Annotated in this window: 52 protein-coding genes (1 of these 52 only partly in view); 36 read left to right on the top strand and 16 right to left on the bottom strand. The window is 59.2% G+C overall.

The window, feature by feature from the left end:
* The 4 genes from ruvX to gshB form a co-directional block, all read right to left on the bottom strand.
* On the bottom strand, positions 1 to 344 hold the 5' portion of the coding sequence (gene ruvX / locus AAE514_RS06405; RefSeq protein ID WP_347330696.1) for a Holliday junction resolvase RuvX. The gene continues 64 nt to the left of window position 1, outside the view; 344 of the gene's 408 nt are visible here — the first part of the coding sequence; it begins with the start codon at positions 342 to 344; the stop codon falls past the left edge of the window.
* 14 nt (positions 345 to 358) lie between these two features.
* Positions 359 to 940, bottom strand: coding sequence for a YqgE/AlgH family protein (locus AAE514_RS06400; RefSeq protein WP_347330695.1), 582 nt, complete (start codon positions 938 to 940; stop codon positions 359 to 361).
* A 141-nt stretch (positions 941 to 1,081) separates the two neighbouring features.
* Entirely contained in the window at positions 1,082 to 2,017 is a 936-nt protein-coding gene (locus AAE514_RS06395; RefSeq protein ID WP_347330694.1) for an energy transducer TonB, read from the bottom strand.
* A 9-nt stretch (positions 2,018 to 2,026) separates the two neighbouring features.
* On the bottom strand, positions 2,027 to 2,974 hold the full coding sequence (gene gshB, locus AAE514_RS06390) for a glutathione synthase (protein ID WP_347330693.1): 948 nt from the start codon (positions 2,972 to 2,974) through the stop codon (positions 2,027 to 2,029).
* A gap of 404 nt (positions 2,975 to 3,378) precedes the next feature.
* On the opposite strand from gshB, the gene pilG reads away from it, so the two are divergent.
* The 10 genes from pilG to AAE514_RS06340 all read left to right on the top strand — a co-directional run bounded on the left by pilG (position 3,379) and on the right by AAE514_RS06340 (position 17,548).
* A complete protein-coding gene (gene pilG, locus AAE514_RS06385; protein WP_347330692.1) occupies positions 3,379 to 3,774 on the top strand; it encodes a twitching motility response regulator PilG in 396 nt (131 codons plus the stop codon).
* 92 nt (positions 3,775 to 3,866) lie between these two features.
* Positions 3,867 to 4,229, top strand: a complete 363-nt coding sequence (gene pilH, locus AAE514_RS06380) for a twitching motility response regulator PilH (RefSeq protein ID WP_347330691.1) — start codon at positions 3,867 to 3,869, stop codon at positions 4,227 to 4,229.
* Positions 4,230 to 4,268: 39 nt separating this feature from the next.
* Complete coding sequence (locus tag AAE514_RS06375) at positions 4,269 to 4,811, top strand: chemotaxis protein CheW (RefSeq protein ID WP_347330690.1); 543 nt, start codon at positions 4,269 to 4,271, stop codon at positions 4,809 to 4,811.
* Between the two features lie 98 nt (positions 4,812 to 4,909).
* Positions 4,910 to 7,165, top strand: a complete 2,256-nt coding sequence (locus AAE514_RS06370; protein ID WP_347330689.1) for a methyl-accepting chemotaxis protein — start codon at positions 4,910 to 4,912, stop codon at positions 7,163 to 7,165.
* A gap of 58 nt (positions 7,166 to 7,223) precedes the next feature.
* Positions 7,224 to 8,087 carry a CheR family methyltransferase gene (locus tag AAE514_RS06365; protein WP_347330688.1) on the top strand — a complete coding sequence of 288 codons (864 nt, stop codon included), beginning with the start codon at positions 7,224 to 7,226 and terminating at the stop codon, positions 8,085 to 8,087.
* Between the two features lie 3 nt (positions 8,088 to 8,090).
* Positions 8,091 to 14,699: an Hpt domain-containing protein gene (locus AAE514_RS06360; RefSeq protein WP_430623885.1), complete on the top strand. Its 6,609-nt coding sequence runs from the start codon at positions 8,091 to 8,093 to the stop codon at positions 14,697 to 14,699.
* Between the two features lie 2 nt (positions 14,700 to 14,701).
* Positions 14,702 to 15,667 (top strand): chemotaxis protein CheB, encoded by a 966-nt coding sequence (locus AAE514_RS06355; protein WP_347330686.1) that lies wholly within the window; start codon positions 14,702 to 14,704, stop codon positions 15,665 to 15,667.
* Positions 15,645 to 16,133, top strand: a complete 489-nt coding sequence (locus tag AAE514_RS06350; protein ID WP_347330685.1) for a chemotaxis protein CheW — start codon at positions 15,645 to 15,647, stop codon at positions 16,131 to 16,133. The genes AAE514_RS06355 and AAE514_RS06350 overlap by 23 nt, the downstream gene beginning before the upstream one ends.
* 37 nt (positions 16,134 to 16,170) lie before the next feature.
* Complete coding sequence (locus AAE514_RS06345) at positions 16,171 to 16,782, top strand: hypothetical protein (RefSeq protein ID WP_347330684.1); 612 nt, start codon at positions 16,171 to 16,173, stop codon at positions 16,780 to 16,782.
* A 73-nt stretch (positions 16,783 to 16,855) separates the two neighbouring features.
* On the top strand, positions 16,856 to 17,548 hold the full coding sequence (locus AAE514_RS06340) for a hypothetical protein (protein ID WP_347330683.1): 693 nt from the start codon (positions 16,856 to 16,858) through the stop codon (positions 17,546 to 17,548).
* Here AAE514_RS06340 and AAE514_RS06335 read toward each other — a convergent pair.
* Positions 17,511 to 18,239, bottom strand: coding sequence for a 16S rRNA (uracil(1498)-N(3))-methyltransferase (locus AAE514_RS06335; protein ID WP_347330682.1), 729 nt, complete (start codon positions 18,237 to 18,239; stop codon positions 17,511 to 17,513). The genes AAE514_RS06340 and AAE514_RS06335 overlap by 38 nt on opposite strands.
* A 125-nt stretch (positions 18,240 to 18,364) precedes the next feature.
* Between AAE514_RS06335 and hisB the strand changes: the two genes are divergently transcribed.
* From hisB to hisF, 4 genes are read left to right on the top strand one after another with little or no spacing between them, the layout of a single operon-like run.
* Entirely contained in the window at positions 18,365 to 18,958 is a 594-nt protein-coding gene (gene hisB / locus AAE514_RS06330) for an imidazoleglycerol-phosphate dehydratase HisB (RefSeq protein WP_347330681.1), read from the top strand.
* A 4-nt stretch (positions 18,959 to 18,962) separates the two neighbouring features.
* A complete protein-coding gene (gene hisH / locus AAE514_RS06325; RefSeq protein ID WP_347330680.1) occupies positions 18,963 to 19,613 on the top strand; it encodes an imidazole glycerol phosphate synthase subunit HisH in 651 nt (216 codons plus the stop codon).
* A gap of 33 nt (positions 19,614 to 19,646) precedes the next feature.
* Positions 19,647 to 20,381 carry a 1-(5-phosphoribosyl)-5-[(5-phosphoribosylamino)methylideneamino]imidazole-4-carboxamide isomerase gene (hisA, locus tag AAE514_RS06320; protein ID WP_347330679.1) on the top strand — a complete coding sequence of 245 codons (735 nt, stop codon included), beginning with the start codon at positions 19,647 to 19,649 and terminating at the stop codon, positions 20,379 to 20,381.
* Positions 20,382 to 20,401: 20 nt separating this feature from the next.
* Positions 20,402 to 21,172 (top strand): imidazole glycerol phosphate synthase subunit HisF, encoded by a 771-nt coding sequence (gene hisF / locus AAE514_RS06315; RefSeq protein ID WP_347330678.1) that lies wholly within the window; start codon positions 20,402 to 20,404, stop codon positions 21,170 to 21,172.
* A 3-nt stretch (positions 21,173 to 21,175) separates the two neighbouring features.
* Here hisF and AAE514_RS06310 read toward each other — a convergent pair whose 3' ends face one another.
* From AAE514_RS06310 to gpmI, 7 genes are all read right to left on the bottom strand, one after another.
* Positions 21,176 to 22,009, bottom strand: a complete 834-nt coding sequence (locus tag AAE514_RS06310; protein WP_347330677.1) for a hypothetical protein — start codon at positions 22,007 to 22,009, stop codon at positions 21,176 to 21,178.
* 44 nt (positions 22,010 to 22,053) lie between these two features.
* Positions 22,054 to 22,578: a hypothetical protein gene (locus AAE514_RS06305; protein ID WP_347330676.1), complete on the bottom strand. Its 525-nt coding sequence runs from the start codon at positions 22,576 to 22,578 to the stop codon at positions 22,054 to 22,056.
* Between the two features lie 264 nt (positions 22,579 to 22,842).
* On the bottom strand, positions 22,843 to 23,064 hold the full coding sequence (locus tag AAE514_RS06300) for a DUF6316 family protein (protein WP_347330675.1): 222 nt from the start codon (positions 23,062 to 23,064) through the stop codon (positions 22,843 to 22,845).
* Positions 23,065 to 23,226: 162 nt separating this feature from the next.
* On the bottom strand, positions 23,227 to 24,123 hold the full coding sequence (locus tag AAE514_RS06295) for a divergent polysaccharide deacetylase family protein (RefSeq protein ID WP_347330674.1): 897 nt from the start codon (positions 24,121 to 24,123) through the stop codon (positions 23,227 to 23,229).
* A 4-nt stretch (positions 24,124 to 24,127) separates the two neighbouring features.
* Positions 24,128 to 25,549 (bottom strand): S41 family peptidase, encoded by a 1,422-nt coding sequence (locus AAE514_RS06290; RefSeq protein WP_430623884.1) that lies wholly within the window; start codon positions 25,547 to 25,549, stop codon positions 24,128 to 24,130.
* Positions 25,550 to 25,653: 104 nt separating this feature from the next.
* A complete protein-coding gene (locus AAE514_RS06285; protein ID WP_347330673.1) occupies positions 25,654 to 26,814 on the bottom strand; it encodes a murein hydrolase activator EnvC family protein in 1,161 nt (386 codons plus the stop codon).
* Between the two features lie 63 nt (positions 26,815 to 26,877).
* Complete coding sequence (gene gpmI / locus AAE514_RS06280; RefSeq protein WP_347330672.1) at positions 26,878 to 28,428, bottom strand: 2,3-bisphosphoglycerate-independent phosphoglycerate mutase; 1,551 nt, start codon at positions 28,426 to 28,428, stop codon at positions 26,878 to 26,880.
* A 259-nt stretch (positions 28,429 to 28,687) separates the two neighbouring features.
* Between gpmI and AAE514_RS06275 the strand changes: the two genes are divergently transcribed.
* The 3 genes from AAE514_RS06275 to secB all read left to right on the top strand — a co-directional run bounded on the left by AAE514_RS06275 (position 28,688) and on the right by secB (position 29,945).
* Positions 28,688 to 29,101, top strand: coding sequence for a rhodanese-like domain-containing protein (locus AAE514_RS06275; RefSeq protein WP_347330671.1), 414 nt, complete (start codon positions 28,688 to 28,690; stop codon positions 29,099 to 29,101).
* Positions 29,102 to 29,109: 8 nt separating this feature from the next.
* Positions 29,110 to 29,361, top strand: a complete 252-nt coding sequence (grxC, locus tag AAE514_RS06270) for a glutaredoxin 3 (RefSeq protein ID WP_347330670.1) — start codon at positions 29,110 to 29,112, stop codon at positions 29,359 to 29,361.
* A 74-nt stretch (positions 29,362 to 29,435) separates the two neighbouring features.
* On the top strand, positions 29,436 to 29,945 hold the full coding sequence (secB, locus tag AAE514_RS06265) for a protein-export chaperone SecB (protein WP_347330669.1): 510 nt from the start codon (positions 29,436 to 29,438) through the stop codon (positions 29,943 to 29,945).
* On the opposite strand, the gene AAE514_RS06260 is transcribed toward secB, so the two are convergent.
* On the bottom strand, positions 29,942 to 31,084 hold the full coding sequence (locus tag AAE514_RS06260) for a flagella assembly protein FlgT middle domain-containing protein (RefSeq protein ID WP_347330668.1): 1,143 nt from the start codon (positions 31,082 to 31,084) through the stop codon (positions 29,942 to 29,944). The genes secB and AAE514_RS06260 overlap by 4 nt on opposite strands.
* Before the next feature lie 127 nt (positions 31,085 to 31,211).
* Between AAE514_RS06260 and AAE514_RS06255 the strand changes: the two genes are divergently transcribed.
* From AAE514_RS06255 to AAE514_RS06235, 5 genes are all read left to right on the top strand, one after another.
* Positions 31,212 to 31,679 carry a hypothetical protein gene (locus AAE514_RS06255; RefSeq protein ID WP_347330667.1) on the top strand — a complete coding sequence of 156 codons (468 nt, stop codon included), beginning with the start codon at positions 31,212 to 31,214 and terminating at the stop codon, positions 31,677 to 31,679.
* Positions 31,680 to 31,755: 76 nt separating this feature from the next.
* Positions 31,756 to 32,967, top strand: coding sequence for a class I SAM-dependent rRNA methyltransferase (locus tag AAE514_RS06250; RefSeq protein WP_430623883.1), 1,212 nt, complete (start codon positions 31,756 to 31,758; stop codon positions 32,965 to 32,967).
* A 314-nt stretch (positions 32,968 to 33,281) separates the two neighbouring features.
* Positions 33,282 to 33,605 (top strand): HvfA family oxazolone/thioamide-modified RiPP metallophore, encoded by a 324-nt coding sequence (locus AAE514_RS06245; RefSeq protein WP_347330666.1) that lies wholly within the window; start codon positions 33,282 to 33,284, stop codon positions 33,603 to 33,605.
* 96 nt (positions 33,606 to 33,701) lie between these two features.
* The gene (locus AAE514_RS06240) at positions 33,702 to 34,562 is read left to right on the top strand and encodes an HvfB family MNIO-type RiPP peptide maturase (RefSeq protein ID WP_347330665.1); all 861 of its coding nucleotides are present in this window, start codon (positions 33,702 to 33,704) and stop codon (positions 34,560 to 34,562) included.
* Positions 34,546 to 35,325 (top strand): HvfC family RiPP maturation protein, encoded by a 780-nt coding sequence (locus AAE514_RS06235; protein ID WP_347330664.1) that lies wholly within the window; start codon positions 34,546 to 34,548, stop codon positions 35,323 to 35,325. Before AAE514_RS06240 ends, AAE514_RS06235 begins: the two co-directional genes overlap by 17 nt.
* A 31-nt stretch (positions 35,326 to 35,356) precedes the next feature.
* On the opposite strand, the gene AAE514_RS06230 is transcribed toward AAE514_RS06235, so the two are convergent.
* The gene (locus AAE514_RS06230) at positions 35,357 to 37,375 is read right to left on the bottom strand and encodes an ExeM/NucH family extracellular endonuclease (protein ID WP_347330663.1); all 2,019 of its coding nucleotides are present in this window, start codon (positions 37,373 to 37,375) and stop codon (positions 35,357 to 35,359) included.
* Positions 37,376 to 37,896: 521 nt separating this feature from the next.
* On the opposite strand from AAE514_RS06230, the gene AAE514_RS06225 reads away from it, so the two are divergent.
* From AAE514_RS06225 to AAE514_RS06215, 3 genes are all read left to right on the top strand, one after another.
* A complete protein-coding gene (locus AAE514_RS06225) occupies positions 37,897 to 38,904 on the top strand; it encodes an isocitrate dehydrogenase (RefSeq protein WP_347330662.1) in 1,008 nt (335 codons plus the stop codon).
* Between the two features lie 143 nt (positions 38,905 to 39,047).
* The gene (locus AAE514_RS06220; RefSeq protein WP_430623882.1) at positions 39,048 to 40,541 is read left to right on the top strand and encodes a SulP family inorganic anion transporter; all 1,494 of its coding nucleotides are present in this window, start codon (positions 39,048 to 39,050) and stop codon (positions 40,539 to 40,541) included.
* Positions 40,541 to 41,401, top strand: coding sequence for a universal stress protein (locus AAE514_RS06215; RefSeq protein WP_347330661.1), 861 nt, complete (start codon positions 40,541 to 40,543; stop codon positions 41,399 to 41,401). The genes AAE514_RS06220 and AAE514_RS06215 overlap by 1 nt, the downstream gene beginning before the upstream one ends.
* Before the next feature lie 63 nt (positions 41,402 to 41,464).
* Here the strand turns inward: AAE514_RS06215 and AAE514_RS06210 are convergent, their stop codons facing one another.
* Complete coding sequence (locus AAE514_RS06210) at positions 41,465 to 42,013, bottom strand: carboxymuconolactone decarboxylase family protein (RefSeq protein ID WP_347330660.1); 549 nt, start codon at positions 42,011 to 42,013, stop codon at positions 41,465 to 41,467.
* A gap of 270 nt (positions 42,014 to 42,283) precedes the next feature.
* Here AAE514_RS06210 and AAE514_RS06205 point away from each other — a divergent pair, with 270 nt between their 5' ends.
* From AAE514_RS06205 to AAE514_RS06195, 4 genes are all read left to right on the top strand, one after another.
* A complete protein-coding gene (locus AAE514_RS06205; RefSeq protein ID WP_347330659.1) occupies positions 42,284 to 42,883 on the top strand; it encodes an RNA polymerase factor sigma-70 in 600 nt (199 codons plus the stop codon).
* A complete protein-coding gene (locus tag AAE514_RS18675) occupies positions 42,880 to 43,101 on the top strand; it encodes an anti-sigma factor family protein (protein ID WP_488212733.1) in 222 nt (73 codons plus the stop codon). Before AAE514_RS06205 ends, AAE514_RS18675 begins: the two co-directional genes overlap by 4 nt.
* A 116-nt stretch (positions 43,102 to 43,217) precedes the next feature.
* Complete coding sequence (locus tag AAE514_RS06200) at positions 43,218 to 43,823, top strand: HvfX family Cu-binding RiPP maturation protein (RefSeq protein ID WP_347330658.1); 606 nt, start codon at positions 43,218 to 43,220, stop codon at positions 43,821 to 43,823.
* A 175-nt stretch (positions 43,824 to 43,998) separates the two neighbouring features.
* Entirely contained in the window at positions 43,999 to 45,699 is a 1,701-nt protein-coding gene (locus AAE514_RS06195; protein WP_347330657.1) for an acetolactate synthase large subunit, read from the top strand.
* A 15-nt stretch (positions 45,700 to 45,714) separates the two neighbouring features.
* Here AAE514_RS06195 and AAE514_RS06190 read toward each other — a convergent pair whose 3' ends face one another.
* On the bottom strand, positions 45,715 to 47,157 hold the full coding sequence (locus AAE514_RS06190; protein WP_347330656.1) for a dihydrolipoyl dehydrogenase: 1,443 nt from the start codon (positions 47,155 to 47,157) through the stop codon (positions 45,715 to 45,717).
* A 330-nt stretch (positions 47,158 to 47,487) separates the two neighbouring features.
* Between AAE514_RS06190 and AAE514_RS06185 the strand changes: the two genes are divergently transcribed.
* From AAE514_RS06185 to AAE514_RS06155, 7 genes are all read left to right on the top strand, one after another.
* Positions 47,488 to 49,656 (top strand): dihydrolipoyl dehydrogenase family protein, encoded by a 2,169-nt coding sequence (locus AAE514_RS06185; RefSeq protein WP_347330655.1) that lies wholly within the window; start codon positions 47,488 to 47,490, stop codon positions 49,654 to 49,656.
* A gap of 200 nt (positions 49,657 to 49,856) precedes the next feature.
* Positions 49,857 to 50,630, top strand: a complete 774-nt coding sequence (locus tag AAE514_RS06180; RefSeq protein ID WP_347330654.1) for a DUF547 domain-containing protein — start codon at positions 49,857 to 49,859, stop codon at positions 50,628 to 50,630.
* 121 nt (positions 50,631 to 50,751) lie between these two features.
* Complete coding sequence (locus AAE514_RS06175) at positions 50,752 to 53,106, top strand: TonB-dependent receptor (RefSeq protein ID WP_347330653.1); 2,355 nt, start codon at positions 50,752 to 50,754, stop codon at positions 53,104 to 53,106.
* Entirely contained in the window at positions 53,075 to 54,223 is a 1,149-nt protein-coding gene (locus AAE514_RS06170; protein WP_347330652.1) for an ABC transporter substrate-binding protein, read from the top strand. The genes AAE514_RS06175 and AAE514_RS06170 overlap by 32 nt, the downstream gene beginning before the upstream one ends.
* A complete protein-coding gene (locus tag AAE514_RS06165; protein WP_347330651.1) occupies positions 54,202 to 55,860 on the top strand; it encodes an ABC transporter permease in 1,659 nt (552 codons plus the stop codon). The genes AAE514_RS06170 and AAE514_RS06165 overlap by 22 nt, the downstream gene beginning before the upstream one ends.
* Before the next feature lie 14 nt (positions 55,861 to 55,874).
* Positions 55,875 to 56,513: a CDP-alcohol phosphatidyltransferase family protein gene (locus tag AAE514_RS06160; RefSeq protein ID WP_347330650.1), complete on the top strand. Its 639-nt coding sequence runs from the start codon at positions 55,875 to 55,877 to the stop codon at positions 56,511 to 56,513.
* Positions 56,514 to 56,930: 417 nt separating this feature from the next.
* The gene (locus AAE514_RS06155) at positions 56,931 to 57,290 is read left to right on the top strand and encodes a hypothetical protein (protein ID WP_347330649.1); all 360 of its coding nucleotides are present in this window, start codon (positions 56,931 to 56,933) and stop codon (positions 57,288 to 57,290) included.
* Positions 57,291 to 57,468 lie beyond the last annotated feature (178 nt).

Raw genomic sequence — 57,468 nt, 5'->3', positions numbered from 1 at the left:
CCGTAGTCGCGTGGGCCGCCGCGCGCCATCACCTCGCCCTTGGCCTCGAAGCTGGATAAACGCTCGTCCACCATCTCCACGGCTACGCCGAAGCGGCCATGGAGGCGGTTGGCGAACTTTTTCGCCCGGGCGGAAAGCTCGCTTTCGGTATCGTCCATATTCAGAGGCAGGCCCACCAGTACCAATGTCGGGCGCCACTCGTCCAGCAGCGCCTTAACGGCGCCCCAGTCCGGGGTACCGTCTTTGGCTTTCAGGGGGGCTTGGGCGGTGGCGGTGTTCGTCAGAGTCTGGCCGGTGGCGACGCCAATGTTCTTGAGCCCGTAATCAAACGCGATCAGTTGCACATGGGGGTCCGGTCTCAGGCGTGGCCAGCGGTGGCGGAAATCAGGTTAAGATCAAAGCCCAGCTGATTGGCGGCCGCGGCCCAGCGTTGCTCCGTGGGGGTGTGGAACAGCACATGCCGGTCGGCCGGCATGGTCAGCCAGGCATTAGAGGCAACTTCGTCTTCAAGCTGGCCCGCCTCCCAGCCGGCGTAGCCCAGGGCAACCAGAAAGTGCTCCGGGCCCTGGCCCTCGGCCAGGGCTTCGAGAATATCCCGGGAGGCGGTCATGCTGACGTCTTCCGCAATATCCAGGGTGGACTGCCAGCGGCTGGCGTCGCGGTGAATCACAAAGCCGCGCTCCACCTGGACCGGCCCTCCGGCGAGAATCGCTTGATCCCCCAGGTTGGCTTTATCGTCGAGCCCCAGCTGGGTAAAAATCTCGCCCAGCGTCAACGGCATGGTGTTGTTTAAAACCAACCCCATAGCGCCGGATTCGCCGTGATCACAGATATACGTGATGCTATGGGCGAAGTTGCTGTCGCGCATGTTCGGCATCGCGATCAAAAAATGATCGCGCAGGCTGCCGCTGGTCAGGGTCTTGTCGGTCTCTTCGGGCATTGTCTTGTTCATACCTAAAGTATTGGGGGGAAAGCTCGGGAAAACAAGCGATTGGGTCAAAAAGAGGATAAACGGTCAATAAGGGCGGTGGAAGCCGCCGTCTAAACCGGCCTTGAGCGCCGGAGTTAGCCGCGCGGCCCCCTAATTGGCCGTGGTGGAAAGCCCGGCGATCTCGAAATTCCAGGTTCGAATAATTTCCAGCCGGTCGTAATTCTCACGAATCTCCTGGGGAAAGCTGTCGAACGGAGCGGCCAAGTGTACGATTTGCACCGCCGCCTGGTCCAACAGCGACTGGCCGGAGGACTGGAGAATTTCCACCTTGTGGATGGTGCCGTCCGGGTTAATGGACACCGACAGGCGCAGGCTGCCGGTAATGCCCCGGTCCAGCGCTTCGGGCGGATAGTGGCGATTGCCGGTCCGCTCGATTTTCTGGCCCCACTCGTGGAGGTACTGGGCGTCATGCGAGGCTTTTGTGGCCACGGAGGTGAGGCGGCGAATGCGCGGCCGTTTGGCGTACTCTTGGCGTTGGCGGTCGAGCTTGGCCTGCAGGCTGGCGATTTCTTGGCTCAGCACCGGCTGCTCATTGAGCTGGCCTTCTCGCTCCTCGCGTCGCTCCTGAGGGTCCGCTTCCTTGGGGCTTTGCTGTTGGCGGTCGCTCTGGCCGGTGGTGGTCACCACGGTTTTGTCTCGGCGCTCGCGGGCGCTGGTGGCCTGAGTCTGCGGGGTGGGGTTGACGTTGCGCACTTGGGTGTCGGCAAATTCGGCCTCCCGCTCGGTGGTGAGCTGGCGCGCTTCATCCTGGGTGCCGCTGGCCTGCTGATTGTGCTGCGCCAGGTAGTCCGCCTCTTCCGGCGCCTTGGCGTCCCGGTGGGTGGCCAGAGTAACGTCGAGCGTGGGGGCGGCCCGTCCGGGCTCCGGCAGGGTAAAGGAGACACCGAATATCAGCAGCGCGTGTACGGCGATGGCTAAGAATAGTGTAAAGCTCAGGCGGTCGCCGGTATCCACCGAGGTGGCGGCCAACGCGTTCTGCTCGGGAGCGCTCCGGCGAGGGGGCGCTTGGGTGTTTTTTTTGCTCATAACTGCGGATCAGTTTAAACGACGCTCGATCGCATCCATCAGGCGGGCGCCGATACGAGTGTCGTGGGCCTTGTCAATTTCGCGCACGCAGGTGGGGCTGGTGACGTTGATTTCGGTTAGGTAGTCACCGATCACATCCAGCCCCACAAAGAGTAACCCCTTTTCTTGGAGTGTGGGGGAGACCTGTTCGACGATCCAGCGGTCCCGGTCGGTCAGGGGCTGGGCAACGCCGCGCCCGCCCGCCGCCAGGTTGCCCCGGGTTTCTCCGCTGGCGGGTATGCGGGCGAGGCTGTAGGGCACGGCTTCGCCATCCACCACCAGTATCCGCTTGTCGCCCTGGGCAATGGCCGGCAGATAGCGTTGGCCCATGACCATGTCGGTGCCGAAGTCGGTCAGGGTCTCCAGGATCACGCTGATATTGGGGTCATCCTCCCGGCAGTGGTAAATACGGCTGCCGCCCATGCCGTCCAGCGGCTTGAAAATGACATCTTTGTGCTCTTTGTGGAAGCGGCGCAGGCGGGCCGGGTCACGGCTGACCAGCAGCGGCGGGCAGCACTGGGGGAACTGGGTGGCAAATATCTTCTCATTGCAGTCACGCAGGCTCTGGGGGTCGTTGACCACCAGGCTGCCCTTGCGCTGGGCCGCCTCCAGAATATAGGTACTATAGGTGTATTCGTTGTCGAATGGCGGATCCTTACGCATCATCAGCACATCTAGCTCCGAGAGCGGGCGCTCCTGACGTGGCCCCAGCTCGAACCAGTGGTTCGGGTCGTCCATGACCAGCAGCGGGCGGGTGCTGGCCCAGGCCTCGCCCCGGTCCAGGTACAGGTCCGATTGCTCCATGTAGAGCAGGTCCCAGCCACGCTCCTGGGCGGCCAGCAGCAGCGCCAGGGTGGTGTCTTTGTAAAAGGTGATGCTGGCAATGGGGTCCATGATCACGCCAAGGGAAATGCTCATACTGTCGTTTTCCGGGCTGAAATAGAGGGGCGGGCAAGTTGCCGCGTGGAGCTATGCGCGCTAAAGTTAAGCTCTGGCGAGAAATAACGCAAGTCGCGCCGAAGCCCGTGTTCAGCGGATATGATCGTAGGGGGTGGCGTCAAAATAAGAATAAGGCATAATAAACGCCAGGCACTAATGAAATTCTTATATATTCAACTGTTTATAGATATACCTTAAAAACTGTGTTAAAAGTTGAGATAACTGTGCCGCGAGTCTTTTTGACGGTGGACTCCGGGTTTTTTGCCCAGAAGTGTGATTTCCGTCACGAACGGCGGTGAAGATAACGATGACTGCAGCGCCAAAGGTCCCAGCGATCACTCTCGAGTCTGGGCGATGCAGCATAAGGCGAAGGTCAGAAAGTTATGGACGTTAGTTTGGATAGTCTAAAAGTCATGGTAATCGACGATAGTAAAACCATTCGTCGAACTGCCGAGACCCTGTTAAAAAAGGCCGGTTGCACCGTCGTGACGGCGACAGACGGCTTTGATGCCCTGGCCAAGATCGCCGATACCCGACCGGACATTATTTTCGTCGACATCATGATGCCTCGCCTCGACGGTTACCAGACCTGCGCGCTGATCAAAAACAACAGTGATTTCAAGCGTACGCCGGTCATTATGCTCTCCAGTAAAGACGGCTTGTTCGACAAGGCCAAGGGCCGCATTGTCGGGTCTGACCAGTATTTGACCAAACCGTTCAGTAAAAGCGAGCTGCTGGGAGCGATCGAGGCCCACGTGAAGCAGGCGGAGGCCTCCTGAGCGCCGGCGTGACCTTCCGCGGCTGCCCGGACCGTCCGTCCGGGCTTGATACTTGTTTCTTTTTTGCTACTTGATTGATCTTGGGGACACTAATGGCCAGAGTATTGATTATTGACGACTCTCCCACCGAAATTTATAAACTCAGCTCCGTGCTGGAAAAGCAAGGGCACGAGGCGCTGACCGCCGAGACCGGCGAAGAAGGCATTGCTTTGGCCAAGAAAGAGCTGCCCGATGTGGTGTTGATGGATATCGTTATGCCCGGCCTGAATGGCTTCCAGGCGACCCGCCAGTTGACCAAGGCGCCGGAAACGGCCCATATACCCGTCATAATCGTCACCACCAAAGACCAGCAGACCGACCGCGTCTGGGGTATGCGGCAGGGGGCCAAGGACTTTTTGGTGAAGCCGGTAACAGCGGAAACGCTGAACGCGGCAATCGCCAAAGTGACCCAGTAAGTTTAAGGATGATCGACAACCAGTTCACAGGCGGTACCTATGTCTGATTCCGAGGCAGCCTTCGCATCATTGGTAGATTTGGCCCAGCGCAGCCGCAGCGCGGCGCGGGGGCTGCCCGCTCAGGTGGATGTTCGTCCGCACTGGAGCGGTATCGGCTTTATGCTCATGGGGCAACGGTTTGCGGTGCCCATGGGCGAAGTGTCGGAAATGCTTGAAATCCCCCCTTTTACTCACCTCCCCGGCGTACAGCCCTGGGTGCGCGGCGTGGCCAATGTGCGCGGCCGGCTGCTGCCCCTGTTTGATATGGCCGCCTTCTTCGGTGCGCAGCTCTCCGGAGGGCGCAAGCAGCGCCGGGTGTTGGTATTGGAAACCGAAAACCTCTACAGCGGGTTGATGGTGGATCAAGTGTTCGGTATGCAGCATTTCCCTACCGATCAGTATAAAGCTGAGGCCGGTCCGGTAGACGCCGTGATACAGCCGTATACTGAGGGGAGTTACGAGCACGACGGGCAGCGCTGGACGGTTTTCCGCCCGGCGCTGCTTGCACAGGACCCGCGTTTTATTAACGCCGCGCGCAACTAGCAGGCGGGCGCGGCCCGGACGGTTTGCCGGGCGGTAAACTATCTATTTCATTGGTCAGGAACAACAATAAGGCGTTACGTCACCTTAGGAGTGCTTACATGAAAACCGAATCCAGAAACCTGTTTGCCAACGTCCGGGCCAACCCGGCGATGGTTGTGCTGGTGGTATTGCTGATCGGCTTTCTGGTGTTGATCCCCATCACCTACATTATGGTGCAACGGGGCTTGGAACGAGACCAGGAATACCTCCAGCAGGCCGCCGAACTGCGCGCCCAGGCCTACCGGCTGACGGCCCTATCGAGGGACGCCATTGAGGGGGACCAGGAAGCCTTCACCGAGCTGGCGCAAGTGGTGGAAACCATGGGCAATACCTGGCAGTCGCTGCGCAGCAGTGACCCCAGAACGCGCGAGCAACTGAGCAAGGAGTTCAGCGCTTACGCCCAGGTGTGGAATGATGTGCGTGAAAACGCCAACACGATCCTGACCAACCGCGACACCATCGTCTTCCTGAACGAGGTGGGGCAGACGTTGAACGATACCCTGCCGGAGCTGCAGGCGGAACATAACAACATTGTCGAGATTTTGATCGAGAACGACGCGCCCGCCGAGCAGGTCTCTCAGGCCCAGATGCAGAGCTGGCGCGCTGAGCGTATTGGGCGAAACGTGGATAAGATGCTCCGGGGTGACGCCGATGCCTCCCGCGCCGCCGACCAGTTCAACCTGGATGCCAACATCTACGGTCGGGTACTGACCGCCATGCAGGAAGGCAGCGAGGCAATGCGGATCAGCCGTATTACCGACGAAGAGGCGCAGCAATCCCTGGCTGAAATCGCCGAACTGTTCGACTTCGTAAACAGCTCCATTCAGGAAATCTTCGAGGGTTCTCCTGCCCTGCTGGCCGCCTTGCAAGCCAACGAAGCCTTGATCGACGACGCGCCTATTCTTCTGGAAGCCGTGGCGGATATTTCCGACAAAATCTCCGAGCAGGCCCCGTTGCGCCAGCCCAACAACATGACCATTCTGGCCCTGGGCGTTGCCGCCGCACTCTGTTTGGCCTCCATTGGTATCCTGCTGTACCGCGGTACTCGCCGCCGTCTGCTCGAAACCGCCGAGACCAACGAGCGGAACCAGAATGCGATTCTGCGACTGCTGGACGAACTGGCTGACCTGGCCGACGGTGACTTGACCACCACCGCCACGGTAACCGAAGACTTTACGGGCGCCATTGCCGACTCTATTAACTTCACCATTGACCAGCTGCGGATTCTGGTGGCCCGAATCAACGAAACGGCGGTGAACGTATCCGCCGCCGCCCAGGAAACCCAGCAGACCGCGCTGCACCTGGCGGAAGCCTCCGAGCACCAGGCTCAGGAAATCGCCGGTGCCTCGGCGGCCGTGAACGAAATGGCCGTGACCATTGACCAGGTATCCGCCAACGCCGCCGAATCGGCCGCGGTAGCGGAACGAGCGGTATCCATTGCGACCAACGGCGCCAAGGTGGTACAGAACACCATCAACGGCATGGATACCATTCGCGAGCAGATTCAGGATACCTCCAAGCGGATTAAGCGCTTGGGTGAATCCTCCCAGGAAATTGGTGACATCGTTAGTCTGATTAACGACATTGCCGACCAAACCAACATTCTGGCCTTGAACGCCGCGATTCAGGCCTCTATGGCCGGGGACGCGGGCCGCGGCTTCGCGGTGGTTGCGGACGAAGTGCAGCGACTGGCCGAACGTTCAGCCGCTGCGACCAAGCAGATTGAAGCACTGGTTAAAACCATTCAGAACGACACCAACGAGGCGGTTATCTCCATGGAGCAAACCACCTCTGAAGTGGTGCGCGGTGCTCGCCTGGCCCAAGACGCCGGTGTGGCCCTGGAAGAAATTGAAACGGTATCGAACAACCTGGCCGAGTTGATTCAGAACATCTCCAACGCCGCTCGCCAGCAGGCCTCCTCCGCGGGTCACATCTCCAACACGATGAACGTGATTCAGGAAATTACCACTCAGACCTCCGCCGGTACCGGCGCCACCGCCCAGTCCATTGGTAACTTGGCGGAAATGGCGATGGATCTGCGCGAATCGGTGGCAGGCTTCAAGCTGCCCGAAGAAGAAACGGAAGAGGCACACGCCTCCTCCTTCCCGCCGCCCCCTTCCGGCTCCGGTAGCGATGACGACGCGTTCGCGGGCTTGCACGAGGAAGACGGCGGCGACGATGAGGCCGAAACCTTGTCTGAAGTAGAAGAGTACGATGAGTCAGATGTGATTGATCTGGACGATGAAGTCGTACCCGAGGACGAGAGCGAAGAAGACCGCAATAAAAAACAGCGTTCGGATCGCGAACTGGTCTAATGGAGCGTTCGGCGCCGAACTGAGTTCGGGGCCGAACCTAACGGGGTAGAGAAACTCTATGGTGTGGTCTCTGCAGGCGCCGACGGATTTATCCGAAAGCCAGTTTGCTCAGTGGAGCAAGCTGCTGGAGGAGCGCACGGGCATTCAGTTGTCAGTGCAGCAGAAAGCGCTGTTGCAGTCACAGGTGGCGATCCGTATGCGTGAGCTCGGCTACCAGGACACCAACCAATACTTCGAAGAAGTGACCAACGGCCTCTCGGGGCTAATGGAGTGGTCCGTGCTCGTGGACCGGTTGACCGTTAAGGAGACCAGCTTTTTTCGTCACCGTCCCTCGCTGGAGTATGTGCGTCGGTTTTTACAGAACCGCATCAACAATCGAAAGCTGGATAACAGTTTTGATGTGTGGAGCGTGGGCTGCGCTAGCGGCGAGGAACCCTACTCCCTGGCCATGGTGGCAAACGACTGCTTCGAACTGGCGATGCTGGACCCGTATTACGGCATTACCGCCACAGATATCAGCCAGTCGGCACTCGCGCAGGCGCGCCGTGCCCGGTACCCGCAGCGCAAGCTCGAACCGCTTTACCCCGATGAAGTTCAGCGCTATCTCACTCGTACCGATGACGGTCAGTACGAGGTAAGCGAAAAATTGCGTGACCGGGTCTGTTTCAGTCAGGGCAACATTACCCGGATTGGACACATGCCCGTGATCAAAATGGACGTTATCTTTTGTCAAAATCTTCTGGTCTATTTTCGCCGCTGGCTGCGGCGCGACATACTCAACGCCTTTGCGGATCGCCTTAAACCGGGCGGCGTGTTGATTATCGGGCTGGGAGAAGCCGTGGACTGGGAGCACCCGAGTCTGCGCCGCGTTGTGGGTGATGAGGTTCAGGCCTATATCCGCGATGAGCGACAAAAACAATGAGGAATGCTCCGCATGACAGACAGCCGTAATTTTGCTGCCTTGGACTGGGTGATTCACGAAATCATCGACACTCTGAAAGAGGCGCGCGACGCACTGGAATCCTATGTGGAGAATCCCAGGGATGAGGCGCGTCTGCGTTTTTGCCTGACCCACATCCATCAAGTGCGCGGCAGCCTGCAAATGGTGGAGTTCTACGGCGCGGCAATGATGGCCGAAGAGATGGAAAATCTCGCCCAGGCCATGATCAATGACAGCGTGGCCAATACCGCAGAAGCCCAGGAAGTGCTGATGCGGGCGATTCTACAGTTCCCGGTCTACCTGGAAAAAGTCAAAGCCTCCCGGCGTGACAACCCCCTAATGGTGTTGCCGCTACTGAACGACCTGCGGGCCGTGCGTGGCGAAAGCCTGCTGACCGAAACCAAATTGTTCAGCCCCTACCTGGCACCGGCACGGCAACCCACCGGTGAGCGACTGCCGCTGTTGAACAACAGCGACCAGTTCAAAGACACGGTGCGCAAGCTGCGCCAGATGTACCAGTATTCCGCCGCCGCCTTTATCCGTGGTATCAACCCGGATGAAAACCTGGCGTACCTGAAAAAAGCGTTTGAGCGTTTGCACAAGTTGACTCGCGGCACAGCTCGTCAGTCCTTGTGGCATATCTGCCTGGCGCTGGCCGAAGCCCTGGAAATGGATGCCATTGAGTCCAGTGTTTCAATCAAGAACCTGTTGCGTCAGCTCGACCGCGAGCTTAAGGACATGGTCATTCATGGGGTCAAATCCCTGGATGTTCCCGCGGGCGACCAACTGCTGAAGAACCTCCTCTACTACGTGGCACGCTCAGGCAAGCATGCCCCCGGTTTTTCCGAAGGCTCCCACCTCCAAGCGGTTTATCAGCGCTACGAACTCGAGCGCGCGCTCCCGGAAGGTCGGGAGAGTGGCGAGGAGGGCAGCGAGGCCCAAAACCTGCTTTCGGCGCCTGATGCCGAAGCCATGAATTCGGTGGTGACCGCGCTCAAAGGTGAGCTGGATGCCGTCAAAGAAGCGCTGGATGTCTCTCTCTCCAGCGCCGACCGCAAACAGGCACTGGAAGAATCGCTGCCCGTGATAAAGCGGGTGGCCGATACCATGGCCGTGCTGGGAATCGGGGACTTGCGCAAACAAGTGCTGGATCAAGGGATCGCCATTGAACAGATGGTGAGCTCCGAAAACGGCATGGGCGATGATGAGCTCATGTCCCTGGCGGGGCGAGTGCTCGATATCGAAAACGGGTTGGATGCGCTGGTGGCCACCGCCGGTCGCAGCACCGACGGGGCGCAGGTGCAGGCCGACCTGAACCTGACCCGAGCACAGGAATCGGTGCTGCGCGAGTCCCGCAGTGGCCTGGAACAGGCCAAAGATGCGATTGTGGAATACATTGCCTCCCAATGGGACCGCAGTCACTTGCAACCGGTACCGGGCACCCTGCGGGAAATCCGCGGCGGCCTGGAAATAATCCCCCTCAGCCGTCCGGCACGCATTCTCGGCGCCTGCGCCCGCTACGTGGAAGAGCAATTGCTCGAAGGCGAGGCGACGCCCGAGTGGTCCCAACTGGACACCCTGGCCGATGCGATCACCAGCGTCGAATACTACCTGGAGCGGTTCGATAGCGACCATGCGGAAGAGAATGAGCTGTTGCTGGGCGTGGCCGAAGAAAGTCTCTCTCAGCTGGGCTATGCGGTTGCCCCCTCCCAGATTCATCGCAAAAGTGCGCAAGAGTCGGTTCAAGAGCCGGCCGAAGATCAAACCGACAGTGACTTGGCAGAGCTGCAGGACAGCGACGATATCGAGTTAAGTGCGGCCTATGACTCGGCTCTCAGTGACACCGAAGACAGTGACATTGAAGAAAGCCCCGAGGCGCTGTTTGACACCGCCGAAGCGGATGGGCGGGAAGCGGGCGCCGAGCGCGACGTGGATTCCGAAATAAGCACCTCTGAAGCAGAGGCCGAGTCCGAAGCGCCGGAAACCGAAACCGCCGAAGACGAATACTCCGTTGACGCCCTGGCGGCCGAAGTCGCCGCGGCCGACGCGGAAGATCGGCAAGCCTCGGAGCCAGAGCCCACTCCAGAGCCAGAACAAGCGGAAGCCACCGCCGAGGACGATGAAGACGAGATCGACGAAGAGATTCTCGAAATCTTCATTGAAGAGGCCGAAGAGGTCACCGAGGCCATCAACGAATTTTTCCCGCAGTGGGCCCAGGATTTTGCCGATCAGGACTCCCTGAGCGAGTTCCGCCGCGCGTTCCACACCCTAAAGGGAAGCGGTCGCATGGTGGGCGCCTCGGACATCGGCGAGTTGGCCTGGTCCATTGAGAACATGCTCAACCGCATCATCGACGGTACGGTGACTCCCAGCGAGCGTCATGTGGCCGTCATCGAAAAAGTGCGCGGCTTGCTGCCCGATATGATTGAGGCATTCCGCACCCAGGCGTCCAACCCCCATCCGGACACCACGGCGCGCTGTGAATCTTATGCCAACGCGCTTTCCAGCGGGGAGGAGCCGACCGTTTCACTCGAAAGCGACGCGCCGACCTCGCAGCCTCAGGCCCCTGCCGAAGAAAGCGGCACCGAGCAAGCCGAACGCCCGCCGGTGGCCAAGGTGGAAGAAGACGATGGCGAAGAGGACGACCGGGACACTCAGTTGTGGGAAATCTTCGGTGTTGAAGCACTGACGCATCTACAAGTGGTCGAGCAGTATATTCGGGAAATGGAAGAAGCAGCACCGCTGTACACACCGCCGAGTGACGCTACCCAACGGGCGCTGCACACGCTTAAGGGCAGCGCGCACATGGCTAGCATCACGCCCATTGCCGAGCTGGCCACACCCCTGGAGCGGTTCGTCAAAGAGCTGCGTACTTACCAGGTCGATATCAACGACGACATTTTGCAGCTGCTTCGCGACGCGGTGGATTATACGACCCACGCCCTGGCGGATATCGAGCAGGGGCAAACGGTGGAAATACCCAAACTGGGGCAGTTCCAGGCGCGCGTCGCCGAGTTGCGGGAAATTTTCGTGGCGCCCTTGGCGCGCCAACAGGAAGCCGAATCCAAAGGCCAAAAGGCCATTGATCCAGAGCTGCTCGCCATCTTTATGGCCGAGGAAATGAACCTACTGCTCGATGCCGATGAAATCATCAAGCAGTGGCGCCAAGAGCCGGATAATCTCGCGCCGCTCAGACCCCTGCGGGCAGAGCTCTCCACCCTCACAAACGGCGCTCGCCACGCCAACCTGCCCCCCATGGCGGACCTGGGCGATAAGCTGTACCGCGTCTACGGCGGTGTCATGAGCGGCCAGTTCCCCTGCGACGACAACCTTTGCCAGCAACTGGTGGATGCCCACATGGCGCTGCTCGATTTGGTGGACGCCGTCGCCGTGGGGCAAAACCTCGAGCCCGCTCCCGAGGCGATCCAGGCCCCCCTCGACCGGATGCTGAGCGAACTGGAGGCCAGCGCGGCCCCGGAAGACCACAGCACATACGAGGAAGCCGCTGCACCGACGGAAAGCGAGGGAGAGCACCCCGAGTTTGCCGAGGCCTCGAACGAATCCGAACCTTACGCTAACTGGCCTTCCCCCGAATCGGAGGCGCAAGGCGAGCACGCCGACGCCCAAAACGACGAAAGCACCTCGACCGCTTCGGACATTGAGTGGACGGCTGAAGAGTTACAAGAGCCTTCAGCGGAGAATGAGGAGCCCTCAGCGGAGAATGAAGAGCCCTCAGTGGAGGTTGAAAAAGAGTCCTCAGCGGAGAATGAAGAGCCCTTAGCGGAGGTTGAACAGGAGCCCTCAGCGCGGGAGGAACAAGAACCCTCAGCGCAGGAGGAACAAGAGCCTTCTGCAGAGAATGTAGAACCCTCTGCAGAAGAGGCGCCCCAAGAGTATACAGCCAAAGCTGACCGAGACCTCCCCGCGGAAGCTTCCCCAGAGGAGGAAGCCTCGGAGCTTTCTTCGGAAAACATTTCATTCGACGACCTTCCAGAGGAGCACACCTCGGAAGCCACGACAGAGCCAGAAGAATCCTCCGAAGAAGCGCATTCGACGGAGCAAATCGAAGAGCCGCTCCCAGAGCAGGGGGAAGAGCCCTCAGCGGAGGATGATGAAGCGCCCTCCGCAGAAGAAGCGCCTTCTACAACAGAACAGGCTCCCGAGCCGCAAGCGCCCTCGGCCCAAGAGGACGACGAAGAAGTCGACGAAGAGATTGTCGAAATCTTCCTCGAGGAAGCCGACGACTTGATGGAAGACATCGACCGGGCCCTGACCGAGTGGCAGGACGACTGGAGCAACCCGGAATTCCCCGAAGACCTCAAGCGTTCCCTGCACACGCTTAAAGGCGGCGCTCGTCTGGCGGGAATCACCGACGTGGGGGACCTGGCCCACGACTTTGAAACCCTGCTGATTGGGATGCGCGAGCGGGACACCATTGACCGCGCCTTCTTCCAGCGCCTGACCGACTTCCAAGACAAAATCCATACTGGCATAACGCGCGTTCAGGCCAAGATGGCCGGTGAAGATCCGGGGCCGGCCGTCGAAAGTCCCGAGCCGGCTGCCAGCGAAGTCGCTCCGGCACCGGTCGCGCGCGACCCGGAAACCGGAAACGTCGTCCCCTTTGCGCCCAAGTCCAAGCCCGGTGCCACCGCTACGACCGCGCCCGGCCCCCAAACCGGTGGCGCGGTCAGCGCCTCGGGCGGTGGTGGCGGCAAGGGTGCCCAGGTGCAGCACTTGGCGGCACGCCGCAGCGGCCCGCAGGAGGTCGTGCGCGTCTCGGCCGAACTGCTGGAAGAGTTGGTTAACCTCGCCGGTGAAACCTCCATTACCCGGGGGCGGATCGAGGAGCAGGTGGGCGACCTGGGGCTGGCCATCGACGAAATGGACTCCACCATCGTGCGCCTGCAGGAGCAGCTGCGCCGGCTGGATATCGAAACCGAGGCGCAGGTGATCTTCCGTCAGGAGCAGATGGAAGCGCACGAAGAGTTCGATCCTCTGGAAATGGACCGCTACTCCCAGTTGCAGCAACTGTCCCGCTCTCTGATGGAGTCCGCCTCGGACTTGCTCGACTTGAAAAACACCCTGTCGGACAAAAACCGCGACACCGAAACCCTGTTGCTGCAACAGTCCCGCATTAACACCGACTTGCAGGAAGGCCTGATGCGCTCGCGCATGGTGCCTTTCTCCCGGCTGGTGCCGCGCTTGCGCCGCATCGTGCGCCAAGCGGCCACCGAGCTGGGCAAGGAAGTGGACTTCGAGCTGGATAACGTTGAAGGTGAACTGGACCGCTCGGTACTGGAGCGAATGGTGGCGCCGTTGGAGCATATGCTGCGCAACGCCGTGGACCACGGTATCGAGCCGCCCGAGGAGCGCGAGGCCGCCGGCAAGGCACGCACCGGGCGCATTATGCTGGGCCTGGCCCGCGAGGGCGGGGAAGTGATGCTGCGCCTGGCCGATGACGGCCGGGGCATCAACCTGGAACGAGTGCGGGCCAAGGCCGTCGAGCGGGGCTTGATGACCGAGGATGCGAAACTCAGTGACCGGGACATCATGCAGTTCATTCTGCATGCGGGCTTCAGTACCGCCGACAAGGTTACCCAGATTTCCGGCCGGGGGGTCGGTATGGATGTGGTCCACTCCGAGATCAAACAGCTGGGTGGCTCCATGTTCATTAACTCCGAGAGCGGAAACGGCTCGGAGTTTATTGTTCGCCTGCCGTTCACTGTGTCGGTCAACCGCGCCCTGATGATTCAAATCGGCGATGATTACTATGCCGTGCCGCTGAACACCATTGAAGGTATTGTGCGGGTCAGCCCCTTTGAACTGGAACACTACTATTCTGATCCCAACTCGCATTTCGAGTACGCCGGTGAGGAATACCAGGTGCGCTACCTCGGCACCATGCTCGACAGCGATGCCCGACCCAAGCTAGACGCACAAACCCTGCCGCTGCCGGTCGTGCTGGTGCGCAGCGCCGAGCACACCGTCGCTCTACAGGTGGACCGCCTGCTGGGCAGTAGCGAAATTGTAGTGAAAACCCTGGGCGTGCAGTTCAGCACGGTCAGCGGGGTTTCCGGTGCCACCGTCATGGGCGATGGCAGCGTGGTGGTAATTTTGGATCCCCACGCCCTGATGCGCGAAAAGTTGGCGTTGGGCATGCCCAACGCCACGTTGCTTGAGCCGGAGGAACCGCCGCAGAGCCGTGATGAGGAAGACGAAAAAGTCGTCATGGTGGTGGATGACTCGGTCACGGTACGCAAGGTAACCGGCCGCTTCCTCGAGCGCGAAGGCTTCCGGGTCATTACCGCCAAAGACGGCGCCGAGGCTTTGCTGACGCTTCAGGATCACCTCCCGGATGTGATGCTTCTGGATATCGAAATGCCCCGTATGGACGGCTTCGAGGTGGCGAGCAACATGCGCAACAGCTCGCGCCTGAAGGATATCCCGATCATCATGATCACCTCCCGGACCGGGGAAAAGCACCGGGAGCGAGCGTTCAACATTGGTGTGGACAAGTATATGGGCAAGCCCTATCAGGAAGAGCTGTTGCTGAGTAATATCCAAGAGCTGCTGGAAAAAGCGCAGGCGAACTAGCCGTGAGCACCGTGCGGATTGGCCTGTTGGTGGACAGCCCGCTCAAATGCCAATACTTGGCCCAAAGTGCGCGGGAGGCCGGGCACGAGCCGGTGGCTGCGCTGTTACTGAGCGAGTGCGGCGTGGAAGATTTGTTCCCCGAGCGGGCCGACGCCTGGGTGGTCGATGTGGCCCTCGACCCGGATGCGGAGCCACCGGGGCCGGTACAGGCGCTGCTGGAGCAGAGCGAGGCCCCGTTGCTGGTCAGCGACAGCAGCGAGTATGAACCCGGCAGTGACGCACACACCGCCTGGCTTAAACGGACCCTGGCCAAATTGCGCCAGCTGGTGGGGGATATCAACCTGCAGAGCGTGCCTCGGGCCAGCCAACTGTGGGTGCTGGCCGCCTCCACCGGGGGGCCGGCGGCCGTTAAGGCGTTTGTGGAGGCGCTGCCTCCGGGGCTGGATGTGGCCTTTATTTACGTCCAGCACATCGATACCGGCTATACCGGCACGCTGGTGAAAATGCTTGGCCAAAGTCACTACCCGGCGACGCTGGCCAGTGACGGCGCGGTGATTCAAGCAAACCGGGTCCTGATCGTCACCGCCTGCCACCGGGTGGACTTGTTGGAAAACGGTACCCTGGCTGTGCCCGGCGGTACCTGGAATGGACCCTATGCCCCGTCCGTGGACCAGTTGGTGGCCAACGCCGCCCGTGTCTACGGGGACCGGCTAGGGCTGATTGTGTTTACCGGCATGGGTGATGACGGCGCCGCCGCCAGCCGCCTGGTGCGCCAGCGCGGCGGCCGGGTCTGGGTGCAGACGCCCGAGAACTGCACCAGCGCTTCCATGCCCGAGGCGGCCCTGGCCACCGGAGCCGCCACCGAAACCGGAACGCCCGCCGAGTTGGCGGAGCGTTTGAGCGCGTTGTATCGCGCCTCGACGTCGATTGAGGATACTGGAACCTATGAAAGCCCCGCAGCTCACTGACACTTCCGAAATTCGCGAAGTCGCCAGCCTGTTGATTCCCCTGGACCAGCAGTTGCTGCTGGTGCCCAACGTTTCGGTGGCGGAAATTGTACCGATCGGCCAGATCGACGCCGTAAGCGGTGCTCCCGACTGGTATCTGGGGGACTATCGCTGGCGCGACCTGACCATTCCGCTGGCCTCGTTCGAATGCCTCAACGGCGGCCCTCGCCCCACCCCTGGGAACTATACGCGGGTGGCGGTGTTCAATACCACGGGGGTGAGCGACCATATCCACTTTATGGCGCTTGTGGCCCAGGGCCTGCCCCGTCTGGCCCGCGTCACGCCCGAGGAGCTGCGCGTACGCGACGCCGAACCGAGCAACCCGCTGGAGCTTATGCGGGTCAGTTGGGCCGGTGAAGAGGCCGTGATTCCGGATATTCCGGGTATCGAGCAGCGCGTTCTGGACTATCTAAAAACCCGGGTCTGACCTAGGTCGTCAGACCCCAACAACAACGAGTAGGGCTATGAAAACTTTCACTGTCTCGGCGGTCGCCTTGGCTCTCAGTACTCTATTGACCGCCTGTGGCGCGGAACGTGAAGAGCCGTTCAACCCACCGGAGGAGGATGAAGAAATTCGGGACGTGGTTACGACCGACTTTCTTGAGCGCTTTGAATATGACATCAGAGGCGGCGCTTGGCCCAGCACGGAAACGGCGACCGGTAAACGGTTGGAAGTCGTTAATAATGTTGATGACTTTGAGATGCTGGTCAGTTTTTACAACGACCCCGTTAATGCTCCTAATTTCGAAGAGACGACCGTCTTACTGTACGACAGCGGTTGGACAGAGGATGGTGCTTGTGAGCAGCAGATACTACTGGACGAGGTTGATGCCTTTCGCATAACTGAGGAAGATGACGAAACTGTCGTTGAAGTAGTGCTGACCTACGATCGCCAAGTACCCGACGATAGTGCGGTCTGTGAAGAAGATCAGGACTATCGTCTGGTGGAGCTTCATTCGATCGATGCGACCGGCGAGATCGTCATCGTCGAAGAAATTGAGGGGCTCAACGACGGCAACGGAAGCTCCAGCTCCCGCCGGTCCTCTTCAAGCAGTAGTAGCAGTAGCAGCCAATAAGCCCGATTGAGTGGAGCGGCATTCAGAATGTCGCTCCCACGATTGTCACGCTGAACATCAAAAGGAGGTGGCTTTGATAGAGGCGCTCTCGGCCTTCAGCAGCATGGTGATGGCTATTGTTTGGGTGGTTTACTTTCAGTTCTTCTACTTCCAATATCGCCGGGGTAATCGTCCTTATCTGGTGATTCACCACGCCCAGAATGAAAGCCCTGAATCACTGTGCCTGCTCGTCAACATGAGTGCGGAGCCGGTGCACGTTCAGGTGGTTCAACTCGTGATTAAGGACCGCGCCGGTGGTGAGCGGATTCTTACGGTCACCGACTATGAACGGGTAACCGAAAGTGATGCGCCCATTCAGCACTCTCTGCGCCAGGGGCCGCTTCGTCCCGGTGGGTACCTGCTACTTGGCTCCTTTCGCAGCATCGTTCTCGGACGTAAGAGCGATGATGAAGACTCGGTCAACCGATTGCGGGAGGTGGAAACCCTTGAAATTCGCGCTGCGGTTATTCACGGCCCCAGTGCCTTCCCCGTGGGCGCCCGGCGTGTCTTCGCGGTTCATCAGAACGGCGGTACCCGTATCGTGCCTTACAATGTCCACACCGAACAACTGACCCGCAGGCGCGATCGTTCCACCGTGCGGGCATGGTTGGAGCAGGAGCTCAATCCCGAAAACGCGGGGGGCGGCGAGTCGGATAAGTCAGAACAGAAGGCCGAGCGCTCTAGCTCTGCTAGCGCCAGTCCCCCCACAAATACTGCGCAAGACTAATAGCGGCCACCGGCGCCGTTTCCGTGCGCATCACTCGCGGCCCGAGGGTCAGGGGCTCACAGCCCCCTTCACGGGCGCGCTCGATTTCGGTCTCCGAGAGCCCTCCTTCGGGCCCCACCAATAACGAGAGCTGCTTCAGGGGCTCGGACTCGGGCAGGCCTCGGCTATCCCGGTGGTGCAGGACAAATCGCCGCTGGCCTCGGCTTCGCTCAAGCCATTCATCCAGCGTGGTGGGCGCCGAGAGGGCGGGAAGCCGGTTGCGCTGGCACTGTTCGCAAGCGCTGATGATCACCTGCCGCCAGTGGCCCATTTTTTTCTCCAGGCGCTCGCCCTTGAGCTTTACCTCGGTCCGCTCGGTAAATAGCGGGGTAATCCGGTGCGCGCCCAGCTCGGTAGCCTTTTGCATCACCCAATCCATTCGCTCGCCGCGGGAGAGGCCGATGGCCAGCTCCAGGTCCAGAGGGGATTCCCGGTCAGCGTCGTCGAACGCCTCAACAGACACCGTAACCGCCTTTTTTCCCACCTCCGCAATAGCGGCGCGGTACTCGCCACCCTGGCCGTTAAACACCACCAGCTCGCGCCCCGGGGTCATGCGCAGCACCTTGCTCAGGTGGCGTGATGGCGCCTCCTCAAGCGTGACGGTCTCTCCAGCGCTTAGCGGTTGGTCGGTGAAAACGCGGGGTACGCGCATGGGCGGGGCTCCTCGGGCAAAAGCCAGCAGTTTAGCAAAGTTGATGGGCTTTATAGCCATGGCATGGGGAGGGCTCTGGCGGTATAATCGCCGTTTTCCCACAGCCTCGGCTATCGGAGACTTTCATGGCCAACCGCCGCGCTCATGTCAAACGCGACACCCTGGAAACCAAAATCAGCGTCAGCCTGGACCTCGACGGTGAGGGCAAGGGCGTTTTTGATACCGGGGTGCCGTTTCTGGAACACATGATGGACCAGATCGCCCGCCACGGCATGATTGACCTGGATGTGACCTGCGATGGCGACACCCATATCGACGATCACCACACCGTGGAAGACATCGGCATTACCATCGGCCAGGCCATTGCCCAGGCAGTGGGCGACAAGAAGGGCATTCGCCGCTACGGCCATGCTTATGTCCCCCTGGATGAAGCGCTCTCGCGGGTGGTCATCGACTTTTCCGGGCGTCCGGGGCTGATGATGGATATTCCGTTCACTCAGAAACGCATCGGTAAGTTTGATACCGAACTGTTTTCGGAGTTTTTCCACGGCTTTGTCAACCACGCCCAGGTGACCTTGCACATCGATAACCTCCGGGGGCACAACGCTCACCACCAGATCGAGACGGTATTCAAAGCGTTCGGGCGCGCCCTGCGCATGGCCCTGGAAGAAGACCCGCGCATGGCCGGTGTCATGCCCTCCACCAAAGGCAGTCTGTAGCGTTATGGGTAATCAGCAAATTGCGGTGATCGACTACGGCATGGGCAACCTGCACTCGGTGGCCAGTGCCCTCGAGCATGTGGCGCCGGAAGCCGAGGTTCTGGTGACCAGTGACCCGGCCCAGGTCAGCGCCGCCGACCGGGTATTGTTCCCCGGCGTGGGGGCCATTCGTGATTGCATGGCGGAAATCAAGCGTCTGAAATTCGACACCCTGTTGCGCGAACAGGTGGCCTCGGGCAAGCCGGTTCTAGGCGTCTGCGTGGGTATGCAGGCCCTGATGGAAACCAGCGAAGAAAACGAGGGTGTGGACTGTATCGGCCTCCTGCCGGGCACCGTCCGCTTCTTCGGCAAGGACCTGCGCGACCAAGCCGGCCACAAACTGAAAGTGCCCCACATGGGCTGGAACCAGGTACACCATACCCATCACCCACTGTGGGCCGGCATTGAGCAAGACGCCCGCTTTTACTTTGTGCACAGCTTCTACGTGGAAGCCGGCAACCCCGAACAGGTGGCCGGTACCTGTGAATACGGCAAAACTTTCTCTGCGGCGCTGACCCAGGACAACCTCTTCGCGGCGCAATTTCACCCGGAAAAAAGTCATACGGCCGGGCTGCAACTATTGCGCAATTTTGTGGGTTGGAACGGTAAGCCCTAACTCGATTTCTTTGAAAACTGGATTTATAACCGAATGCTGATTATTCCCGCCATTGATTTAAAAGACGGCCAATGCGTACGCTTGCGCCAGGGCCTGATGGATGACTCCACAGTTTTCTCCGACGACCCGGTCGCCATGGCCAAACGCTGGGTGGACGCCGGCTGCCGCCGCCTGCACCTGGTGGACTTAAACGGCGCCTTTGAGGGCAAGCCGGTCAATGGCGAGGTGGTCACGGCGATTGCCAAGGCGTACCCGGATCTGCCGATTCAGATCGGCGGCGGTATTCGCAGCGCGGAGACGATTGAGCACTATCTGCAGGCGGGTGTTCAGTATGTCATCATTGGCACCAAGGCGGTGAAGCAGCCGGAGTTCGTCACGCAGATGTGCCAGCGTTTCCCGGGCCATATCATTGTGGGGCTGGATGCGAAGGACGGATTGGTGGCCACCGATGGTTGGGCGGAGGTGTCTGAGGTGAAGGCGACGGATCTGGCGAAGCGCTTTGAGAAGGATGGCGTGAGCGCCATTGTGTACACGGACATTGCCCGCGACGGTATGATGCAGGGTGTGAATGTGGAACAGACGCTGACCATGGCGCGCGCGTCGAGTATCCCGGTGATTGCGTCGGGCGGTATTACCAATATCGATGACATCAAGGCGCTTCGTGAGGTGTCTGATCAGGGCATCATCGGGGCGATTACCGGCCGAGCCATTTACGAAGGCTCTCTGGATGTAAAAGAAGCCCAAGATTTCTGCGATTCTTTCGCCTAAAATCTCATCGAAGGTCCGATATGGCTTTAGCAAAACGCATCATTCCCTGTCTCGACGTCGATAACGGCCGGGTGGTCAAAGGCGTGCAGTTTGTCGACATTCGCGATGCCGGAGACCCGGTGGAAGTCGCCAAGCGCTACAACGAACAGGGCGCCGACGAAGTCACCTTCCTCGACATTACCGCCAGCCACGAAGGGCGGGACACCACCGTTCACACCGTCGAACGCATGGCTTCGGAAGTCTTCATCCCCCTGACCGTGGGCGGCGGTATCCGCAAAATCGAAGACATCCGCCGCATGCTCAATGCCGGGGCGGATAAGGTTGGGATCAATTCCGCCGCCGTCGCCACCCCCGACTTTGTCAAAGCCGCCGCCGACCGGTTTGGGGCTCAGTGCATAGTCGTGGCCATCGATGCCAAACAGGTGAATGCCGAGGGCGAAGCCCCCCGCTGGGAGATTTTTACCCACGGGGGCCGCAAGCCCACGGGGATTGACGCCATTGAATGGGCCGAGCGGATGACCGCCAACGGCGCCGGTGAGATTCTGCTGACCAGTATGGACCGGGACGGTACCAAAAACGGCTTCGATTTAAAGCTGACCCGCGCCATCAGTGATGCGGTGTCGGTACCGGTAATCGCCTCCGGTGGGGTTGGCAATCTTCAGCATCTGGCTGACGGCGTGCTGGAAGGCGGGGCTGACGCGGTGCTGGCGGCCAGCATTTTCCACTTCGGGGAATACTCCATCCCCGAGGCCAAAGCGTACATGCGCGAACGCGGTATCGAAATGCGCTGAGCCTCAGTCTGTTTGCAATAATGATTCGTGATAACGGTTGACCGCTTCAGCCGAGGCCTCAAGCTCGGCGAAGCCTTTATCTTCACGAAGGGCGTTCAAGCGCTTTCTTATCTTCTCGGATAACTGCTCAATTGCCTGCTTCTGTGATTGTTCAAGCTCGATATGGAAGCGTTCAAGGCTATCTCGGCCGGCGCGGGCGCTGAATGGATCGCCTAGCTCCGTGGCCAAATGGAACAAAGCCTGAGAGAATAGAATGTGGTGGATAAACACCTCTTCGTTGGCACTTGTATTCCGTTCAATATCTGCCTTGGTGGCTGCTTGTCTTGCTAAGGTAACGATGGCCGGCGTGGAGCCATGAATCGCGGCCACTTGAGCGGCTGCCCTCGTTTTTTCAAGATTGCCTTGTTTGCCGTATTTTTCCAAGAGCACCGGGTAGGCGCGGGTGTCGCCTTCGTTGAGAAGGGCTTCTAGCGTTTCCACAGGGTAGTGGGAGTAGCTCTTAAGCTCCTCCTCGGAGTGGTATCCCAGGTGTTTCATTTGAGAGCTATACGCCTCATGAGCTTCTTCCACCTCCCCAGAATCAATCGATTTCTTAACATCGACGTCCGGTTTGACGAGTGAAGTTTTCTCAACGAGGCTGTTGCCTCCCCCGTTGGTCTTGTCTTCACTTTTAGCTTGAGTACCTGGAGCAGCAGTGGCTTCGGGCGATGGTGTCGTTGAGCTCGATCCGTCGCTGTTCTGCTGAAGTAGAGTGAGCGTTAAGACTCCAAGTGCAATAGCCGCCATGATGTATAGAGTTACCTTCATATTGTTTTCTGCCCGCTCTTTAAATAGCATCAATGAAAGCTCGTCTTTGATGACGATTTCCCTTGCATGCGACGTTAGTACTCTTGCTGGCAACGATTTCGCTCTGCGGATGCTATCGCCCTGCAGCCAGCTGTCTCTGTGCTAAAGTACACTTTGACCATGTTGGTACAGTGAGAATAGGCGGAAGAGCCAGATAGTGTCATCCCAGAGCCTTTCGGGCCGGAGAGAGAGACGCTAACGCCATTGGCAAGCTTTCCACATTTTTCCATATTGTTGGAGCGAGTGATGTTGGCTTTAAACGCACACAAGTCCTCGTTGGCGTCCGCCTGGGCTATGCACCGTGCAAGGTTGCGCTCTCGCTCAGCTGCTTGTTGTACCGCGTACTGTCTCTGCCTCTCTCTCGATTTGTGCATCATTAATTGTTCATAGTTTAGTTGGTCTACCCAGTCATCCGTCTGGTTGGATGTGTAAAACTCAGTTTCGGAACCAGTAACCACAATTTCTTCGGTCGCAAAAACTGCCTCGCTTGCGATCAACGTGGCACTGCTTAGAAAGACCATAAGAACCGGAGAGTGCTTTGTTCGAAGAAAGTTTCTCATTCGCTAAGTCCTTTCAGTATCTAGTTATCGCAACTCGTTTCAAGCTATGAAACCGGATACATTGTACTTTTCGGCGTCGACTCGTCAACCTTGAGGTGGCGCAGAGGTTATAATTTTAATCCGAACTGTAACTGTAAGGAGGGGGTGTCAATCTTGCTGCAAAGACTCACTGGGGGGGGGTGAGGGGGCAGTAGCTAACCTACCCTCTAAGCCAGCGGAGGAATTACCCTTCCGCTGGCTTAGCTGGTTGGTTAGCTCATGTGGCTACGCCGCGCGGTAGCTTTCGAGAACTTCCAGGATGCGAGGGTCGGCGGCACAGATGAAGTCGATAAACTCCCCTACGCCAATTTCTGCCTCTTCTCGAGAATCAAAGGGGCCAATATCCACCCCTTCACGCGTGGTGTAGTACCAGTAGCCGTCTTTCTCCATGAAGCGCCCGCTGCGGTTGGGGACGGCGCCTTGCTCGCCCGCTCTGTTTGTGCTCATAGTTTTAAACCTGCTGCATAATGATCGATACCCCGGCCTGACATTCGGGGGAGGATTCCCTGATCGTCACGTGGAGGCGGCCTTTACTACTTCCCTGGATGGCGCTATCTCCACACTACCTGTCTTTATAGAGGAATCTTGCCTTAATAGCAAATGGGGTTTTTAGCGAAGGGCGCCTGTTGTGGGGAGTAGCGGGCGCAGGCTTTGGCCCGGCCAGGGCGATTCGGCGGGCTTTTCTCGGGCCCCCGAAGGGTGGCGCCACAGGGTCATGGGTGGCGCCAAGCAGCTTCGATACTCCGCGCGCGGCCCATGCTCGGGGCGCTTTAACAGGGTCGAGACCGGCACCAGGGAGACGTTCGCGGCCTCCAGGGTCGGTTGAATCTGTTCCAGAACCGTTAGCGTTTCGGGGTAGGGGTGGCCGATAGCCAGGGCGTAGCCTCGTTCGCGGGCCAACTCAATGGCTTTGGCCACTTGGCGAGCGATTTTCTTGATGTCCCGCTCGTTGTCGAGGAATACATCCCGTTTCAGGCTGGGCACGCCGTAGTGCCGGGCGGTTTCCCAGGCTTGGCTGTTGGCCGAGGTGCGACTGTCGATAAAGTAAAGGTCGTGGTCGCCTAGCACCTGCATAATCCACCCCATGGCCTGGGGGCTTTGGGTGAGCAGGCTGCCCATGTGGTTGTTTAGGCCCCGGGCTTCGGGGATGGCCGCCAGGTTGTCCTGCAGGGTCGCCGTGAAGTCGGCGTGGGGCATGGCTTCGCTCAATGCGCCGGCATCCAGTGGCAGGCCCCGCGTATTGCTCATGGGGTTGTGCAGGATGATCTCTTTGCCTGACTGGGCGCCGAGCCGGGCCAGGCGGGGCCCGTGGGGGGCTCGGGGCAGCACGGCATAGGTGAAGGCCCCCTCCAGCCCCAAGCTGCGCTCGCCCAAAGCGGCGCTATAGCCAATATCGTCGATGATAATGGCTAGCTGGGCCTCGCCTCGGGCGCCAATGCTTAACAGCAGTGCCAGTAGGGCCAGCCACCTGGCCGGCCGGAGGCTGAATGCCGGGGTGGCGCGCATAGGCTTATTCCGCCGGGGCGGGGTTGCTTTGCGCCGCGCCTGTCTCGGAGGCCTCCTCAGGCACTTGCGGCAGCGGGGCTTTTGCTGCTTGCTGGCGCTGGAAAATGTGCAAGCCTTTAAGCAGGTTCAGAGCTTCGTGAAGCTGGTTGTCCTCAATCGCCCGGTCTTCGTCGCGCTCGGCGCGGGTTTGGCTGTTGCTTTCCTCGCCGCCGTTGACGTTGCCCAAGTGGCCGGAGAGGTCCGCCTCGGTGGAGCGTTTCAGGCCCTGGATTGCTGTGACTCGGGCGCGCTCCACTTCCACATCGGGCGCGATGCCCTGGGCCTGAATAGAGCGACCGTTCGGGGTGTAGTACAGGGCCGTTGTCAGCTTGACCGCTCGAGCCTCGTCGATGGGCACAATGGTTTGAACGGAGCCCTTGCCAAAACTGCGGGTGCCCAGAATCACCGCCCGGCCGTGGTCTTGCAGGGCGCCTGCGACAATTTCCGAGGCCGAGGCCGAGCCGTCGTTGATCAGCGCCACCATGGGCAGGTCTTCCGCAATTTGACCGGCGTTGGCGTGATAGCGCATATCGCTGTTCTCCAGGCGCCCGTCGGTATAGACCACCAAGCCTTCATCGATAAAGGCATCCGCCACTTCCACCGAAGCCTGAAGCACGCCGCCGGGGTTGTTACGCAGGTCGAGCACAATGCCACGCACGTCCTCATTCTCTTCGCGCAGCTTGTTGATCGCGTCCACCATGTCCTTGCCCGTGTTGACCTGGAACTGGGCAATGCGCACATAGGCGTAATGGTCATCCATTAGTCGAACGCGAACGCTCTTGACGCGGATAACGTCGCGCTTGAGGGTGACTTCAAACGGCTGCTCCATGCCTTCGCGCATAACGGTCAGGGTCAGTTCGCTGCCTTTCGGGCCGCGCATTTTTTCTACCGCTTCGGTCAACGTCATCCCCTTGACCGGCTGGCCATCCAGTCGGGTGATCAGGTCTCCGGCCTCGATGCCGGCGCGCTCGGCCGGCGTGTCGTCAATGGGGGCAATGACCTTTACAAAGCCATCTTCCATGCCCACCTCGATGCCGATGCCACCGAACTCCCCGGAGGTGTTTTCCTGCAAGTCCTCAAACGACTTTTTGTCCAGGTAGGCGGAGTGTGGGTCCAGCTCGGAAATCATGCCTTTGATGGCGTACTCGAGCAGTTGGGCGTCGGTGAGCTCTTCGACGTAGCTGCTGCGGATGTGATCGTACACGCGGGTAAAGGTCCGCAGTTCTTCCAGTGGCAACAGCCCCTTCTCCGGTACAGCGTCCGTGGCCGCTTGGTCGGCTTGGGCGTTGGGGCTCATGCTGGGGGCAGTCCCCTGAGCTGCCGCCAGGCCGGGCAGGGTGGCGAACAGTGCCAGCAGGGTGGCATGTTTTAAATCAGCGTACAGCATCCGGTTCTCCTGAAAGCTCACTGAGGGGCCGGTTTGGCACTCTCCCCGGCACCGCCGGGGCGATGGTTGTTGAATATTGAGTCTGGCACATAAGTAACCCTAAATCAGGCCTGGGCCAGCCAAGGGGCCGGATTGGTCGGCTTGCCCCGGTGTCGAATTTCGAAATACAGCCCGGCTTGGCTTTGTCCGCCGGTGCTGCCCACCCGGGCAATGGTCTCTCCGGCGCTCACCCATTCGCCGGTTTCCTTGTACAGGGTCTGATTGTGGGCGTAAAGGCTCATATAGCCTTCGCCATGGTCCACAATCAGCAGGAGCCCGTGGCCCCGGAAATAGTCGGAAAATACCACGCGGCCATGGTGTACGGCCAGCACCGGCTCACCGGCTGACGCCCCAATCACCATTCCGTTGCGTTTGACTTGCCCGTCGAGCTGCGGGCTGCCGAAGCGGTGGCGAACCTGGCCCTTGGCCGGCCAGGGCAGTTGGCCCTTGCTCTTGCTGAAGGGGACATCGCTGCCGGGAATCTCTATATCGGCCACGGCGGCGGTGACTTCATCCATGAGGGTCTGCAGGCGCTCGCGGTCCTGCTTGAGGTCGGCCAGTTCCTGGTCGGTGGAGTGGATCCGTTGGTTGAGCGAGGCGATGGTCTCGCGCCGCTCCTCCTGGCGGGCCTGGAGTCGTTGGTGCTGGGTTTCCAGCTCTTCCCGGTTGCGCTCCAGTGCCGCGGTGGTGCGCAGAATCTTGGGCTCGATCTGGTCCAGCTCCGCGAGGGTGGCCAGGTAGCGCTCGATTTTCTCGGTGCGGGCCTCCAGCCAGTAGTCGTAATAACGAAGCAGCCGGGAGACCCGTTGGGGCTCCTCCTGGTTCAGCAGTAGTTTGATTTGGCTCTGTCGGCCCAGTTGGTAGGCTGCCCGAACCTGTTCGGCCACGGCGGCCTGTTGTTGCTGGCGGGACTGGTTGAGTTCGCGGCGCTCTTGTTTAAGGCTTTGAAGGTCCTGGTTCTGCTCTTCGAGCTCGGATTCGATCTTTTGAATCTTTTGGAGCAGCTCGCCGATATCGGACTCGGATTCCTCCAGCTTTTCCTTGAGCTCATCTCGGGAGCCTTGGGTTTTCTTCAGTTCTTTTTGCAGTTGCTCTATGGTGCGCTGAACCTCCTGCATGCGGGCTTCGTAGTCCGCCTGCTGATCGGCTTGCGCAAAGACAGTGCCGGTCATCGTCAGGGTCAAGCACAGCGTGAGCAGCTTTTTATAAAAGTGTCGGGCTCGCACAGTGTCAGTATCCAGTGGCCGGGGAAGGGTTGGGGACGGCCCGTGGGCCGTCACCCGCGATCATTACTCGCTGAGCTCGACCAGGTTGCGCCCGGTCATTTCCTTGGGCTGCTCCAGCCCCATCAGGTGGAGCATGGTGGGCGCCAGGTCGGCCAGTGAGCCGCCGTCGGCCACTGTGCCTTTGCGATCGCTTACATACACCAACGGCACCGGCAGGATGGAGTGCTGGGTGCTGACCTGGCCGGTATCCGCGTCATACATTTCCTCGCAGTTACCGTGGTCGGCGGTGATCAACGCTTCGCCGCCGGCCTTCAAAGTGGCATCGAGCACACGCCCCAGACACTGGTCCACCGCTTCCACGGCCTTGACCGCCGCCTCGAAAATGCCCGAGTGGCCCACCATGTCGCCGTTGGCGTAGTTGCAGATGATGGCGTCGTACTTATCGGACTCAATCGCCTCCACCAGCTTGTCGGTCACTTCCGGGGCACTCATTTCCGGCTGCAGGTCATAGGTGGCCACGTTCGGCGAGGGCACCAGAATGCGGTCTTCCCCTTCAAACTCGGCTTCGGTGCCACCGTTAAAGAAGAAGGTCACGTGGGCGTACTTCTCGGTCTCGGCGATGCGCAACTGGGTCTTGCCCTGCTTGGCGATATAGTCGCCGAACGAGTTGACCAGCTCCTGGGGTGGAAAGGCGCAACTGGCCTTGATGTCGGCCGCGTACTCGGTGGTCATGACAAAATCGGCCAGCTTGGGCTCGCACTGGCGCTTGAAGTTGTCAAAGGCCGGCTCGATCATGGCGCGGGTGATTTGGCGCGCACGGTCGGGGCGGAAGTTCATAAAGATGGCTACATCGCCGTCTTCCATCTTCACCGGGCTCTCGCCTTCACCGGCAATCACGGTGGCTTTCACAAATTCATCGTTTTCATCGCGCTCGTAAGCGGCTGCCAGGCCTTCAACGGCGGTGGGGGCGGTTTTCTCGGCGGTCCCGCACACCATGGCGTTGTAGGACTGCTCTACCCGGTCCCAGCGGTTGTCGCGGTCCATGGCGAAGTAGCGGCCACAGATGCTCGCCACCCGGCCCACGCCCAGCTCGGCCAGTTGCTTCTCGGCTTTCTCCAGGGAGGGCTTGGCGCTGCGCGGCGCGGTGTCTCGGCCATCCAGAAAGGCGTGCAGGTAAACTTTCTTGGCGCCCCGCTTGGCAGCGGCGTCGACCATGGCATAGATGTGGTTCTGGTGGCTGTGGACGCCGCCCTCGGAGAGCAGGCCCAGGATGTGAACCGCCTTGTCGGCGTCGATGGCCTTGTCGATGGCCGCGGCATAGGCCGGGTTGGTGGCGAACTCGCCGTCTTCAATGGCCTTATTGATGCGGGTAAAGTTCTGGTAGACCACTCGGCCGGCGCCGATGGTGGTATGACCGACCTCGCTGTTCCCCATTTGGCCCTCGGGCAGGCCCACGGCCATGCCGGAGGTGGCGATCAAGTTTTTCGGGCGCTCGCCCCAGAGGCCGTCCCATACGGGGGTGTTGGCGCTGTATACGGCGTTGTGCTCGGTGCTTTCCGAGTGACCAAAGCCGTCCAAGATGATCAGAACGAGGGGTTTCTTGCTGGCGGTCATAGATGCTGTCACTTCTTTGAGTCGCTGAATGAATAAACGAGAGAATGGGGTTTATCGGCCCCGCAGGGCGCAAAACCCCCATTCTAACGCGTTCCTGTGGGTAACTCTACGCCTGCGACAGGCCTGGGATACGTCTGACACGCGCTAACGCTATTCCGACCGCTGAGAAATCCACGCCCGATGGTGTATACTGCGGCGCGCTCCGCCCCGGTTCTATGAGGGTGGAGGATTCCCTTTCCGAGTTGAGGACGGCGAACACGTGGATTTTTTTGTATTTGTCAGTCAGGAGTGGCTCCTGATCACCACTCTGGTGGTATTGATGGTGGTGTACGCCTGGCGTGAGCGGATCAAGAACGGTCAGCCGATTCCCGCCCATGAGGTCACCCGCCTGCTAAATAGCGAACAGGCGGTACTGCTGGATGTGCGCGAGGCGTCGGACTACAAGGCCGGCCACATCTCCGGTGCGATCAGCCTGCCCCACACCAAAGTGGCGGCGGAGGGCGAGCGGGTGCTCGAGCCTTACCGGGAGAAAATCATTGTGGTGGCGGACAAGTTAGGCCAGCACGCCGGCGCGGCGGGCCGTACCCTGGGTCAGAAAGGCTTTGATGTGCGTCGCCTGGCCGGTGGCGTGACCGAATGGCAAACCCAGGGGTTGCCCCTGGTCAAATCCTGAGGTGTTTTATGGCCAAAGTAGTGATGTATACCACAGCGGTTTGCCCGTTCTGTATCAATGCCAAGCAGTTGCTGCAGAGTAAAGGGGTGAGCTACGAGGAGGTTCGGGTGGACCGGGACCCCCAGCTGCGGGAAAAAATGATGGCTGACAGTGGTCAGCGGACCGTGCCTCAGATCTGGATCGGAGACACCCACGTGGGTGGCTTTACCGACCTCTGGGCACTGGACAAAAAGGGCAAGCTTGATGAGCTGCTGGGCTAAATAACGTCTCGCAGAGCAACCTTGCCTCTACTTCAAAATACAGCGACTCAATAAATAAAACGGTACTTTGACTTATGGCAGACGAAAACAACTCCCAAGCGAACGGCGCTGGCGCCACTCAAGAAGCGCCCCGTGGCCTCCAGATTAAACGCATCTACCTGAAGGACCTGTCTTACGAAACCCCCATGGGGGCGGAGGTGTTTAATCGCTCCTGGAAGCCGAAAATTGATCAGGAGCTGAACGTGCAGGTCAATAACCTGGGCGAAAGCCACCACGAAGTGGTGCTGCTGATGACCATCACCGCGACCATGGAAGACAAAGTGGTTTTTCTGGTGGAAGTGAAGCAGGCCGGCCTGTTTAACATTCAGGGGTTGGACAAGGCGCAGAAGAGCCAGGTGATCAATACCACCTGCCCTCAAATTCTGTTCCCCTATGCCCGCGAAGTGATTGATTCCACCCTCTCTCGCGGCTCTTTCCCGCCGCTGATGCTGCCCCCCATTAACTTTGATGCGGTCTTCGCTCAGGCGGTTCAGCAGGTGAAGAAAAAAGGCGAATCCGCCGAAACCCCCGCCACTGACGCTTAATTGGCGTCAGTTTCCGGGGCCTCGGCGTGCGGCTTCTCGGCCGAAGGCGTGGGCGGTGGCCCCGTGCTGGCGGTCTGCGTGCCCGGTCCGGGTGCTACCGCCAAATGCTCCCCATACAGAGCCCAGTCCCCCTCCAGTTTCACTTCGCTGGAATGGGCGTAGGCGCGCACCACCGTCAGAGTGGCGCCACTGGCCAGCAAATGAGCGGTGTATAGCCGGTACTCTCCCGGAATCTGCCGTAGGCTGACCCGGTGCAGGGGCAGGCGGTCACCGGTTTCCAGGCCCTGAACCCGCCCGGCTTCCAGTAGTGGGGCCGACCCCGGGGCGGCGCGGTTTAGCCTCGCCACCAGTGGCTGGCAACGTATGGCTTCTTCCAGATGGGCGCCCGCCTCCATCAGCAGCTGCTCCACCTTTTCCCCGTAGTCGGTTTCCCAAAAAGCCGGCGTGCCGAACCTGGCCCGTGCCGGGTGCTTCGGGTTCCATACCCCCCGCAGCCGGTACTCGTGTCGGAACACCGCGTTGCCAGTCACGCCGTCCAGCAATTCAAGATGTAGAACAAAGTGCCGCTGGCGGGTGTCCCACTCTTCGTTCAGCCCGAAGGTGCTTACGGTGGCGTTGCGCCCGCGAGTAATCAGGTCGGGGTTGAGTAAGTCTTTGGGGCGGGCCATGCCCAGGTCCAACAGGGCGCCGGTGAGCACCAGCTGTGTCTGCCGCTCCCGCGCCAATTGGCGGGCCTGCTGTGCGGTTTCCGCCGGGCTTCCCATGGGTAAGCTGGCATTCAGCGTTTGATGGTGGAACAGGGCGCCACTGTTGGCCAGCCGGCCGGCGAGCCACTCCGGTAGTGCCTGCTCTGCCCCCTGAAGGCCCCCGCCGTTGGCACTGGCATCCCCCCGGCGGGGAAACGCCGTTACCAGCAGGGACTTGCGATAGACTCGCTCTTGGGCGGGGCAGAGGGTCAGTGCTGATGGCGCCTCTGGCTGTGTGGCTGCCTCTTCCTCCGTGGTGGGCTCGGCAGCGCCGACGCGGCGCGGGTCACCCTGTGGGTAGTCTCCCAGGTGCGGTAGGCTGGGGCCGGCCTGGGTGCCCATGGTTAGCATTGCGGCCAGGAGAACAGCCAGCGCGGAAGAGTATGAGCGCATGCGTCTATCCACGTTCAGAGCTCCTCCAGTGGTCAAGTGAGGGGAAATGTTTTAGGGTTCCGGTAGTTTGCCGGTATCGGGTAAGGCTATCGGCGGCGATCATAAAATCTTGAGAGATAGGAACCACATGGGAACACGCCTCACAATGAACGGGTTTGGCTTCTGCAAAGGGATGCTGGTAGTGCTCCCGCTGCTACTGGTGGTAGGTTGCAGCTCCGGGGGACGTCACTACAGCGCTCTCCAGGAGACGCTCTCCATTGAGATCCTGCCTAACACCAGCAAACAGTTTGTCTATCGGTTGGCCATCCCCGAGGCGATGCGTCGGCCCCTGGTGCAAGTGTATGACTCGCCCAAGGAGGCCTCCCAGCACCGCCAGCGCGAGCCTTTGGGAGAGCCGGCCTACCGGCGGCTTAAGAAAGATACCAAGCGGGCGGTCCAAGTGACTGGTTATTGCCGGGAGGGCTTTCTCGAGCTGGACTATCGCTTGTCCTATGAAGAAATGTGGATGCGCGGCGAATGCCGGGAAGGGGCCACCGAGAAAGACCGTGAGCGCTTTGCCGGGCGTGACACCTTATCCATCCCGGAGGAAGAATAGCGCTCGGCCCAGCCGCGGACTCGGGTACAATGCCCGGCGTCCGGCCCGCCGCGGGTCGGCCCGTTAGAATTGGAGAATGTTTGTGTCTTTGTCCTGCGCTTTGCCCCGTCTCGCCCTTAAAAAGAATGCCGACCGTCGCTTAAAGCGCGGCCACCTGTGGATTTACAGCAACGAAGTGGACGTTGCCCAGACGCCCCTAAAGGGCTTTGAAGCGGGGGCTCAGGCCTTGATTTGCGCCAATAGTGGCAAGGAGCTCGGGGTCGCCCTGATTAACCCCGCCGGCCTGATTTGCGGGCGCCTGATCAGCCGGGACCCGGCCCAGGGGCTGAGCCGCTCGCTGCTGGTGCACCGCATCAACCAAGCGCTCGCGCTGCGTCAACTCTGTTATGAAGAGCCTTACTATCGGTTGGTCTACGGGGACTCCGACCTGCTGCCGGGGCTGGTGGTGGACCGTTTTGGCGACGACTTGGTGGTTCAGATTGCCAGTGCCGGGATGGAGCGCGAGAAGGAGGCGGTCATCGAAGCGCTGGTCCAGTGCCTGAAGCCCACCAGCATCTGGCTGGATAACGACCATGGTGCCCGCGAACTGGAAGGTTTGCCAAGGTATCGCGAAGCGGCCTTTGGCGAGCCGCCGGCGGCCGTGAGCCTGGTGGAGAATGGCGCGCGCTTTGAGGTGCCTTTGGGGGCGGGCCAGAAAACCGGCTGGTTTTACGACCACCGGGAAAACCGCGCGCGCCTTCAAAAGCTCTGCCGTGGCAAGCGGGTATTGGATGTCTTTTCCTATATGGGCGGCTGGGGCGTCGAGGCGGCCTGTGCCGGCGCCGAGGCCGTGGTATGTGTCGATTCCTCCGAATCTGCCCTGGATGGCGTCACCGCCAATGCCGAGCGCAACTGGGTGAGTGAGAAAGTCAGCGCCGTGCAAGGCAAGGCTATTGAGGTATTGAAAGCCTTAATCCTCGACGGCGAGACCTTCGACATCGTGGTGCTGGACCCGCCGGCGTTTATTAAGCGACGCAAGGACCAGAAGGCCGGCGAAGCCGCCTATCGGCACATCAATGAATTGGCCATCCGATTGCTGGGCAAGGATGGCTTGCTGGTCTCCGCCTCCTGCTCCATGCACCTGCCAAAGGAAACGCTAGTGGATATCGTGCGCGGTGCGGGCCGACACCTGGATCGCCACGTGCAAATCATTGCCCAGAGCGGGCAGAGCGCTGACCACCCGGTGCACTCCGCCATCCCGGAAACTGACTATCTAAAGGCGGTATTTGCACGGGTCTATTTGCCCTGATCCCCGCACAGAGTGTCCTCGCGTGGTGAGCCGCAAAGGCTTTGCGGACATTTTTCCTGATTTTCGGAAACGCTCTGTAAGAAAGTCGTCTACGGCACGACTGAGCCAGGACATTCCCGCTGGAAACTCGCTTTGTGACCGGTGTCGCAAATAGTGCGTTCGGTGTATTACCAGTGGGACTGTGGTTGTTTGAGTTTTGCGTTATGATCCAGCACGGGCTGGCAGGGCGTTTTTTTGCAATGGCTTGCTAGCGGCCATGCCCTCAAATAACGCATCTATTTCATAATACTGTGTAAAACATTGGAGATAAGACCATGAAATCCATGAAGAAACCTTTGATTGCCTCCGCCAGTGCCGCTTTCCTGATGGGGCTGGGCAGCCAGGCCGCCGTGGCTGAAAACCCCTTCTCCGCCGAGCCTATGTCTTCCGGTTATACCCAGCTCGCCCATGAAGGCCACGACGGCAAAAAGCGGGACGCCGAAGGCAAATGCGGTGAAGCCAAGTGTGGCGAGGAGATGGAAAAAAACCGCGAAGGAAAGTGTGGCGAAGGCAAATGTGGTGAAGAAGAGAAGGGCGAGGAGAAAGAGCGGCACAAAGACGCTGAAGGCAAGTGTGGCGAAGGTAAGTGCGGCTCCTAAGCTTGTAGGCCACATGAGTTTGTGGAACAGCGGGAACGCCAAGCTCCCGTTGGTTCCACAGATGAGGTAACACACACTGACGTTGAGGCAAGACGCATGAGCGGAAACAGCCGGCCCGTAAAGGGTGTCGGGCTCGGGTTGCGGCGCGATCTGCTCGACCAATTACCCACCTCCCCCGACGGCCGTATCGACTTCTTTGAAGTGGCCCCAGAGAACTGGATGGCCATGGGCGGGCGACTGGGCGAACAGTTTAAAGCGCTGACTGAACGTTACCCGTTCACTACTCACGGTTTATCGTTATCCATCGGCAGCCCCGCGCCGTTGGATGTTGAGTTCGTAAAACAGATAAAACACTTTCTGGATGAGCACGGCATTCGCCTTTATTCAGAGCATCTCAGTGCCTGCAGTGACGACGGCCACCTCTATGACCTGATGCCGGTCCCATTTACCGAAAGCGGGGTGCGCTGGATTGCCGAGCGGGTGCGCCAGGTTCAGGATATTCTTGAGCGACGTATTGCGCTGGAGAATGTTTCTTATTATGCGCCGGTCACCACCGACTCGATGCCGGTACCCGAACTGGACGAGGCGACCTTCATTCGCAGTGTTCTGGAAGAAGCGGACTGCGATTTACTGCTGGATGTGAACAACGCCTACGTTAACGGCATTAACCACCGCTACGATCCCGAAGCCTTTATCCGTTCCATGCCGGCCGAACGCATTCACTACATGCACATTGCCGGGCATTACCGGGAGGCGGAAGACCTGTTGGTGGATACCCACGGCGCGGACGTGATCGACCCGGTGTGGCACCTGCTCGATGTGGCCTACGACCACGCCGGTGTTTGCCCGACGCTGTTGGAGCGCGACTTCAATTTTCCGCCCCTGGAAGACTTGTTAAACGAGGTGGCGCAGGTGCGCTCGCATCAGAGCGAGGTGGCCCATGTCGGCGCCCAGTGACTATCGCGAAGCCCTGAAGCGGTTTTCCAGCGCCATTCGGAACCCGGAAGGTCAGCCCCATTCACGGGTGGAAGCACGCCGGATGAAGATTTATCAGGACTTGTTCTTCAACAACCTGAACAATTTTTTAAGCAATAACTTCCCCGTCTTTAAATCCCTGATGCCCGAGCCCTGGTGGCAGCGTGAAGTTCGCGGTTTTATGCGGCACCATCGGTGTGAAAGCCCCCTGTTCTCCGAAATTGGCCGGGAGTACATTGACTACGTCAACTCCGGTCAGCGCCCCACGACGCCGGAGGATCCGCCCTTTATGGCGGAGCTGCTCCACTACGAGTGGGTGGAGCTTGCCTTGCAAATTGCACCGAGCCCCGAAATACCCACCGGTTTAAGCGAGGAGTTGCTGAACCACCACCCAGTGATGTCGCCCTTGGCCTGGGTATTGGAATACGACTACCCGGTACACCAGATCGCGCCGGATTTTCAGCCCAGCGAACCGCCCGAACAACCCACCTGGGTGCTGGTATACCGAAGCCGGGATCAGCAAGTGGCCTTTATGGCATTGAACGCCTTTAGCGCCCGGTTGCTGACGTTGCTGGAGCAGGCACCGGAGAAAAGTGGTCGCATGTTGCTGGAACAGCTCTTGGAGGAGTCGCCTGGAGTGGACCCGGACGCGCTGATGACCGGCGGAGAAGTGTTGCTCCAACAGCTCCAGGATCTAGGCGTGCTGCTGGGCGCTCGGCCGTTAGAGGCCAACTCGTCGTTTTAGCGAACCGAGCCGTCCTTGGCTCGACTCAATGTTATTGGCTCCAGGCCCAGCTCCGTTTTTCGCGAACGCGTTCCGCCAGCGCCTGCTCCAGCCACAAGTGTTTCCATTGTTTGAGGTCGCGCTTGTCAATCCGTTGGTTATCGTCCAGGTCATAGTGCACATTGCTTTCGGTAACCGGCTGGCGAAACTGGTAAATCAGCGCCAGCATGTCCCACAGTTCAAGCTCATCATCCCCGTTAAAGTCCCCCCTTATCGGCCCGTCCAGTTGCAACTCCACCAATACCGGGTCGTGGTCCGATGAACGCCAAGGGCCATCGTTGTAGTAAGTCACCACTTGAGAGGGTGTTTTATACTCGGTGTTGTAATCAAGGATGCGGGGCTCATCGGCGTTGATGGCCCAGTGGGTCGCGCCAGTCACCTGCTCCACCAATGACTCGCTCGCCAGCGCGTGGTCCAGGTGGCCCGCCTTGCCGTCAAACACATAGCTGTAAGGGGTGCCCTCTGAAAAGGTGGCGGGCAGGTCGGTATAGCCCGCGGCCCTCAGCGCGTCGATCGGGTCCTCTTTGGCGTAGGCGTTCAAATCGCCCAGAATCAGGGAGTCCGGGTCGCCGCTACCGGTGGGGTCACTGGCGAGCCAGTCCGCCAGCGCTTCGGCGGCCAAAGTGCGGGTTTGGTTACAGTTGCCCTGGCCGTCATTCTGGTCCGGGTCGCCCAGCTCATCGCAATCCGAGCCTTTGGATTTTAAGTGCGCCACCGCGAGGGTCAGCACTTCCCCGGAAGTACTGTGTTCGAAACTCTGGGCCAGAACCGGCCGGTTTTTTATATCGACAAAGCGGCTATCGACGCTGCTATCCAAAATGGCGGCATCGCCTTCCAGTACCACCCGGTTCGGGCGATACAGGAAGCCCACCGCAATGGCATCGGTGCCAATGGCGTTCACGCCCGGGTCGACATAGGCGTAATTCACACCGGCCTCGGCCAGGCCTTCAACCAGATCGGCGATGGCGCTGTCGGCGTTGTAGCCGTCATTCTCAATCTCCACCAAGCCCACGATGTCGGCGTTCATGGTGACCAGGGCCTGGATAATTTTGGCCCGCTGACGCTCGAACTCCTCAAGGGTGTCGGCGCCTCGGGGGGTGGGGAAGCCCCCTCCCTGACCATCGCCGTTGAAGTAGTTCAACACATTGAACGCCCCCACGGTAAGGTTGCCTTCCCCAGGTAGGGTGGGGGCGCCTGGGCGCGGGTTGGCGGCTAAAAAGGTGGGTGCCTGAACGGGCTGGACCCGATATTCGCCGAAACTGTAGGCCAGCACGCCGGTCAGCTCCACCACTTGGTCGCCGGCGCGCACAGTGTTGTAGGCGCTCAGTGCGGGCGCCGGGTAGGGCACCACCGGCGGGTTTTGCTCGGTGCTGCCATCGTCCAGAATGACCCGGTCGAGTGCTTGCGAGGCGGCCACGGCATGGGCGGCGCTCCCCGGTTCGGCCACTTGCGTGGGAATAAAGTGACGTTCGGAGCTCAATAGCAGCTCGCCGTAGCGGCCCAGGTCATAGTTCTCATTCACCGTTAGCGGCTGGGCGATGCTCACGCGCATGGATTCCAGTGCCTCCAGTTCACTCAGTTCCGAGACTGGCAGGTTCAGTTCGGTGGCGGTGACGGACAGCCCCTGCTCACAGACCTCCACGGAGGCGATGTTGCCCAACTGAGTCATCTCGTAATACTCACTTACCGACCCCGAGACCCGCACCAGGTCGCCCATTGCCAGGTCACGACTCGCTCTGCCTGTGTAGACGAACACCCCTTCGGAGGTGAGAGGGTTATCGTCGGTTAGGCTGTCGCGCTCCTGCACAAAGAAACCGCCGAGGGCATCGCTGCCCTGGAACAGACCGACCACCACGGCTTCGATCGACACCTCCGTGTTGGCAAGCGGGCTCGCGTCACCGTCGCCTTGAATGGCATGCAAACGCGTGGCCGGGTCGCCACACTGCTCGGCATGGACAGAAGTCGGCAAAAGTACGCTTAGGGGAAGAAGAAGGAATAAGGGCAGTCGCATTGGGGGACTCCTTGTGGGGTGGAAGTCCCTACAGTGTGGCAAACTGAAATGACCAGACCGTGGAATTTTGATGACAATGTTGTGGCCGAGTGAGAACGGCCCTGTTCTTGCTACCTTCAAGGTAAACCGTCTCTTCCATAATGAGTAGGATACGTGTATAATTCGCCGCTTCATTACGCCGGTATGTTAATTATTTTGTCTCCTGTCTACCGAAAGCTTCGGACTAGTCCGCCCTGAGTTAACTCTCCCTCCCCTGCTGTCTGGGTGCTTTTTGGCACCTGATCGGAAGCGCTCGATTCAACAGAACACCTTACAACTGTATCGCTCCGCCTCCTAAATTATGGCGTTTGATCAAGCCAACGCTCTTTGCCGCGAAACGCGTCCGCCCAAAATCGATCGGTTAACCGTATGTGAGGTCGGGTTTCAGCGCCGGGAGTGTCGCAAGCAGCTCAGCGCGAATACGAACGCCTTTCCGGGTGATCGCTCCGGAGGCAACTGAACTTTCTGATAATGAGGTAACCATGGATAAAACATCTATCACGATCCTGCCGGGCGATGGCATCGGTCCGTCGATTATGGCGGCGGCCATTGAAGTCCTTGAGCAGGTGGGCTGCGACTTTAACTATGAGTACGCTGATGCGGGCCTCACTGCCCTTGAGAAGAGCAATGAGCTGCTCCCTGAAGAAACGCTTCGAGCTATTGAACGAAACAAGGTGGTTCTTAAGGGCCCCTTGACGACTCCGATTGGGGAGGGTTTTTCTTCCATTAATGTGGCATTACGTCAGAGGTTCAAGCTCTACGCCAACATTCGTCCCGTGGTTTCTTTTGAAGGCACCCAATCCCGTTACAAGGACATTGATATCGTCACGGTACGGGAGAACACCGAAGGTATGTACTCCGGCCGCGGACAGATCGTTTCCGATGACGACACCGTGGCCGAGGCGCTGAGTGTTATCACTCGTGGTGGAGCAGAGCGTATTTTGAGAGCGGCCTTTGAATTGGCCAGTCGTGAAAAACGTCAAAAAGTGACGGTGGTTCACAAAGCCAATATTCTCAAGTCCACCTCCGGCCTGTTTCTGAGGATTGCTCGCGAAGTGGCAAGAGAGTTTGATGAGATCAAGTTTGAAGAGATGATTGTGGACAACGCCTGTATGCAACTGGTGATGAACCCTCAGCAATTTGATGTCATTGTGACGACCAACCTGTTCGGGGACATCCTCTCCGACCTCTGTGCAGGATTGGTAGGTGGCCTGGGAATGGCGCCGGGTGCCAATATCGGCGATGACATTGCCATTTTTGAGGCCGTGCACGGCAGCGCGCCGGATATTGCCGGTATGGATGTCGCCAACCCAACCTCCGTCATTCTGGCCAGCTGCATGATGCTGGACTATCTGGGTCTGAAGGACAAGGCCGCTCGCATCAGGGCGGCCCTCCGGGAGCAGATCGCCAGCGGTGAAAGTCTGACCCGGGATCTAGGCGGTGAGGCTGGTACCCAGGAGTTTACCCGGGCGTTAATTGCTCGTTTTTGAATACAGAATAACAAGCCGATTAATCGGCGGTAATAAACGCGTTGTCGTTCCGTATTGGAACGGCGTTTGTAGAACAATGCTGAGTTTGATTCTGGCTCCATAAGCTGCTGTGATTGGCTCATTACTTTACTAAAGGAACATACATGTTGCTCCATTCGACCAAAGCCGACTGGTTCGGCAATATTCGAAATGACCTGCTGGCGGGCGTCGTCGTTGCGCTCGCACTGATTCCCGAGGCCATCGCGTTTTCAATTATCGCCGGGGTTGATCCGAAAGTGGGTTTGTATGCCTCGTTCTGTATTGCCGTGGTCATTGCTTTTGTGGGTGGCCGGCCGGGGATGATTTCGGCGGCCACCGGTGCCATGGCACTGCTGATGGTGACTTTGGTCAAGAACCATGGGCTGGAGTATCTGCTGGCCGCGACGTTGTTGACCGGTGTGTTGCAGATTGTGGCGGGCTATTTGAAGCTCGGCAACCTGATGAGCTTTGTCTCGAAGTCCGTAGTTACCGGCTTTGTGAACGCCCTGGCCATTCTGATTTTTATGGCACAGCTTCCGGAGCTGACCAATGTTACCTGGCACGTGTATGCCCTGACTCTGGCCGGGCTTGGAATCATTTACTTGCTGCCGCTGGTCCCGGTGGTCGGTAAGCTCGTGCCTTCGCCTTTGGTCTGTATTGTGGTGCTGACCTTTGTTGCGTTGCTTCTGGGCATTGATGTGCGCACGGTTGGCGACATGGGTCAGTTGCCGGATACCCTTCCGATTTTCCTCTGGCCGGACGTGCCCCTGAACTTTGAAACCTTGATGATTATCTTGCCGTACTCGGTATCGCTAACAGTAGTGGGGTTGTTGGAGTCCATGATGACGGCCACCATCGTGGATGACCTGACAGATACCAACAGTGATAAAAACCGGGAGTGTAAAGGCCAGGGTATTGCCAATATCGGCGCCGGTTTGCTGGGTGGCATGGCCGGTTGTGCCATGATTGGCCAGTCGGTGATCAACGTGAAATCCGGCGGCCGGGGGCGGCTATCCAGCTTGGCGGCGGGTGTATTCCTGATTGTGATGGTGGTTTTCCTGGGGCCCTGGCTGTCCATGATTCCCATGGCCGCTCTGGTGGCGGTGATGATAATGGTGTCAATCGGGACCTTTAGCTGGCGCTCAATCACCAATATGAAGGAACACCCATTGTCCACCAATATCGTGATGGTGGTGACGGTGGTCGTGGTTGTCGCCACCCATAATCTCGCTTATGGTGTGTTGGCGGGGGTACTGCTGGCCTCTTTGTTCTTTGCCAATAAGGTCAGTCACTTTCTGTATGTTGCTTCGGAGCTGGATGATGAAGGCACCACCCGCACCTATAAGGTGGTGGGACAGGTTTTCTTCAACTCGGCCGATCGGTTCGCCAGCCAGTTTGACCTGCGTGAGGCCCTCGATAGGGTTGTGATTGACCTCAGCCGCGCCCACTTCTGGGATATCTCGGCAGTCAGCGCTTTGGATAAGGTGGTGATCAAGTTCCGCCGAGAGGGTACCGACGTCGAATTGATTGGGCTCAACGAAGCCAGCGCCACAATTGTCGACCGCTTTGGCGTCCATGACAAACCGGAAGAAATTGAAAAAGTCCTGGGGGGACACTGATGAACAATAACCGAGTGACCGTACTGGCTTGCATTGACGGATCCGCCTACGCCCAGAGCGTGGTGGACTATGCCTCTTGGGCTTCTCGCACTGTAAGAGCCCCTTTAAAGCTGCTCCATAACATTGAGCATCGCTGCCATGCCCAAGTGTCTGACCTGAGCGGCAACCTCCGGGTGGACGAACGGGATGAGCTCCTCGAGCAGTTGGCCTCCATGGAACAAAAGCGCAGCAAAATCCTGATGGAACAGGGCAAGGAAATGCTGGAAGCGGCCCGTTCCAGAGCCGAAGCCGATGGCGCGGTAGAAGTCACTAAAGTACAGCGCCACGGTACCCTGTTGGAGTCGCTGGTTGAGCTCGAAGACGAGATTCGAGTGCTGGTTCTCGGTGCGCGGGGCGAGGACCACGAGGAAGACAACAAAGGGCTTGGGGCACAGCTAGAGACCGTTATTCGAGCCATGCATCGACCGGTATTGGTGGTGAACCGGGCGTTCACTGATGCGCCGCGCCGCTGTATGTTGGCCTACGACGGTAGCGAAGCCGCGCGCAAGGCCCTTGCCATGGTGGCGGAGAGCCCGCTGTACCGCGATATGGAATGCCATTTGGTGCATGTTTCTCGCGACGAACAATCGCCGCTGCTTGACGAGGCGACCGGGCTGCTTAATGAGGCGGGCATTACAGTGGTGACCGCCAGTCTGCACGGCGATGTGGAAAAGCAGCTGGCGGATTACCAGCGCGAGCATGGCATCGAGCTGATTGTCATGGGCGCTTTCGGTCACAGCCGTTTGCGGGAAGTATTGTTTGGCAGCGTGACGCACCGAATGCTCGAGAATGCGGCGGTGCCGCTGTTGTTATTGCGGTAGGGGATATCGGCTCCGAGAAATCGCTCTCGGAGCCCTCCTTTCCAGCTTGTGTGGCGTCGTCTATTACTTTTTCCACTCGAACGGCTTGAATGGCTCGTCAATCGGTGTTTGAGCCATATGATTGATATAGTTGCTCATCACTTTCTGTGCGACGGCCATAACCACCTCCAGTACCTGCCGATGGCCGTACCCGGCCTCACAAAATGCTTGTATCTCTTTCTCGCTGACCTCGCCGCGGTTGCGTACCACTTGCAGGGTGAACCGTCTCAAGGCTTCGAGTTTCTCAGTGGGGAGCGGTTTTTCATCGCGTAGAGCGTCGTCCAGCTCCTCGGAAACCTGCATGGAACGGGCGATACCACTGTGAGCCGGCACACAGTAATGGCACTTGTGCTCCACGTTAATGCTTTGCCAGAGCACGGTTTTTTCGTCATTGTCGAAGCTGGAGTCAAGCACCAACTCATGCAGTTTTTGGTAGGCCTCCAATGTGCCCGGTGCCTCCGCCATCACCGCGTGCAGGTTGGGAATCATGCCAAAATTTTCCTGGGACTTTTCTAGCAGGGGTTTGCTATCGGACGGCGCGCTCTCGGCATCATGCAGTTTGAAATCTGTCATATAAGAACTCCTAGCTCCTAAATGGGAATCAAGGTAGTACGCTAGCTTTGTTTGAGTGGTTATTCAATAAGGTGGCGCGATCTATATCATTGAACTACTCTCAGTAAAATAATAGGCGCCATAATGACGATTTTGCCGTCGCAATCCCGGCGTCAGTATCTCTCGCCACGGCGTGGCTGCAGGCTATCTCATGGGCACGGTGAAGTTTGCCGTTCAATCCCTGGGACGATCAAGTGTAAGATACCCACTGGCTTTACGACAGAGGGATACATGCCGAAAAACAACACGACGCAAGAAATGGTTTTGGATGATGCCTACTTGAGCGAACTGCGAGGCAAGCTAATGCGATTTGCGCGGCTTCAGCTCAGCGACGCCGCCGCCGCGGAAGACGCCGTTCAGGAGGCGCTTGCGGGTGCCTTGAAAAACCTGGACTCCTTTTCCGGCACAGCCGCCTTCCGGACCTGGGTATTTGCCATCCTAAAACACAAAATTACGGATCATTTCCGTAGGAGCAAGCGCCTGTTGAATGAAAGCAGCCTCCCGCCAGGTGATGAGGAGCAGGATCGCTCTGATGGCTTGTTTGATCAAAAGGGCCATTGGTACCGGGACGAGCGGCCCCAACCCTGGGCGGATCCGGAAGGCGCGTTGGAGAGCCGTCATTTTTGGCGAGTTTTCGAGGCCTGCCTCGAGCATTTGCCAAGCAAGCAGGCAAGGGTCTTCATGATGCGCGAATTTGTGGGGCTTACTTCCGATGAAATTTGTGCGGAGGTGAGCTTGTCGGTCAGCAACCTCCATGTCTTGCTACACCGGGCGCGCTTGCGCCTGCGAAACTGCCTGGAAAACAATTGGTTTAAAGGGGGTGCGTCATGATGAGCTGCCACCAGGCGACCCGGTTGATCTCTGAGTCCAGGGAACGTGCCCTGACGTTGCGGGAAAAATTGGCGCTGCGCTTTCATCAGTCCATCTGTGCAGGCTGCCGGCGCTTTGATGGGCAGGTTGAGTTTTTGCGGCGGGCCTCCCGGCATTTTTCCGGTTCGCCAAATTCACGCTCGGATCAGAACCAAAAACACCGTCACCCCCGAAAATGATGATGGCAAGCATGCTCTCTTGAACTGTAAGAAGTTGCCGCTCTTCTCGACAACATAGCCGGAGTTGATGTAGTTGGCTAAACGCTTTCGTTAAAAACGATGGAGAGGAGAACAAAGTGGCCTATATCTGTGAGTTGTATCGTCGTTTGGAGCAAGCCTTATCAGGCTTTCGTCATTTGGATGGCGTTCCGCCACTGCTGCTGCGACTGTATCTTGCCCCTGTCTTGCTGCAAGCAGGCTGGAAAAAGTTAAGCAATTTCGAAAACACGGCTGCCTGGTTTGGCAATTCCGACTGGGGGCTAGGTCTGCCTTTACCGGAAGTGCTGGCGGCGTTGGCGACGAGCACGGAGCTTCTCGGCGGCCTATTGTTGGTGGTGGGCTTTGCGGTTCGTTGGATCAGTATCCCCCTGATGTTCACCATGGTGATCGCCGCCGTCACGGTGCATTGGCAGAACGGCTGGCTTGCCATTGCCGATGCCGGTAGCTGGCTGGCCAATGAGCGGGTCATGGAAGCCGCCGAGCGTCTGGAGATGGGCCGCTTTATTTTGAAAGAGCACGGCAACTACGACTGGCTGACCGGGCGTGGCTCATTTGTCATCTTGAACAACGGCATCGAATTCGCCGCGACCTATTTCATTATGCTTTTGAGTTTGCTGTTCACCGGTGCCGGTCGATATGTCAGTGTTGACTACTGGCTGCGGCGCTGGTTGCTGAAAACGTGAATATTGCTAGCCTGCTGCGGTTACCCCCTGAGGTTGACTTCTCTTGTGATCCACACGAAGGTTTCAAGGTGTACTGTTAAGGGGTGTCACCTAATTTGAGTCCCGTTACCGGTTGACGGAAATCATGAGTGGTGGCCTCCGTCAACATCGCCCAATCGAGAGGAGAGACGTCTCAGTGAAAGCATCGGATTTATTCGTCAAAGCGCTAGAGTCTGAAGGGGTTGAACGCGTTTTTGGCGTACCCGGCGAAGAGAACCTGGATTTGTTGGACTCTCTGTCCCGCTCCTCCATTGAGCTGGTGCTGACCCGCCACGAGCAGGCGGCAGGCTTTATGGCGGCCACCCAAGGGCGGCTCACCGGCCGTACGGGCGTGTGCCTCGCAACGCTGGGGCCGGGAGCCACCAACCTGGTGACGGCGGCGGCCTACGCACAGCTCGGAGCCATGCCGATGTTGATGATCACCGGGCAGAAACCGATCAGAACCAGTAAACAGGGCGAATTTCAGATCATCGACGTCGTCGACATGATGACGCCTCTGACCAAGTACACCCGCCAGGTCGTGAGCGGCCAGGCGATACCGGCCCGGGTTCGCGAAGCTTTTCGCCGTGCCGAGCTGGAACGGCCCGGCGCCGTGCATCTGGAACTGCCCGAAGATGTGGCCCAGGAGACGACGGACGCGGCAGTGATTGGCCCCAGCCGTGCTGACTGCCCTCTCGCCTCTCAAGGTTCACTGGACATGGCGACCGACATGATTCGCAGAGCGAAGCGTCCTTTGCTGCTGATTGGTGCCAGTGCCAGTCGATACGATATCCGCCAGTCCCTCAAACAATTGGTTGATAAAACCGGCATCCCCTGGGTGGCGACCCAGATGGGTAAAGGTGTTCTCGATGAGCGCCACCCCGGTTACCTGGGTACGGCCGCGCTCTCCAGCGACGACTTCGTGCACCGGGCGTTTGAAGTGGCGAATCTGATTGTGAACATCGGTCACGATGTGATCGAAAAGCCGCCGTTCGTGATGGGGGCCGACGTGAGGGAAGGGGCCTGCACGCTGGGAAGTGGCGAGCGTCTGGCCCCTTGTGGCGATGCCCAGGTCATTCACCTGAACTACGTGCCGGCCTCGGTCGACAGCGTCTACTACCCGCAACAGGGCGTGATTGGCGATATGGCCGACAGCGTCCAGCGTCTGGCAGAGCGCTTGAGCGCTGAGCACCACTGGGACTTCACCCCCTTCGAGCGAGTGCGTCAGGGTTTTCTCGAACAGCTCGAAGCCCACTCTAAGGACGAACGGATGCCCATGGACCCCCAGCGGCTGGTGGCCGAAATGCGGGCTCTGATGCCGGATGATGGCATTCTGGCGCTGGACAATGGCATCTATAAACTCTGGTTTGCCCGCAACTATTCCGCCCACCGCCCCAACACGCTACTGCTGGATAATGCCCTGGCCAGCATGGGCGCCGGGCTACCCTCCGCGATGGCCGCCAAACTGGTACACCCCGAGCGCCAGGTGGTGGCCGTGTGCGGCGACGGCGGCTTTATGATGAACTCCCAGGAAATGGAAACGGCCGTGCGCCTGCAACTGGACCTGGTGGTGCTGGTCCTGCGTGACGATGCTTACGGAATGATTCGCTGGAAGCAGCGGCAACTGGGCTTTTCGGACTACGGCTTAAGCTATGGGAACCCAGACTTTGTCCGCTACGCGGAAAGTTACGGCGCGAAAGGCGTGGAAATTTCATCGATCCCCCAGTTGGCCGAGACCATCAACAGTGCTTGGCACGAAGGCGGCGTCCACCTGATCGTCGTGCCGGTGAATTACGAGGAAAATGAACCGCTCTTGAATCATCGTATTCCGGACATGGGCCGGGCACTCAAGCTGTAGGGGCTGGGCCAAGCATTAACTACCCGGCCCGCACTCAAGGCAGGGGTCGACTGGAGTGGCGTTTTTCTCCAAGTTATCGCGCAAGTCCCGAAGTGCGGTACGCACGCCCTCCTCAATAACCGGATGATAAAACGGCATCGCCAACATCGCGGAGACCGTCATGCGCTGCTGCGTGGCCCACGCCAGTAGGTGGCCGATATGCTCGGCGGCGGGGCCAAACATCTCGGCGCCCACAAACACGCCGCTGGTGCGCTCGGCATAGACCTTCAAGAGGCCCCGGTTTTTCCCGATCACTTTGCTGCGGCCCTGATCCTCGAACGAACTTTCGCCCACTACATAGTCTTTGCGTTTCTCGCTTGAGATACCGCCAACGGAAACGCCGACGCTGGTAATCTGCGGATTGCAGAATACCACGGAAAAAGGCGTCTGCCTGTCGGCGGAAATCACGTTTGGGTAACGGCCCGCATTGTCCCCGGCGATGCGGCCTTCGTGAGCCGCTTCGTGAAGGACGGGCGCCTGTTGATTGGCGTCACCCGCCAGGAAGACCGGGTGATCGCCGCATTGAAGCGTCGACGGATCCGTCAGCGGAACGTTTTTCTCATCCAGACTCAGGCCACTGTTGTGAAGGTCTAAACCCTTCAGATTGGGCGAGCGGCCGGTCGCCGCCAGAATATAGTCGAACTGCTCCGTCACTTCGCCTTTGTCACGATGGACATAGCGAATGGAAATACCACTCTCGGCCCGGGTAATATCCTTCACCTCGGAGCGGGTATCCAGGTAAAACTCCTCGTTGAAGTACTGTTCGGCATAGGCACGAATTTCTTCGTCGGCGATGCCGCCGAGGGAGCCGCTTCGGCCGAACATACGCACGCGAACCCCCAGGCGGCTTAACGCCTGCCCCAGCTCCAGCCCGACCACGCCGCAGCCGAATACCGCAATGGAGTCGGGCAGGGTGGAGAGCTCGAACAGGCTCTCACTCACAAGCAGCCGCTCCCCCAGGCCTTGAAACATGTCTGGGACAGTGGGGCTCGACCCGGTGGCGATAACGATGCGATCGGCTTCGACTTCCAGTTCGTCACCAACCGCCAGCCTGCCTGGCGCGATAAAACGGGCGCAACCGGTCAACTTATGTGCGGCGGGAATCGCCTCCACAGAATCCACCACCGACTCGACGAACTGGTCCCTTTCCCGGCGCACACGCTCCAGCACCTGCTTGCCATTGATCACGATATCGCCCACCTGAATGCCGAACAGGCCGGTTTGTGCCGCATCGTGGGTACTGTCCGCCGCGGCAATTAGCAGCTTGCTGGGCATACAGCCCACCCGGGCGCAGGTGGTTCCATAGGGGCCGCCTTCGATCAGTACCAGCTCGTCAGTGTGCTTGCGCGCGGCTTTATAGGCGGTAAGCCCCGAGGTGCCGGCGCCGATAATGGCAATCTCCACCTTTCTCTTATGCATCTTTTCGGCTCCTGATGAAACGGTTCAATGGGTGCTGTCTTCACCTTAGTAGACAACTGGGTTAGCGGATGTTCCTCTCAAAAGGTTTCAACGACCTCATAGATAAAGGCGGGCTGGGGCTTGGCCCCAGCCGGGGACGGGGAACGCAATGGTTATAGCTTAGCTGCTATCATGACCGCTCCTCCAGCCGCCCCGGTTATCCTCCAGCGGCTTGGCGGCGTACAAAAGAGGCGCATATTTGTAAGAAGTGGGCGATGCCGCCGACAGACGGACACTTAATGTTTTACCGCCCCCAGGCCAAAGGTTTATCGCAGACCAGAAGGACTCAGAATGAAACGCTTGCTCATCATCGCCGTTATCGCCGCCCTGGTGGCCGCCTTCTTCGGGTTTGGGTGGAACGAATATCTGACGTTGGAGCAGCTCAAGAGCAGCCAGTCATGGTTTGAACAGCGCCTGAGCGACTATCCGGTGCTGATTCCCGCCCTCTACTTTGCTATCTACGTGGCAGTGACCGCGTTGTCACTGCCCGGCGCCGCCGTGATGACCATTGCCGGCGGCGCGCTATTCGGGCTTTGGCAGGGGCTGTTGCTGGTCTCATTTGCCTCCAGCATCGGCGCGACGCTCGCGTTTCTGGTGGCGCGCTTTCTGTTACGCGCCTCCGTGCAAGAGCGCTTTGGTGACCGGCTGAAAGCCATTAACCGCGGCATCGAACGCGACGGCGCCTTCTATCTGTTCACGCTGCGCCTGGTACCGATCTTTCCCTTTTTTGTAATCAACCTGGTGATGGGGCTGACGGGCCTTAAAACCTGGACCTTCTACTGGGTCAGCCAAGTCGGCATGCTCGCGGGTACCGCCGTCTACGTGAATGCCGGCACCCAACTGGCGGAGGTGGAGAAGGTGGGCGGCATTTTCTCCGCCGAACTGCTGTTGTCGTTCGCGTTGCTCGGCATCTTCCCCTGGATCGCCAAAGGCATCGTCCGTGTGGTTCAGCGCGGGCGCGTCTACAAGAAATGGCAAAAGCCCAAACACTTTGATCGCAACCTCATTGTCATCGGCGCTGGTGCCGGCGGGCTCGTGTCCGCTTACATCGGCGCGACCGTCAAGGCCAAAGTCACCTTGGTGGAGTCGCACAAAATGGGCGGCGACTGTCTCAACTACGGCTGCGTGCCCAGCAAGGCCTTGATCAAAAGCGCCAAAGTGGCGCATCAAATACGCCACGCCGACCAATACGGCCTCACCGCCACCCAACCCGAGTTTAGTTTCCGCTCGGTCATGGAACGCATCCACCGGGTGATCAAAGACGTCGAACCCCACGATAGCGTCGAGCGCTACACCGGCCTGGGGGTGGACGTGGTGCAAGGTTACGCCACCCTGGTTGATCCCTGGACTGTGGACATCGCCCTGAATGACGGCGGCACCCAGCGGCTCACCACCCGCAGCATCGTCATCGCCGCCGGCGCCGAGCCCCTGGTCCCCGACCTGCCGGGCCTGGAAGAGACCGGCTACGTCACCAGCGACACCCTGTGGGATCGCTTCTCCGAACTGGACACCCCCCCGAAACGCCTCATCGTCCTCGGAGGCGGCCCCATCGGCTCGGAACTCTCCCACGCCTTCGCCCGGTTGGGCTCGCACGTGAGTCAGGTCGAGCGGGGCCCGCGCATTCTCTTCAAAGAAGATGAAGAAGTCTCGGAACTCGCCCGCCAGGCCATGACCGCCGACGGCGTCGACGTCCTGACCGAACACGAAGCCCTACGCTGCGAACGCGAAGGCGACCAAAAAATCCTGGTCGTTAAACATCAGGGCGAAGAAAAGCGCATCCCCTTCGACGAGTTGCTGGTCGCCGTGGGCCGCAAAGCCCGCCTGAAAGGCTACGGCCTTGAAACCCTCGGCATCCGCACCGAACGCACCGAACGCACCGTCGTCACCAACGAATACCTCGAAACCCTCTACCCCAACATCTACGCCGCCGGCGACGTCGCGGGCCCGTATCAATTCACCCACACCGCCGCCCACATGGCCTGGTACGCCGCCGTCAACGCCCTGTTCGGCCAATTCAAACGCTTCAAAGTCGACTACTCGGTGATTCCCTGGACCACCTTCATCGACCCCGAAATCGCCCGCGTCGGCATCAGCGAAGCCGACGCCATCGAACAAGGCATCGACTACGAAGTCGCCCGCTTCGAACTCGAAGAACTCGACCGCGCCATCGCCGACAGCAACATCACCGGCTTCATCAAAGTCATAACCCCCAAAGGCAAAGACAAAATACTCGGCGCCGTCATCGTCGGTGCCGAAGCCAGCAACCTCATGGCCGAATTCATCCTCGCCATGCGCCACGGCCTCGGCCTCAACAAAATCCTGGGCACCATCCACACCTACCCAACCTTGTCCGAAGCCAACAAATACACCGCCGGCGAATGGAAAAAAGCCCACAAACCCGAAACGGTTTTGAAGTGGCTGGAGAAATACCACACATGGAGAAGAGGAGGGAGTCAATAATGCGATTGACGTCTTACAGAGCTTTCTTACATCGCACGGAGGTGCAGAGTCCGGTGAATGGTTGCAAGACCGTAGAGCGCGGGATTCGCGGTTGCGAGCCTACAGGGATGTATTTATGGCGTGTCTTGCAACCATTCACCGGACTCTGTGCCGGGCGTGATGCTACCTTTCAGACTGTTAAGAGAGTTTTGCTTTTTGGAGTGCTCTTCTTTGCTGGGAATCTGTCTTGGGCAAATGATTTCGACCATCAGAGCAAAGTCTATGCTCAGGTTCTGCAAAACTACGTTACCTGGAACGACGCCGGTACCGCCACCACCGTCGACTACAAAACCCTAAACGCCAACCCAGAAAACCTCAACCAATACCTAAAACAACTCGCCAACGTCCAAAAAACCACCTTCGAAGACTGGACCAAAAACCAACAACTCGCCTACCTCATCAACACCTACAACGCCTACACCCTGAAACTCATCATCGACCACTACCCGGTCGACAACATCCGAGACATCGGCCCCTTCTGGAAAACCCCCTGGGAAATCAAATTCATCCCCCTGTTCGGTGAAAAACGCAGCCTCGACCACGTCGAACACCAATTGATTCGCGAGCCCGGCGTCTACAACGAACCGCGCATCCACTTCGCCGTCAACTGCGCCTCCATCGGCTGCCCGGCCCTGCGCACCGAACCCTTCACCGCAGAGCAGCTCGAACAACAACTCGAAGACAGCACCCAACGCTTCCTGCGGGATGAAACCCGAAACCGCTACCGCGATGGAGAACTGCATGTCTCCCCCATCTTCAAATGGTACCGCGAAGACTTTCAGCGGGGCTGGAACGGTGTGGACAGCCTGAACGAGTTTTTCCTACGCTACGCCGAGGCGCTTGATTTAAATGATGCACAGCGCCAGGCATTGAAGAACGACAATGTAACCTACAAATTTCTCGATTATGACTGGTCACTAAACGAGAGCGAGTAGAACGAATTTACGGCGGATGCGCTTCGCTTATCCGCCCTACGTAGGCCAATGTAGGGCGGATAAGCTGAAAGCGCATCCGCCAAAACCAAACAACCCGACCCTCAAAAGGAGCACTGAATTAATGAACCACCGCTTCCCCAGCCAACTTATGCATTCCACAGGCATTCGAACTTTGTGCGCCAGCGCGGCTTTGATGGCCAGCGTATCTTCCCAAGCCCAAACCGGCGACATCCAGGACGTCCTCGTCGTCGGCGAAGCCCTGAGCGGCATGGGCAACATCCGCAGTGAAGACGTCGAAGGTCCCTTCGGCCTCAACCAGAGCATCGCCGACATCGGCCGCTCCATCACCCCCGTGACCGAAGCCATGCTCAACGAAGTGGCCATCGACAACCTGCAGGAACTGCAACGGGTCGCCCCCAACACCTTCCAGGCCAAAGGCTTTGGCGCGCCCAGTCTACCCACGCTGCGAGGCCAATTGGGCGAAGTGTTTTCCGCCGGCATGCGTCGGCAGGTGGGCAACAACGGCCTGGGTATTCCGCTGTCGTTCAACTCCGTGGGGCAGATCGATATCGTGCGCGGCACGCCCTCGGTCATTCTCGGGACCACGCAGCGCACCGGCGGCTTTGTGAACATCACACCCAAGCGGCCCGACCTCACCGAAAACAATGGCCGCCTCAGCCTGACCGGCGGCGAGTGGGACCAGTACGGTGCTCAGCTCGACTATTCCTGGGTCATCGAACCCGAACGCCAGGGGGCGCGCCTCAGTCTGGAACACAAAGACGAAGGTAGCTTTTACGACTACAGCGGCCTGGACAGCACCAACCTGTTCGCCGCCTACCGCTTGCTACCCAACGACAAGACCGAGTGGAACCTCTCCCTCGAGTACTACGACGTCGAGTGGACCGATAACGCCGGCCTCAACCGCCCCACACAAAAGCTGATCGACCACGGCCTCTACGTGCAGGGGCAGGGCGTGCAACCCAACGGCTCCACCGTGCCCGGTGCCTTCGCCGTGGTCAGCCCCACGGGCGAAGTGGAAATCCCGCGCAGCCGTGTCCACACTCACCCGGACGATATCAACGGCGCGGAAACCCTGCTGTTGCACTCGGTGTTCAACACCGAGCTGAGCGATTCGGTTCGGTTGGTCAACCGCAGCTACTACGAACACCTGGAGCGCGAGGAAATCGCCCAGAACAGCTTTGTGGAAATCGTCGACGGTGCCGACACTTTTGAAAACCGCCTGGAGCTGCATATCGACAACACCATCGTCGGGGCCAACGTTCGTTACAACGACGTACTCGGCTATAGCCAGTTCACCACTGAAGCGGACTTGCCCACCGACCTGACCGGCCCGGTCAGCAACCGGGAAATTCCGCTCACCGACGCCCAAAAATCGCGCTTGGTGGAATTGCGTCCCGGCGTGTTTGTCTCCCCAGGGGCGCAGTACGATATCGACGGGGACGGCAGTGGCGACTTCAACCTATCCGACACCACCGACTCCACCAGTTGGCAAACCGGCTTGTTCGCCCAGCACCGCCAGCCCCTCACCGAACAGCTGCAACTGACATTGGGTGTTCGCGGTGACTGGTACGACGTCACCGCCCGTGACGCTTTGCCGCCGGAAGGGGTTGAGGCCGCAAGCGACAGCCACAATGACTTTCTCAAAGCCGGCGAGGCAAGCCTGCACTATGAAGCCACCGACGCGGTGACCTTGTACGCCACCAGCAGTTACAGCGAGTCCACCTCCAACAGCATGGCCGGTGGCAATGTATTGGGAGCGAACAACGAGATCGACCCGCTCAACTTCGCTACCGAAAACACCCTGTACGAGTTGGGCGCAAAATACGCCCCCGCCGGCTCGCCCTGGTACGCGGACATGGCCGTGTTTGACCAGACCCGTAGCCTGCGCAACCGCGACGGCAGCAACAGCGGCGTGGCGACCCGGGGCCTGGAAGCGCAACTGTTCTACCGGGGCGAGCAAGCCTGGACCAGCGTCGGTTTCAACCTGCTCGATGCCGAGTTCGACAACTCCGCCGCCTTCCAGGCCGCCGAGCGGGTGACCGATGCATTCGATAACTCCCGCCCGGACATTGTCGAAGGCACCGGCGTGGGCGCGCCCAACTTTGCCGCTTTCCCCGCCTCCAACCAGCGGCTCCATGGCCTGCCGGATTGGAGTATTTCGGCGGCGGGCGGCTACGAGCTGAACGATCACTGGTCCTTTGGCGGCTCGGCGGTGGTCGCCAGTGACTATCCGCTGGACTACCTACAGACGGTCATTATCCCCGAGCAGTTCACCTTGAACGCCAACGTCAGCTACGAGTTCAACCAAGGCACCAGCCGCATCCGGCTGGATGTGTTCAACCTCACTGACGAAGAGAACTGGACACCGGTCTTTGAAGGCGGTTACTTTGGGGCCTCTCTTGTTTTCCCGGAATTGCCTCGGCATGTTCAGATTCAATTTACGCAAACGTTTTAACGCCGCCGCGATAGCACTGCTCGCTTTGACGGCGGGCAGTGCTCAGGCTGAGGACGACTGGTCCCATGTGCTCGACGAAGCGCGGGGCCAGACCGTCTACTTTTACGCCTGGGGCGGCTCGGATGCGGTGAACCGCTATCTGCGTTGGGCGGATGGCGAGCTGCGCTCGCGTCACGGAGTCAAACTCCAGCACGTGAAAGTCAGTGATATCGCCGAAGCGGTACACCGCCTGCGCACCGACAAGGATGCCGGCCGAGAGCAAGGCGGCGCGATGGACCTGCTGTGGATCAACGGGGAAAACTTTCACGCCCTAAAACGCCATCAGCTGCTGGAGCCGGAGCTGTTATCCGCCGTGCCCAACCACACCCACTTGTTGACGGACAAACTCCCACTGCTGAGCGACTTCGGCGTACCAGTGGACGGCCTGGAAGTGCCCTGGGGCATGGGCCAGTTCAACCTGATTGCGCGGGAAAAGACCTTCCCGCAAAAAGAAATCACACCGCAGCAACTGTTGCAGTATGCCCAAGACCACCCCGGCCGACTGAGCTACCCCAAGCCGCCGGATTTTATCGGCACCACCTTTTTAAAATCCCTGCTGCAAGCGCTCACCGACAATGACGAACGCCTGTACCAGCCCGCTACCGACAAAGCGGCCGCTGATCTGTTGCCGGAATTGTGGGGCTATCTGGACCAACTTCATCCCCTGTTGTGGGAAAAGGGCAAAACCTTTCCCCAGTCCTCCGCGCAACAGTTGCAATGGCTCGCGGACGGGCAACTGCATGTGGCGTTCAGTTTCAACCCTCAGGAAATGGCGGCCAAGGTCAAAGCCGGGCGCTTGCCCGCATCGGTGACCCAGCATTACTTTTCCCAGGGCGCCATCACCAACAGCCACTATCTAGCCGTGCCCCGCAATGCCTCACACAAAGCCGCCGCCAAAGTCGCGATCAACTTTCTGATTTCCGAACCGGCGCAACAACGCAAGGCGGACACCGACCATTGGGGCGACCCGGCGGTGGTCGAGCTGCCCGGTGAACCGGCGCTGCTACCCACCGCGCCGGAACTGCACGCCAGTTGGCAAGGCCTGCTGGAGGACCAGTGGCTCGCCCGTTACCAGTAAACCGCTGGCTGACGACCGGCGCCGGCCTGAGCATCGGTCTGCTGGTGGCCGTGCCCGTATTGATATCGGCCGGGCTCTATGGAGCCGACCTCTCCGCCTTCAGCGCCTCGGCCCTGCAACGGTTTGTCGCGGCGCCCGGCTTATTGCAGTCTCTGATCTACTCACTGGTGCTGGCCCTCATCGCTCCCTTGCTGGCCTGCTATGTGGCCCTGGCATTCAGCCTGTATCGCCCGAACCGATTGTTGGGCTGGCTCTCTCCCTTTCTCTCCATTCCCCACCTGGCCTTCGCCGTGGGCGTGGTCTTCCTGTTCAGCCCCACCGGCTGGTGGGTGCGTGCTCTGCACAGCCTGTTCGGCGTGTTCGATGCTCCGCCCAACGCCGCGCTCCTGGCCGACCGCTCGCTGTGGACCTTGTTGTGGGTATTGGTTTTGAAAGAAATTCCGTTTCTGCTGCTGATGACCCAGAGCGCGCTCACCCAGATTCCCGCCCAGCGCTACCTGCAGGTGGGGCAGACCCTCGGGCACTCCCGCGTCGCCAGTTGGTGGCAACTGGTGGTGCCGGAACTGCTCACCCGCCTGCGCCTTCCCATGGCGGCGGTCATCGTTTATACCCTCTCGGTGGTGGACGTTCCCCTGTTGGTCGGGCCCAACCTGCCGGGGATATGGGCGCAGCAGGTGTTTCAATGGCAGCAGGACTTCCAGCCCGGCGCACAGCAGTCCGCCGTACTGGGAGGGCTCGCCTTATTCCTGTTGGCCGCGATTCTTCTGTGGCTCAACCGTCAGCACGAACGGGCCTACAACACCCTGCTTCGCTGGCAGCGTCAGAGCGATAAAACCCTTCCCCGGTGGCTCGGCCGCGTCGGTGCCGCCTTGCAAACCGCCGCCCGACTCTGGTTGCCCTTGATGGTGCTGATCTCCGCTGGCGTGATAGCGGCACTGCTGGTCTGGTCCTTCGCCTCGGGCTGGTTCTACCCGGCGCTGCTGCCCGACGCCTTCAGCCTATCCACCTGGCGCGGTGAATGGCCCTTCCTGGCGCCGCTGCTCTGGCAGACCCTGTCACTGGCGCTGGTCAGCGCCACCCTCGGCCTGGCCGCCGCGCTGCTCTGCCTGGAGTGGCAGGCCCGCCGGGAGCGCTATTGGCCCCAGTGGTGGCTGCTGCTCGGCCTGTTGCTGCCGCAACTGCCGCTGGTCATGGGCTGGCAGTTCGGTCTCAGTCTGTTTCACCGCGACCCGCACTGGGGCTGGGTACTCTGGTCCCACAGCGTGTTCACCTTTCCCTATGCCTACCTGGTGCTGAATGGTGACTACCGGCGCTTCAACCGCCGCTGGCTGCTGGTCAGCCAGAGCCTGGGCCACTCCGCCCTCAACAGCTGGTGCCGGGTCCTGGTGCCGATACTCCGGCAACCCATGCTCTACGCCTGGGTCATCGCCTTTTCCGTCAGCGTCGCCCTCTACCTGCCCACCCAACTGCTGGGGGCAGGGCGCGTCGTTACCGTTACTACCGAAGCGGTGAACATCGGCAGCGGCGGCGACCGCCGCCTGCTCGGCCTCTACGCCCTCTGGCAAATGCTGCTGCCGCTTACCGCCCTGATCATCGCCGCCCTCGCGTCCGGCCGACGTCGCCGCGCGAGCGCTTAAACACGGAGCCCGTTATGCTCGATACCCGACTTGTCCCACTCATTCGCCCACCGTTACACCGGCTGGCCCAAACCCTGAACCGCCGGGGCATTCGCGCGGACCAAGTGACCGTCGTGGGCTTTATCGTCGGCATGCTCGCCGTGCCGTTTTTGTGGATGGAGTGGTACACCGCCGCCCTGCTCGCCATCGGCCTCAACCGCCTGGGCGACGGCCTGGATGGCGCCGTGGCCAGAATCCAGGGCCTCAGCGACGCCGGCGGGTTTCTGGACATCGTGCTGGACTTCATTTTCTACAACGCCATCGCCTTCGGCTTCCTGCTCGCCAACCCCGAGCAAAACGCCCTCTGGGCCGGCCTGCTCATGTTCTCCTTCGCCGGCACCGGCACCACCTTCCTGGCCTTCGCCATCATGGCCAACAAACACCAACTGGACAGCCCCGACTACCCCCAGAAATCCCTCTACTACATGGGCGGCCTGACCGAAGGCACCGAGACCATTATCGCGTTCATTCTGTTCTGCCTCTTCCCGCAGCACTTCCCCTGGCTCGCCGGCATATTCGCTCTGATGTGCTGGGTTACCACCTTGGCACGGATTCGGGCGGGATACGCAACGCTGAAAGCGGTATCGCCGCGAGAGGAGCTAGCTGCCACCTAGAAGTAACAGCGCTCAGAAAATGACAGGGAAGGCATTCTGGTATAAAGTCAAAACAATGGCATTCCAGGTAACACGCGAACGCAAACGTCGCTATAGCCTGGAACAATAAATAGCTCGGCGCTGGCACAAGAAAAGTAATGGACTAGGCAATCATGGCTCGTTTTCTCTCACCCACATGCGCGTTTTTATCCCTTCCTATTAAAAAATACAGGAAAATCAGTGGCTTAGCGTATTGGCTGGATGGATGTCACGCATCGGCAGGAATGATATCGCGCATGCGCGTTTGTATCCGGCTTTGTAGGGGCGAAAAACTGACGAAAACCCAACGAAATCAATGGGATAACGAGGTAGTGACTGGGGCAATCTTGTCTTGTAAACGCGCATGCGCGATATACAAATGTTAGTGTGATTTGAGCTATGAAGAAAACGGGATGGACCAACTTTCTGGCATATTGCTTGGCGTTCTCCACCTTGAGCGGCATTGGAAATGCAGTGATTATGCTGAAAGACGAACAGTGGCAGGCGAAGGTACTCGCTGCTTGCGTGCTAGCATATGTCGCCTGCTCAGCTACGGCGGCATTTTCGCTGTTTGCGGGAAAGAATTGGGCCCAAAAGGCTGTCGGTGCTTGGGCAGTGGCTCTGGTTCTTCTGATCGTGCCTATGCAGTTCTGGGTAACTGGTGCTCCGGTACTGTATGTTTCAATTACAGCTTTGATCGTAGCTTTTTTACTATTCAAGATTTATAAGTATGTCGGAAGTTGCGCCAATAAACACTAACCATACGCAGCACTACACCGCCTTCGGCGGTGGGACGCTCGTAAACTCGCGCCCGTGTGCTTAGGCGTTATGAAGATCATGAGTAAAAGTGACTTATCAATGAAAACGTTTATTCGTAACTATTCAGCACCATCTTCAAGATGCGAGCGCTTTTCAATCAAAAAGTCCGGCCAGTTAT

This window comes from Marinimicrobium locisalis (genome assembly GCF_039822625.1).
GTDB lineage: Bacteria > Pseudomonadota > Gammaproteobacteria > Pseudomonadales > Cellvibrionaceae > Marinimicrobium > Marinimicrobium locisalis.
Note: the sequence above shows the minus strand (reverse complement) of the source record. Positions and strands in the feature narration are given on the sequence as shown.

Bases quoted from the DNA above. Each gene is read 5' to 3' on its own strand.
- hisB (WP_347330681.1), top strand. From the start codon at position 18,365: ATGGCCAACCGCCGCGCTCATGTCAAACGCGACACCCTGGAAACCAAA.
- AAE514_RS06210 (WP_347330660.1), bottom strand. From the start codon at position 42,013: ATGACAGATTTCAAACTGCATGATGCCGAGAGCGCGCCGTCCGATAGC.
- AAE514_RS06220 (WP_430623882.1), top strand. From the start codon at position 39,048: ATGTTGCTCCATTCGACCAAAGCCGACTGGTTCGGCAATATTCGAAAT.
- pilH (WP_347330691.1), top strand. From the start codon at position 3,867: ATGGCCAGAGTATTGATTATTGACGACTCTCCCACCGAAATTTATAAA.
- AAE514_RS06290 (WP_430623884.1), bottom strand. From the start codon at position 25,549: ATGCTGTACGCTGATTTAAAACATGCCACCCTGCTGGCACTGTTCGCC.
- AAE514_RS06335 (WP_347330682.1), bottom strand. From the start codon at position 18,239: ATGCGCGTACCCCGCGTTTTCACCGACCAACCGCTAAGCGCTGGAGAG.
- AAE514_RS06245 (WP_347330666.1), top strand. From the start codon at position 33,282: ATGAAATCCATGAAGAAACCTTTGATTGCCTCCGCCAGTGCCGCTTTC.
- AAE514_RS06310 (WP_347330677.1), bottom strand. From the start codon at position 22,009: ATGCTATTTAAAGAGCGGGCAGAAAACAATATGAAGGTAACTCTATAC.
- AAE514_RS06155 (WP_347330649.1), top strand. From the start codon at position 56,931: ATGAAGAAAACGGGATGGACCAACTTTCTGGCATATTGCTTGGCGTTC.
- AAE514_RS06345 (WP_347330684.1), top strand. From the start codon at position 16,171: ATGAAAACTTTCACTGTCTCGGCGGTCGCCTTGGCTCTCAGTACTCTA.
- AAE514_RS06225 (WP_347330662.1), top strand. From the start codon at position 37,897: ATGGATAAAACATCTATCACGATCCTGCCGGGCGATGGCATCGGTCCG.
- AAE514_RS06370 (WP_347330689.1), top strand. From the start codon at position 4,910: ATGAAAACCGAATCCAGAAACCTGTTTGCCAACGTCCGGGCCAACCCG.
- AAE514_RS06230 (WP_347330663.1), bottom strand. From the start codon at position 37,375: ATGCGACTGCCCTTATTCCTTCTTCTTCCCCTAAGCGTACTTTTGCCG.
- AAE514_RS06260 (WP_347330668.1), bottom strand. From the start codon at position 31,084: ATGCGCTCATACTCTTCCGCGCTGGCTGTTCTCCTGGCCGCAATGCTA.
- grxC (WP_347330670.1), top strand. From the start codon at position 29,110: ATGGCCAAAGTAGTGATGTATACCACAGCGGTTTGCCCGTTCTGTATC.
- AAE514_RS06305 (WP_347330676.1), bottom strand. From the start codon at position 22,578: ATGAGAAACTTTCTTCGAACAAAGCACTCTCCGGTTCTTATGGTCTTT.
- AAE514_RS06190 (WP_347330656.1), bottom strand. From the start codon at position 47,157: ATGCATAAGAGAAAGGTGGAGATTGCCATTATCGGCGCCGGCACCTCG.
- AAE514_RS06300 (WP_347330675.1), bottom strand. From the start codon at position 23,064: ATGAGCACAAACAGAGCGGGCGAGCAAGGCGCCGTCCCCAACCGCAGC.
- AAE514_RS06250 (WP_430623883.1), top strand. From the start codon at position 31,756: ATGTTTGTGTCTTTGTCCTGCGCTTTGCCCCGTCTCGCCCTTAAAAAG.
- AAE514_RS06360 (WP_430623885.1), top strand. From the start codon at position 8,091: ATGCTCCGCATGACAGACAGCCGTAATTTTGCTGCCTTGGACTGGGTG.
- AAE514_RS06170 (WP_347330652.1), top strand. From the start codon at position 53,075: ATGTTCAGATTCAATTTACGCAAACGTTTTAACGCCGCCGCGATAGCA.
- AAE514_RS06365 (WP_347330688.1), top strand. From the start codon at position 7,224: ATGGTGTGGTCTCTGCAGGCGCCGACGGATTTATCCGAAAGCCAGTTT.
- AAE514_RS18675 (WP_488212733.1), top strand. From the start codon at position 42,880: ATGATGAGCTGCCACCAGGCGACCCGGTTGATCTCTGAGTCCAGGGAA.
- pilG (WP_347330692.1), top strand. From the start codon at position 3,379: ATGGACGTTAGTTTGGATAGTCTAAAAGTCATGGTAATCGACGATAGT.
- AAE514_RS06160 (WP_347330650.1), top strand. From the start codon at position 55,875: ATGCTCGATACCCGACTTGTCCCACTCATTCGCCCACCGTTACACCGG.
- hisH (WP_347330680.1), top strand. From the start codon at position 18,963: ATGGGTAATCAGCAAATTGCGGTGATCGACTACGGCATGGGCAACCTG.
- AAE514_RS06395 (WP_347330694.1), bottom strand. From the start codon at position 2,017: ATGAGCAAAAAAAACACCCAAGCGCCCCCTCGCCGGAGCGCTCCCGAG.
- AAE514_RS06235 (WP_347330664.1), top strand. From the start codon at position 34,546: ATGTCGGCGCCCAGTGACTATCGCGAAGCCCTGAAGCGGTTTTCCAGC.
- AAE514_RS06175 (WP_347330653.1), top strand. From the start codon at position 50,752: ATGAACCACCGCTTCCCCAGCCAACTTATGCATTCCACAGGCATTCGA.
- AAE514_RS06375 (WP_347330690.1), top strand. From the start codon at position 4,269: ATGTCTGATTCCGAGGCAGCCTTCGCATCATTGGTAGATTTGGCCCAG.
- AAE514_RS06240 (WP_347330665.1), top strand. From the start codon at position 33,702: ATGAGCGGAAACAGCCGGCCCGTAAAGGGTGTCGGGCTCGGGTTGCGG.
- AAE514_RS06205 (WP_347330659.1), top strand. From the start codon at position 42,284: ATGCCGAAAAACAACACGACGCAAGAAATGGTTTTGGATGATGCCTAC.
- AAE514_RS06295 (WP_347330674.1), bottom strand. From the start codon at position 24,123: ATGCGCGCCACCCCGGCATTCAGCCTCCGGCCGGCCAGGTGGCTGGCC.
- gshB (WP_347330693.1), bottom strand. From the start codon at position 2,974: ATGAGCATTTCCCTTGGCGTGATCATGGACCCCATTGCCAGCATCACC.
- AAE514_RS06350 (WP_347330685.1), top strand. From the start codon at position 15,645: ATGAAAGCCCCGCAGCTCACTGACACTTCCGAAATTCGCGAAGTCGCC.
- AAE514_RS06400 (WP_347330695.1), bottom strand. From the start codon at position 940: ATGCCCGAAGAGACCGACAAGACCCTGACCAGCGGCAGCCTGCGCGAT.
- AAE514_RS06215 (WP_347330661.1), top strand. From the start codon at position 40,541: ATGAACAATAACCGAGTGACCGTACTGGCTTGCATTGACGGATCCGCC.
- gpmI (WP_347330672.1), bottom strand. From the start codon at position 28,428: ATGACCGCCAGCAAGAAACCCCTCGTTCTGATCATCTTGGACGGCTTT.
- secB (WP_347330669.1), top strand. From the start codon at position 29,436: ATGGCAGACGAAAACAACTCCCAAGCGAACGGCGCTGGCGCCACTCAA.
- hisA (WP_347330679.1), top strand. From the start codon at position 19,647: ATGCTGATTATTCCCGCCATTGATTTAAAAGACGGCCAATGCGTACGC.
- AAE514_RS06255 (WP_347330667.1), top strand. From the start codon at position 31,212: ATGGGAACACGCCTCACAATGAACGGGTTTGGCTTCTGCAAAGGGATG.
- hisF (WP_347330678.1), top strand. From the start codon at position 20,402: ATGGCTTTAGCAAAACGCATCATTCCCTGTCTCGACGTCGATAACGGC.
- AAE514_RS06185 (WP_347330655.1), top strand. From the start codon at position 47,488: ATGAAACGCTTGCTCATCATCGCCGTTATCGCCGCCCTGGTGGCCGCC.